The organism is Caulobacter sp. GW821-FHT10F06 (assembly GCF_058809215.1).
The window spans coordinates 501,649-559,319 of the sequence record NZ_JBXASK010000001.1; the positions used below are offsets into that span (position 1 = coordinate 501,649).

Annotated in this window: 44 protein-coding genes and 1 tRNA gene (2 of these 45 only partly in view); 27 read left to right on the forward strand and 18 right to left on the reverse strand. The window is 67.7% G+C overall.

Features of this window, described 5'->3' with window-relative positions; all coding sequences use genetic code 11:
• Positions 1-100, reverse strand: the 5' end (the start) of a protein-coding gene (locus AC1RUS_RS02350; RefSeq protein ID WP_492912624.1) for a sensor histidine kinase. 1,568 nt of this gene lie to the left of the window's left edge; 100 of the gene's 1,668 nt are visible here — the first part of the coding sequence; the start codon lies at positions 98-100; the stop codon falls past the left edge of the window.
• Between the two features lie 132 nt (positions 101-232).
• Between AC1RUS_RS02350 and AC1RUS_RS02355 the strand changes: the two genes are divergently transcribed.
• Complete coding sequence (locus tag AC1RUS_RS02355; RefSeq protein ID WP_492912626.1) at positions 233-919, forward strand: TorF family putative porin; 687 nt, start codon at positions 233-235, stop codon at positions 917-919.
• A 21-nt stretch (positions 920-940) separates the two neighbouring features.
• Here AC1RUS_RS02355 and AC1RUS_RS02360 read toward each other — a convergent pair whose 3' ends face one another.
• The 5 genes from AC1RUS_RS02360 to AC1RUS_RS02380 all read right to left on the reverse strand — a co-directional run bounded on the left by AC1RUS_RS02360 (position 941) and on the right by AC1RUS_RS02380 (position 4,825).
• Entirely contained in the window at positions 941-1,150 is a 210-nt protein-coding gene (locus AC1RUS_RS02360) for a hypothetical protein (protein WP_492912628.1), read from the reverse strand.
• A complete protein-coding gene (locus AC1RUS_RS02365) occupies positions 1,104-1,775 on the reverse strand; it encodes an RNA polymerase sigma factor (RefSeq protein ID WP_492912630.1) in 672 nt (223 codons plus the stop codon). The genes AC1RUS_RS02360 and AC1RUS_RS02365 overlap by 47 nt, the downstream gene beginning before the upstream one ends.
• A 102-nt stretch (positions 1,776-1,877) precedes the next feature.
• Positions 1,878-2,255, reverse strand: a complete 378-nt coding sequence (locus tag AC1RUS_RS02370; protein ID WP_492912632.1) for a flagellar protein FliS — start codon at positions 2,253-2,255, stop codon at positions 1,878-1,880.
• A complete protein-coding gene (gene fliD / locus AC1RUS_RS02375; protein ID WP_492912634.1) occupies positions 2,242-3,936 on the reverse strand; it encodes a flagellar filament capping protein FliD in 1,695 nt (564 codons plus the stop codon). The genes AC1RUS_RS02370 and fliD overlap by 14 nt, the downstream gene beginning before the upstream one ends.
• 64 nt (positions 3,937-4,000) lie before the next feature.
• Complete coding sequence (locus tag AC1RUS_RS02380) at positions 4,001-4,825, reverse strand: flagellin (RefSeq protein WP_492912636.1); 825 nt, start codon at positions 4,823-4,825, stop codon at positions 4,001-4,003.
• 415 nt (positions 4,826-5,240) lie between these two features.
• Between AC1RUS_RS02380 and AC1RUS_RS02385 the strand changes: the two genes are divergently transcribed.
• The 13 genes from AC1RUS_RS02385 to galA all read left to right on the forward strand — a co-directional run bounded on the left by AC1RUS_RS02385 (position 5,241) and on the right by galA (position 33,622).
• Positions 5,241-5,519, forward strand: coding sequence for a flagellar hook assembly protein FlgD (locus AC1RUS_RS02385; RefSeq protein WP_492912638.1), 279 nt, complete (start codon positions 5,241-5,243; stop codon positions 5,517-5,519).
• A 4-nt stretch (positions 5,520-5,523) separates the two neighbouring features.
• Positions 5,524-6,804 (forward strand): flagellar hook protein FlgE, encoded by a 1,281-nt coding sequence (flgE, locus tag AC1RUS_RS02390; RefSeq protein ID WP_492912640.1) that lies wholly within the window; start codon positions 5,524-5,526, stop codon positions 6,802-6,804.
• Between the two features lie 2 nt (positions 6,805-6,806).
• Positions 6,807-7,112: a hypothetical protein gene (locus AC1RUS_RS02395; protein ID WP_492912642.1), complete on the forward strand. Its 306-nt coding sequence runs from the start codon at positions 6,807-6,809 to the stop codon at positions 7,110-7,112.
• Positions 7,113-7,118: 6 nt separating this feature from the next.
• Complete coding sequence (gene flgK, locus AC1RUS_RS02400) at positions 7,119-8,453, forward strand: flagellar hook-associated protein FlgK (RefSeq protein WP_492912644.1); 1,335 nt, start codon at positions 7,119-7,121, stop codon at positions 8,451-8,453.
• Positions 8,454-9,350, forward strand: a complete 897-nt coding sequence (locus AC1RUS_RS02405; RefSeq protein WP_492912646.1) for a flagellin — start codon at positions 8,454-8,456, stop codon at positions 9,348-9,350.
• Positions 9,351-9,473: 123 nt separating this feature from the next.
• Positions 9,474-12,719 carry an autotransporter outer membrane beta-barrel domain-containing protein gene (locus AC1RUS_RS02410; RefSeq protein WP_492912648.1) on the forward strand — a complete coding sequence of 1,082 codons (3,246 nt, stop codon included), beginning with the start codon at positions 9,474-9,476 and terminating at the stop codon, positions 12,717-12,719.
• 156 nt (positions 12,720-12,875) lie between these two features.
• Positions 12,876-13,604 (forward strand): response regulator transcription factor, encoded by a 729-nt coding sequence (locus AC1RUS_RS02415; protein ID WP_492912650.1) that lies wholly within the window; start codon positions 12,876-12,878, stop codon positions 13,602-13,604.
• Positions 13,605-14,009: 405 nt separating this feature from the next.
• Positions 14,010-22,172, forward strand: a complete 8,163-nt coding sequence (locus AC1RUS_RS02420) for an ice nucleation protein (RefSeq protein WP_492912652.1) — start codon at positions 14,010-14,012, stop codon at positions 22,170-22,172.
• Positions 22,173-22,325: 153 nt separating this feature from the next.
• Positions 22,326-24,368 carry an O-linked N-acetylglucosamine transferase, SPINDLY family protein gene (locus AC1RUS_RS02425; RefSeq protein WP_492912654.1) on the forward strand — a complete coding sequence of 681 codons (2,043 nt, stop codon included), beginning with the start codon at positions 22,326-22,328 and terminating at the stop codon, positions 24,366-24,368.
• 10 nt (positions 24,369-24,378) lie between these two features.
• On the forward strand, positions 24,379-26,667 hold the full coding sequence (locus AC1RUS_RS02430; RefSeq protein ID WP_492912656.1) for an FkbM family methyltransferase: 2,289 nt from the start codon (positions 24,379-24,381) through the stop codon (positions 26,665-26,667).
• 70 nt (positions 26,668-26,737) lie between these two features.
• The gene (locus tag AC1RUS_RS02435; protein ID WP_492912658.1) at positions 26,738-28,093 is read left to right on the forward strand and encodes a glycoside hydrolase family 53 protein; all 1,356 of its coding nucleotides are present in this window, start codon (positions 26,738-26,740) and stop codon (positions 28,091-28,093) included.
• A gap of 224 nt (positions 28,094-28,317) precedes the next feature.
• Positions 28,318-30,972: a TonB-dependent receptor gene (locus AC1RUS_RS02440; RefSeq protein ID WP_492912660.1), complete on the forward strand. Its 2,655-nt coding sequence runs from the start codon at positions 28,318-28,320 to the stop codon at positions 30,970-30,972.
• A 151-nt stretch (positions 30,973-31,123) separates the two neighbouring features.
• Positions 31,124-33,622, forward strand: coding sequence for a beta-galactosidase GalA (gene galA, locus AC1RUS_RS02445; RefSeq protein ID WP_492912662.1), 2,499 nt, complete (start codon positions 31,124-31,126; stop codon positions 33,620-33,622).
• A 343-nt stretch (positions 33,623-33,965) separates the two neighbouring features.
• Here galA and AC1RUS_RS02450 read toward each other — a convergent pair.
• Positions 33,966-34,041, reverse strand: a tRNA-Lys gene (locus tag AC1RUS_RS02450).
• Positions 34,042-34,122: 81 nt separating this feature from the next.
• On the opposite strand from AC1RUS_RS02450, the gene AC1RUS_RS02455 reads away from it, so the two are divergent.
• From AC1RUS_RS02455 to AC1RUS_RS02465, 3 genes are all read left to right on the forward strand, one after another.
• Complete coding sequence (locus AC1RUS_RS02455) at positions 34,123-34,461, forward strand: Hpt domain-containing protein (protein ID WP_492912664.1); 339 nt, start codon at positions 34,123-34,125, stop codon at positions 34,459-34,461.
• 142 nt (positions 34,462-34,603) lie between these two features.
• On the forward strand, positions 34,604-36,697 hold the full coding sequence (locus tag AC1RUS_RS02460; protein WP_492912666.1) for a TonB-dependent siderophore receptor: 2,094 nt from the start codon (positions 34,604-34,606) through the stop codon (positions 36,695-36,697).
• A gap of 13 nt (positions 36,698-36,710) precedes the next feature.
• Positions 36,711-38,084, forward strand: coding sequence for a PepSY-associated TM helix domain-containing protein (locus AC1RUS_RS02465; protein WP_492912668.1), 1,374 nt, complete (start codon positions 36,711-36,713; stop codon positions 38,082-38,084).
• Here AC1RUS_RS02465 and AC1RUS_RS02470 read toward each other — a convergent pair.
• The 3 genes from AC1RUS_RS02470 to AC1RUS_RS02480 form a co-directional block, all read right to left on the reverse strand.
• Positions 38,081-38,620: a DUF4199 domain-containing protein gene (locus AC1RUS_RS02470; protein WP_492912670.1), complete on the reverse strand. Its 540-nt coding sequence runs from the start codon at positions 38,618-38,620 to the stop codon at positions 38,081-38,083. The genes AC1RUS_RS02465 and AC1RUS_RS02470 overlap by 4 nt on opposite strands.
• Before the next feature lie 117 nt (positions 38,621-38,737).
• Complete coding sequence (locus tag AC1RUS_RS02475) at positions 38,738-39,151, reverse strand: response regulator transcription factor (RefSeq protein ID WP_492912672.1); 414 nt, start codon at positions 39,149-39,151, stop codon at positions 38,738-38,740.
• A gap of 54 nt (positions 39,152-39,205) precedes the next feature.
• Complete coding sequence (locus tag AC1RUS_RS02480; protein ID WP_492912674.1) at positions 39,206-40,621, reverse strand: serine hydrolase domain-containing protein; 1,416 nt, start codon at positions 40,619-40,621, stop codon at positions 39,206-39,208.
• An 84-nt stretch (positions 40,622-40,705) separates the two neighbouring features.
• Between AC1RUS_RS02480 and AC1RUS_RS02485 the strand changes: the two genes are divergently transcribed.
• On the forward strand, positions 40,706-41,602 hold the full coding sequence (locus AC1RUS_RS02485; protein WP_492912676.1) for a TIGR00266 family protein: 897 nt from the start codon (positions 40,706-40,708) through the stop codon (positions 41,600-41,602).
• A gap of 171 nt (positions 41,603-41,773) precedes the next feature.
• On the opposite strand, the gene AC1RUS_RS02490 is transcribed toward AC1RUS_RS02485, so the two are convergent.
• Positions 41,774-42,103 (reverse strand): chorismate mutase, encoded by a 330-nt coding sequence (locus tag AC1RUS_RS02490; RefSeq protein WP_492912678.1) that lies wholly within the window; start codon positions 42,101-42,103, stop codon positions 41,774-41,776.
• Positions 42,104-42,138: 35 nt separating this feature from the next.
• Positions 42,139-43,095, reverse strand: coding sequence for a transcriptional regulator GcvA (gcvA, locus tag AC1RUS_RS02495; protein WP_492912680.1), 957 nt, complete (start codon positions 43,093-43,095; stop codon positions 42,139-42,141).
• A 188-nt stretch (positions 43,096-43,283) separates the two neighbouring features.
• Between gcvA and cobA the strand changes: the two genes are divergently transcribed.
• Genes cobA through AC1RUS_RS02520 form a run of 5 tightly spaced genes read left to right on the forward strand, consistent with a single transcriptional unit; the run spans position 43,284 to position 47,445 of the window.
• A complete protein-coding gene (cobA, locus tag AC1RUS_RS02500; protein ID WP_492912682.1) occupies positions 43,284-44,195 on the forward strand; it encodes a uroporphyrinogen-III C-methyltransferase in 912 nt (303 codons plus the stop codon).
• The gene (locus AC1RUS_RS02505; RefSeq protein ID WP_492912684.1) at positions 44,192-44,554 is read left to right on the forward strand and encodes a DUF2849 domain-containing protein; all 363 of its coding nucleotides are present in this window, start codon (positions 44,192-44,194) and stop codon (positions 44,552-44,554) included. Before cobA ends, AC1RUS_RS02505 begins: the two co-directional genes overlap by 4 nt.
• Before the next feature lie 2 nt (positions 44,555-44,556).
• The gene (locus AC1RUS_RS02510) at positions 44,557-46,215 is read left to right on the forward strand and encodes a nitrite/sulfite reductase (RefSeq protein WP_492912686.1); all 1,659 of its coding nucleotides are present in this window, start codon (positions 44,557-44,559) and stop codon (positions 46,213-46,215) included.
• Positions 46,199-46,705, forward strand: coding sequence for a DUF934 domain-containing protein (locus AC1RUS_RS02515; RefSeq protein ID WP_492912688.1), 507 nt, complete (start codon positions 46,199-46,201; stop codon positions 46,703-46,705). The genes AC1RUS_RS02510 and AC1RUS_RS02515 overlap by 17 nt, the downstream gene beginning before the upstream one ends.
• Entirely contained in the window at positions 46,705-47,445 is a 741-nt protein-coding gene (locus AC1RUS_RS02520) for a phosphoadenylyl-sulfate reductase (protein WP_492912690.1), read from the forward strand. Before AC1RUS_RS02515 ends, AC1RUS_RS02520 begins: the two co-directional genes overlap by 1 nt.
• Here the strand turns inward: AC1RUS_RS02520 and AC1RUS_RS02525 are convergent.
• Complete coding sequence (locus AC1RUS_RS02525) at positions 47,442-47,873, reverse strand: RidA family protein (protein WP_492912692.1); 432 nt, start codon at positions 47,871-47,873, stop codon at positions 47,442-47,444. The two genes, AC1RUS_RS02520 and AC1RUS_RS02525, sit on opposite strands and share 4 nt — an antisense overlap.
• Positions 47,874-47,993: 120 nt before the next feature.
• Between AC1RUS_RS02525 and AC1RUS_RS02530 the strand changes: the two genes are divergently transcribed.
• The gene (locus AC1RUS_RS02530) at positions 47,994-48,413 is read left to right on the forward strand and encodes an Lrp/AsnC family transcriptional regulator (RefSeq protein WP_492912694.1); all 420 of its coding nucleotides are present in this window, start codon (positions 47,994-47,996) and stop codon (positions 48,411-48,413) included.
• A 6-nt stretch (positions 48,414-48,419) separates the two neighbouring features.
• Here AC1RUS_RS02530 and AC1RUS_RS02535 read toward each other — a convergent pair whose 3' ends face one another.
• The gene (locus tag AC1RUS_RS02535; RefSeq protein ID WP_492912696.1) at positions 48,420-50,591 is read right to left on the reverse strand and encodes an acylase; all 2,172 of its coding nucleotides are present in this window, start codon (positions 50,589-50,591) and stop codon (positions 48,420-48,422) included.
• Positions 50,592-50,664: 73 nt separating this feature from the next.
• Entirely contained in the window at positions 50,665-51,162 is a 498-nt protein-coding gene (locus AC1RUS_RS02540; RefSeq protein WP_492912698.1) for a 3D domain-containing protein, read from the reverse strand.
• A gap of 198 nt (positions 51,163-51,360) precedes the next feature.
• Between AC1RUS_RS02540 and AC1RUS_RS02545 the strand changes: the two genes are divergently transcribed.
• Genes AC1RUS_RS02545 through AC1RUS_RS02555 form a run of 3 tightly spaced genes read left to right on the forward strand, consistent with a single transcriptional unit; the run spans position 51,361 to position 53,458 of the window.
• Positions 51,361-51,945, forward strand: a complete 585-nt coding sequence (locus AC1RUS_RS02545; RefSeq protein WP_492912700.1) for a glutathione S-transferase family protein — start codon at positions 51,361-51,363, stop codon at positions 51,943-51,945.
• Between the two features lie 18 nt (positions 51,946-51,963).
• A complete protein-coding gene (locus AC1RUS_RS02550) occupies positions 51,964-53,007 on the forward strand; it encodes a S1/P1 Nuclease (protein ID WP_492912702.1) in 1,044 nt (347 codons plus the stop codon).
• A gap of 4 nt (positions 53,008-53,011) precedes the next feature.
• Positions 53,012-53,458, forward strand: coding sequence for an NUDIX domain-containing protein (locus AC1RUS_RS02555; protein ID WP_492912704.1), 447 nt, complete (start codon positions 53,012-53,014; stop codon positions 53,456-53,458).
• A 122-nt stretch (positions 53,459-53,580) separates the two neighbouring features.
• On the opposite strand, the gene AC1RUS_RS02560 is transcribed toward AC1RUS_RS02555, so the two are convergent.
• From AC1RUS_RS02560 to pepN, 3 genes are all read right to left on the reverse strand, one after another.
• On the reverse strand, positions 53,581-53,952 hold the full coding sequence (locus tag AC1RUS_RS02560; protein WP_492912706.1) for a UrcA family protein: 372 nt from the start codon (positions 53,950-53,952) through the stop codon (positions 53,581-53,583).
• A gap of 149 nt (positions 53,953-54,101) precedes the next feature.
• Entirely contained in the window at positions 54,102-56,654 is a 2,553-nt protein-coding gene (gene pleC / locus AC1RUS_RS02565) for a cell cycle histidine kinase PleC (RefSeq protein WP_492912708.1), read from the reverse strand.
• A 138-nt stretch (positions 56,655-56,792) separates the two neighbouring features.
• Positions 56,793-57,671 carry the final stretch of an aminopeptidase N gene (pepN, locus tag AC1RUS_RS02570; RefSeq protein WP_492912710.1) on the reverse strand. Its footprint extends 1,713 nt past the window's final position, so only the last 879 of its 2,592 coding nucleotides appear in the window; the start codon falls outside the window, past its right edge — the gene reads right to left on this strand; the stop codon is at positions 56,793-56,795.

Below are 57,671 nucleotides of genomic sequence, written 5' to 3' on the forward strand. Positions count from 1 at the left end.
CGCCAAGGATCGAGACCAGCACCAGGACAATCGTCGAGCCCACGATCCAGTGAATCGAACGCAGGCGTCGCGTTTCGGAGATGGGGGCGGGTTGGTCCATTGCTGCCGATACCGTCGGCAAGACTAGCAAGTCGTAAAGTGCGGCCCTTGGCCGCACGACGTCCGGGGTGGCGGTTGTTATGCAATCCTTAGTCGTTGAGGTCCTGATTGTTCGCCTGTTTTGGAGGGCGACATGTCTAAATTCTTCGCGCCGTTGATCCTGGCCGCGACAACATTTGCCCTGCCTGTCAGCGTGCGTGCCGCCGAAGGGACGAGCGTGTCGCTGAGCTATGAGCTGGGCGTCGTTTCCGACTATCGATATCGCGGGTTTTCCTTGTCGGACAAGGCTCCGGCCGTGCAGGGCGGCGTCACGGCCTCCGGGGCGAGCGGTCTCTACGGCTCGGTCTGGGCGTCGACAATCGACGAATATGGCGCGGGCGCGGACGGCAAGGGCGCGACGCTGGAGGTCGACTATGGCGTCGGCTGGTCGGGCGAGGCGGCAGGGCTGAACATCGACGCCGCCGTGACACGCTACACCTATCCAGGCGGGCGGGACGTCGCCTTCTTCGAGGCGCCGGTCAGCGTCAGCCGCGCCTTCGACGTCTGGACCGCGACGGTGGGCGGCGCATACGCGCCCAGCCAGAAGGCCCTCGGCTCGGAAGACAACCGCTACGGCTTCGCGAGTCTGGAATGGACGCCGGGCGCGGTGAAGCTGGGCGTGCAGGCCGGCTATGAGCGCGGAGCCTTCGCCCCGCGTGGCAAGTGGGACTGGTCGACGTCGGCGTCGCGGCGCTTCGGACCCGTTTCGGCCGGGCTGAGCTATGTCGACAGCGACCGCGCCGGGGGCGGCGTGGTGGCTTCGCTCACGGCGTCATTCTAGAACGTGTCGCGCCCGCCGCCCTCATGGGCGGCGGGTCTTGTTCAGCACCACGTCAAGGAAAGCGGTCTCGTCCTGGGCGTCCAGCCCAAGGCCGCTGACCTCGGCGAACAGCATCACCGCCTCGTCCGAGGCGGCCAGCAGTTCGACCGCGGCGTCGGCGTCTTGCGCGGGCCAGCGACTGAGGTCAGCGCCGAGCGCCGAGAGGCGCTCCCGAAAATGCGAAAGGTCCATGGTCACAGATCTTCTTCTGTCTCTGGAGGGTGGTCCGCAACGCCTGCTTGCCGCGTTTGAGCAGCGAGCGCACGGCTTGTTCCGTGGTTTCCAGGACGGCGGCTATTCTAGCCACGTCCAGGTCCTCGAAATAGAACATTGTCAAAGCCTGGCGCTGGCTGTCGGGCAGCTTGGCCAGGTGGTCCTGCAGCGTCTTTGACGTCTCCTTTCTTTCCAGCATCTGGTGCTGGCTGTCGGTCGGTTCGGCGGGCGCCGCATCGACCAGGCGGGTGATGGTTTCCTGCGGCTCGGGCGTGACGCGGCGGCCGCGATAGCGGTCGATGGCCTTGTTCACCGCGATGCGGTGCAACCAGGTCGTGAAGCGCGCTTCCGGCGACCAGCGCTCGCGATGGCGCCAGGCGGCGACGAAGGCCTCCTGCGCCACGTCCTCGGCCTCATGCTCGTCGCCCAGGATGTTGAGCGCCAGTCGACGCACCAGCCGGGCATGACGATCCACCAGCACGCGGAACGGCGTCTCATCGCCGCCGCGGCAGGCCTCGAACAGGGCTTCGTCGGTCCAGGCGAGCAGGCTCGCACGGTCTGAAGACGACGGGGTGGGCAGATCATTGATGTCGAACACGGTCATTTGGCTGTCCGCTGAAGTATGCGGTCGATGCCAAGCAATCCACGTGCCTGTAACAAGTATTCTTAATGTACACGTTCGATATGTACTGAATTGTCACGACGATCAATCTTGAGAATTTTTGCGAAATTCTCGACAGAGCGGCCGCAACAAATCGAGGGCGGTTTGATGCGTTTCTGCAATGCTGTTTCCGCGACCGCCGCGATTGAGCAGATTCAGCAGCTCCATGTAGAATCGCCGTAACCGAACCCCATCTCCGCCGACTGCGGAAAAATTCAGGGTTGTCGCGAGAACGGTAAGAATGCGCACCCCGCGCGCCAGGTGGGCGCACATCTGATCGAGCGCATTTTGCTCATGGGCAGCTTTTGCCGAGACTATCGCGCGATAGAGTTCCTCGTGCACAGCCGACAGGATGTCGCGCGGGTGCTGGTTCAGTTGCTGTGAGGCCTTGTAGGCGGAGGCCGCCTGGTTAGCTGTCGTCATCGCTGCTCGCTCCTAGGATGGCCTGGATCTGCTGTTGCAGAATCTGAGCGGCGTAGAGCTCCTGCTCCATGGCCGCGTATTTCGCGACGAGCTTGGTCCGATAGGTCTCGGCGTCGTCGCGGATGGATTCGGCCTTGGTGGTCAGGGCCGTGTCGGTGGTGGTGAGGCTGTCGATCGCGGTCTGGATCGTGCCGGTCGAGGTGTTGGAGAAGGCGTCGACCAGGGTGGTGAGCCGGTCGGCGAACCCCTGTTGCAGCGAGACGTCGATGGACGTGCTTGCCGAGGCGACCAGCGCGAAGGACAGGCCCTCGTAGATCGAGCCTTCTGCGCCGACGATCCGGCTGCCCGACACGGTGAAGAGGCCGCTGACCCCGCCGACCGTGACGTCGCTGATCGCGCCGTCGGTGACGGTGACGTCCAGGGTGAAATCGAACGAGCGGGTGGTGTCGTTCTTCAGCAGCTTCAGGGCGCTGTCGCTGGTGGTGAAGCTGCTTTCGAAGAAGGCCTGGATGCTGTCCAGGTTCGACAGCAGCAGATTGTCCAGCGTGGTCTCGTCCGACAGCTCCAGCTGGTTGTCGTCGTTCAGCGTGATGCCGAGGTCGGCCAGGGTGGAGACCGTGTCGTCCGCCGAGGCGGTGGTTCCGGTCAGCAGGCTGGACAACTGCTTGGCCACGCCGCGCAGCTGGCTGTCGGCGAACAGCACCGCGTCGTCCGACACCGTGCCGTCCGAGCCGACCGTCTGGTTGGTCGTGACAAAGTCGCGCAGGGCGTTGTAGGCGGTGATGAAGTCGGTGATCGCCGTCTTGATGTCTTCGTAGTTGGCCTCGATGTCGAGGGTGATCGACTGGCCGTCGGTGGTGACCTGCAGCAGCGAGATCGACAGGCCGGGAATGGTGTCGGTCAGCTCGTTGCTGGAGCTGGTGACCTCGATGCCGTCGATGGTGACGATGGCCGGCTGGGCGGCCTGAAGCACGTTGGCGAAGGCGCCGTCGCCGTCGGTAAGACCGATCGCCTGGGCCGCGCCGCTGGTGTCGGTGATCTCGATATCGACGTCTGTGTCGCTGGCCGAGAGCACCAGCTGGTAGCTGCCGCTGGCGACCTTCAGCAGCGTGGCGTTGACGCCGGTGGTGTCGGACTGGGCGTTGATGGCGTCGGCCAGCCCGCTCAGGGTCATGTCGGCGGTGATCGCGATCGTGGCGGTGGTCCCGCCCTCGACGCCGATGGTGAAGTCGCCGGCCTGGCCCAGCGCGGTCGTCGAATCATGGGCCGTGGACGTGACCTTCATCGCCTTGGCCAGCTGGCTGACGGTCAGGGTGTAGGAGGCGGCCACGGCGTCGGCGTCGGCGCTGACGGCCAGCATGTCGGTGGCGTCCGAGCCGTCGGACGCAGTCAGATAGGCTTCCTTCTCGTCGAAGGCGTTGCCGGTAGTGGTCGACAGGCTGCTGTAGGCGACCGACTTCAGGGCGGACATCGAGTCGGTGATGTCGCTGAGCAGGCCCTGCAGGGTCTGGTACGAACTGATCTTGGTGGTGTTGGCGGTGACCTTGGCCTCGAGCGTGTCGGCGCGCGCGGTCTTCTGCGCCACCGCCGCCTCGATCAGGGCGTCGGTGTCGAGACCGGAGATCGTCCCCGTCAGGTAGGACGTCGAACCGCTGGTTGAGACAGAGCTGGTCGTGGTCATGGGCGCCGCGTCAGGAAGTGCGGCGGGAGAGCCGCGAAGGCCCTCCCGCCAGGTGTCGAACCGACTACTGCAGCAGCTTCAGAAGCGACTGGCTCATCGAGTTGGCCTGCGAAAGGGCCGAAATCGCTGCGCTGGTCAGGGTCTGATAGTTGGTGAAGTTGGTCTGCTCGCTCGCGATATCGACGTCCGAGATCGAGGACTCGGCCGATTCCAGGTTCTCCAGCGACGTGCTGATGACGTCGCCCCGGAATTCGAAACGCGACAGGCTGGCGCCGACGTTCGCGCGCATCTCCGAGATCGTGGTGATCGCGGTGTCGATCTCGTCCATCGCGGTCTGGGCGGTGGTCGAGTCGGTGATGGCGGTGGTCGTCAGGCCCAGGGTGGTCGAGTCCGCGCCGTCCAGCGTGACGGTGATGACGTCGGTGCTGGAGGTGCCGACCATGAAGTCGACGCCGCTCGAATAGGACGAGGTCCCGTCGAGCAGGGCCACGCCGTTGAAGGTCGTGGTCGTGGCGATGTCGTCGATTTCCTCGGTCAGCTGCGAGTACTCGGCCGAGATGTACGAGAGGTCGTCGGTGCTGGAGCTGCCCGACTGCGCCTGGGCCGTCAGCGCGTTCATCCGTTGCAGGATGTCGGCGATGTTGGACAGGGCGCCGTCGGCCGTGTTCAGCACCGAGGTGCCGCTCGTGACGTTGGTGGCGGCTTGGTTCAACGCGGAGATGTCAGCGTTCATGGACGTGGCGATGGCGAGACCCGACGCATCGTCCTTGGCGCTCACGATGCGCGAGCCGCTCGACAGCTTCGCCAGGGACTCGCTCTGCGCCGCTGAGTTGTTGTTCAGGTAGCGCAGCGCGGTGTTGGCGGCTGTGTTGGTCGAGATAACAGGCATTTTCTAATCCGCTTCTCTTCGGGAGACCGCCGGGGAAAGTCCCGAACGGGAAGCGGCCCCCCGTTCTTGGTGGTCGCGCTTCGAAGCTTCAACGGGACGGCGGACGCGGATGGGGCGGTGTTTTTTTGCAGGGTCTCTTCGGACGCGTCGTGCGCCCCCTCCGTCACGTCGCCTATCGGCGCCGCGCCACCTCCCCCGTTTCACGGGGCAGGAGAAGAACGGCTAAACCCTCCTGCCCCGTAGCGAAGCGTGCGGGGGAGGTGGCGCGATGCGGATACGCATCGTGACGGAGGGGGCGTCCTGAGCCGGCCGTTCAAGCCCCGAAAAATTCTCCGCCCCATCCGTCCCCGACCCTCCGTTGAAGTTTTCGATCGGCGCCGCTGGGCGTCGCGACACTTCAACCGCGAGGGCTCCGATGACCACAGTCACCTCCGCCACCACCACGGCCGCGACGACCACGTCGTCCTCGTCCAGCAGCCTGGCGCTCGGCACCACCGACTTCCTGCAGTTGCTGATGACGCAGCTGACCAACCAGAACCCGCTGGATCCGACCGATCCCACCGAGTTCACCAGCCAGCTGGCGACCTATTCGGGCCTCGAGCAGCAGATCTCGATGAACGACACGCTGTCGACCATGTCGGACACGATGGCCGACGTGTTGACCCAGGTCTCGCTCCTGGCCTCGGGGAGCTGATCGCATGTCCCTGTCAGCAGCGCTCTCCACCGCCGTCTCGGGCCTGACCGCCCAGAGCCGCGCCCTCTCGGCCATCTCCGAGAACATCGCCAACTCGTCGACCACGGCCTACAAGACCACCGACGTCTACTTCCAGGCGCTGGTCAGCGGCGGCCAGGGCTCGTCGACCTCGACCAGCGCGGTCACGGCCAAGTCCAGCCAGGGCATGACGGTGCAGGGCACCATCGCCTCGACCAGCGTGGCGACCAACATCGCCATCCAGGACAGCGGCTTCTTCGTCGTCACCAGCGATCCGACGGCGGCGGCCTCGGCCGACATGTACACCCGGAACGGCAGCTTCGAGGCCAACGCCGACGGCTATCTGGTCAATACCGAAGGCTTCTACCTGATGGGGTTCGCGACCGACGCGGACGGCAACATCCTGGCCTCGAACACCAATGACCTGACGGGCCTGGAGGCGATCAACCTGTCGTCCATCGGCGGCACCGCCAAGGCGACCAGCACCATCACCATGAGCGCCAACCTGCCGGCCGACGCCGCGGTGGGCGACAGCTTCACCACCAGCATGCAGCTGATCGACAGCCTGGGCGTCAGCCACACGGTCGGCCAGACCTGGACCAAGACCGGCGAGAACGCCTGGGAGCTGACCCTGTCGGACCCCGTGCTGACCTCGGACGGCACGACCCAGTCAGGCACGATCACCGGCGGGCCCTATACCGTCAACTTCTCGGCCACCGACGGCTCGCTGGAGTCGGTGACCCCCGACCTCGACTTTTCGATCACCGATTTCAGCAGCGGCGCGGCCGACAGCGCGATCGGCCTCGACATCGGCACGGTGGGCGGCACCGACGGCGTGACGCAGTACGCCTCGACCTCGTCGACGCTGAGCATCAGCAACGTCACCACCGAGCAGGACGGCGCGCTGTATGGCGAGCTGTCGGGCATCTCGATCGACGCCGACGGCCTGGTCACCGCCAATTTCGACAACGGCATCAGCCTGGCCATCTACCAGATTCCGATCGCCACCTTCTCGAACCCCAAGGGCCTGACCCTGGTGTCGGGCACGACCTATGACGAGAACACCGCCGCCGGCCAGGTCCACCTGAACCTGCCGGGCGAGGGCGGGGCGGGCAGTCTGGTGGCCAGCGCGCTGGAGGGCTCGACCACCGACATCGCGTCGGAGTTCAACAAGATGATCATCGCCCAGCAGGCCTATTCGGCGGCCTCGCAGGTGGTCAGCGCCGCCGGCGACATGTTCGACACGCTGATGCAGTCGGTGCGCTGACCATGGACACGGTCGCAAAGCTCACAATCAAGGCGGCGCGGTCCCGGAACGCCCAGGCCGCCGAACCGGTGGTGGACAGCGTCGAACAGGCCATCGCCCTGGCCCAGGCCGTGGCGCGCGGCCTGGACGGGCTGAAGGGCGAGGCGCGGCTGCTGATGCTGTCGAACCTCGACGACGTCCGCCAGGCGCTCGACGAACGGATGGCCAAGCTGGAGGGCGATCTGGCCGTCGAGCGCGAGCGGCTGCGCTCGGTCAACCACGGCCTGCGGGCCATCGACGGCTACGCGCCGGCGCGCCAGCGACGGTAACCAGCCATGTCGCTGACCTCGATCCTGACCTCGGCGGGCTCGGCCCTGACGACCGCCCAGTACCAGATGGCGGTCTCGCAGACGAACGTCGCCAATGTCGACGACGAGACCTACAGCCGCAAGACGGTGGCGACGTCGGCGACCAGCACCACCTCGGCGGTGTCCAGCAGCGTCGTCACCCGCGCCGCCGACTCCTTCCTGTCCAAGACCGTGATCAAGACCGCCTCGGCGGCGGCCCGCGACAGCGCCATCGACTCCTATATGCAGACCTACGACGCCAGCCTGGGCTCGGTGGACGGCGGCGACGACGTCTCCAGCCTGCTGGACGCGTTCCAGACCGCGATCAGCGGCCTGGCCTCTTCGGCGACCAGCGCCACCAAGGCCCAGGTGGTCAGCGCCGCCTCGGCCGTGACCAGCGCGCTCAACAGCCTGTCCAGCGACATCCAGGACCTGCGCACTCAGGCCAACGCCGAGATCGCCACGACCGTCGACTCGATCAATTCCAGCCTCTCGACGCTGCAATCGCTGAACGACCAGATCGTCACCACCACGGCCCAGGGCGGCGACACCACCACCCTCGAGGACCAACGCGCCGCGGAACTGGCGACCCTGTCGTCGATGATCGGCGTCACCAGCTATGTGACGTCCGACAACAAGGTAGCGATCTACACCACCAGCGGCGACCAGCTGCTGGGGGCCAGCGCCGCCAAGCTGTCCTATGCCGCGTCCAGCAGCCTTTCGGCCGACACCGTCTATCCCGACACGATCTCGGGCGTGATGCTGAACGGCAAGGACGTCACCACCACGATCACCAGCGGCTCGCTGGGCGGACTGATCACCCTGCGCGACGACACCCTGGTCGGCGAGCAGGACGCCATCGACAGCCTGGCCTCGGCGTTGATCACCCAGGTCAATTCGGTGGCCGCCGACACCTTTACCGGGACCAGCGCCGTCGACATCGCTGTGTCCGACACGCTGCTGGCCGATCCCACCGCCTTCACTTCGGACGCCAGCGTGGCCAGTTCGCTGCTGACCGCGCTGACCGCCGACGTGACGTTCGCCGCGGCCGGCAACATGACCGCCGGCAAGTCCAGCCTGCTGGACTACGCCTCCAGCTTCGTCTCCACGGCCGCGACGATGATCTCGGACGCCGCCGACCAGGCCGAGAGCTCCACGGCGACCCACGACGCGGCCACCACGCGGCTGGCCAATGTCACGGCCGTGAACCTCGACGAGGAGCTGGCCCTGCTCGAGGTCTACCAGCAGGGCTACCAGGCCAACGCCCAGCTGATCTCGATGGTCCAGGACCTGTTCGACGCCCTGATCAGCATGGTGAGCTAGATGATTAGCCGGATCGCCACCTTCTCGCACACCAGCACGATGATCGCCGCCAGCCTGAAGACCCAGGCGCGGCTGGCCGACCAGCAGGCCAAGGAAGCCTCGGGCTTGAAGTCCACCAGCTTCGGCGGACTGTCCAAGGACGCCGCCTCGGTGCTGAAGCTGGCCAGCCAGTCCTCGCGGCTGACGGCCGACAACACCGCCGCCAACAGCGCCGGCAGCTATGTCCAGGCGGCCTATTCGGCGGTGGGCGAGATCGCCGACCTGGCCACCACCATCAAGAGCCAGCTGACCTCGCTGATCAGCGCCTCGCCGATCGATTCCGACACCCTGGCCACCTATGCCCAGGGCTGGCTGGACGACCTGCAGACCCAGCTGAACGGCGACCTGGCCGGCGTGTATCTGTTCTCCGGAAATGCGGTCGACACGGCGCCCGTTGATTTCAGCGACGCCACTTACGATCCCACCACCAGCGGCGACACGGGCTACTACCAGGGCTCGTCGACGGGGCGGTTTTTCACCGCCTCGGACGGCACGAAGACCGCCTTGTCGGTCTCGGCCGACAACGCCGCCTTCGAGACCCTGGCCCGGGCGCTGTCTTCGATCATCGCCAATCCCGGCGACACCAGCGTGCTGTCCTCGGCCGTCGACCTGGTCGGCGAGTCGATCACCGACCTGGGCGGCGTGCAGGAAACGCTGGGCGTTCAGGCCGCTTCGCTGTCCAGCCTGGTCGAGCGCAACACCACCAAGATCGACACCCTCGACAGCCTGGCCTCGGAGCTGAAGGACGCCGACCTGTCCCAGGCGGCGGTGCTGGTGGTGCAGTACCAGACCCAGCTGGAGGCGCTGTACTCGACCATCAGCTCGCTCTCGTCGGTGAGCCTGCTCAAGTACCTGTGACGCTTTCGAGGATTGGCGGCCCGAAACGCCAGATATCCGCGCCCGACCAGTGGGCAACAAGCCAGACACGCCTGCGCCACCCCGCCCCGGTAGGCCTTCGACGGTTCTCGTGAAGGTCTCTCTATGCTGCGTAAGCTCCTCGTCGCCACGGCCGCCGCCGCTCCCTTGCTCGCCTGCGCCGGCGCCGCCCTCGCGGAGGTGGAGGTCACCAGCAGCTCGCGCACGACCGCCATCACCACGGCCGCGCCCAACGGCGGCTCGGCGGACGACGTCAAGATCACCGCCGACGGGGTGATCACCCTCAGCGTCACCGGCCCCCTGGTCACGCTCAACAGCGACAACACGGTCACCAACAACGGCGGCCTGGCTAGCGTGGACCAGAACGACTCGGTCGGCATCCTGGTGCTTGGCGGCCACAAGGGCACGGTGCTCAACAGCGGCTCGATCAGCCTGACCGAGGACTACGACTACGACGACACCGACGACGACGGCGACAACGACACGCCCTATGCGATCGGGACCAACCGCTACGGCATCCGCGTCACCGGTCCGGAGACCTTCACGGGCGACATCACCAGCGACTCTTCGGGCACGATCTATATCGAGGGCGTCAATTCGGCGGGCGTCACCCTGGAGACCAGCCTGGTCGGCAACCTGACCAATTCGGGCACGATCACGGTCATCGGCGACCAAGGCTACGGCATCCATGTCGCCAACAGCGTGACGGGCAAGGTCACCGTCGAGGGCTCGGTGGCGGTGACGGGCGAGGGTTCGACCGGCGTGGCCATCGACGCCAATGTCGACGGCGCCTTCGTGGTCCAGGGCACGGTCTCGGCGCTGGGCTATCGCTACACCAGCCGCATCACCGATCCGGATGATCGCGCCCTGCTGGACGCCGACGACAAGCTGGAGAGCGGTTCGGCGGTGCGGGTGACGGCCAATGTCACGGGCGGGATCCTGCTGGACGCGCCGCCCACCGACACCAATGACGACACCAGCGACGACGAGGACGGCGACGGCGTCACCGACAGCAGTGAGAGCACGGCCTCGGTCACCGTCTATGGAGGCTCGCCGGCCCTGAAGATCGGCTCGGACGCCAACACCGTCACCATCGGCGCGGTGGGCGCGGGCGACGACGCCTATGGCCTGATCATCAAGGGCTCGGTCGGCGCCTACGGCTCGCTGGACAATGTCGAGACCTCGGCCGTGCAGATCGGCGGCGACGCCGGCTATTCGACCCTGATCACCGGCGGGATCCGCAATGCCGGCGCGTTGTCGAGCACCGCCTACGAGGCCCAGACCACGGCCCTGCGCCTGAAGTCCGGCGCGATCGCCGACACCCTGTGGAACAGCGGCTCGATCTCCGGCTACAGCATTTCCGAAGGCGACTATTCGGCCCGTGGCGTGGTCATCGACGAAGGCGCGTCGATGACCAGCATCCTCAACACCGGCTCGATCACCGCCACGGTCGCCGGCGAGAAGGGCACGTCGTATGCGATCCTCGACAACGCCGGCACGCTGACCAGCATCACCAACAACGGCTCGATCGCCGCCTATGTCACCGCTACGGACGACGACTACGACACCGACGACGACAACACCGACGCCACCGACGAGACGGTGACGGGCAAGGCCATCGCCATCGACGTCAGCAAGAACACCACCGGCGTGACCGTGGTGCAGTCGGGCATCAACGACGGCGACGACAATGACGACGGGGTCGCCGACACCGACACCGACGGCGACGGCGTGGACGACGCCGACGAGTCGCTGATCGTCGGCCAGGTGCTGTTCGGCTCGGGCGACGACACCCTGAAGATCCTGAACGGCGCGGTCGTGGGCGACATCTCGTTCGGCGACGGGGCCGACACCTTCGTGATCGACGGCGGCGCCTCGGTGCTGACCAAGCTCACCGACAGCGACGGCAAGCTGGACGTCACGGTGGCCTCGGGCACGCTGGGCCTGACCAACACCACCGACATCAAGGCTACCAGCCTGACCCTGGGCGCGACCAGCAAGCTGATCTTCAGCGTCGATCCGGCCGCCGACACCGCCACCCGCTTCGTGGTCGACACCGCCAACATCGCCACCGGCGCGAACCTGGGCCTGGTGCTCAACAACCTGCTGACCAACGCCACGACCTACGAGGTGATCAAGGCCGGGACCCTGACGGCGGGGGCGATCAGCCAGGACCTGCTGGGCGACGCGCCATTCCTCTATGTCGCCAACGCCTATCAGGGCGGCAACAGCGTCTATGTCGACGTGCGTCGCCGCACGGCGGCCGAGGCCGGCATGACCGTCTCGCAGAGCGCGGCCTATGACGCGATCTTCGCCGCGCTCAGCCAGGACAGCGACATCGCCAGCGCCTTCCTGGCCCAGAACAGCAAGGACGGCTTCTACAACCTCTACAACCAGATGCTGCCCAGCCAGGGCGAGGGGATGTTCGCCGCGCTGCAGTCGGTGAACCAGCAGATCTCGGCGGCCACCGCCATCCGACCGGACCTGGAGGACCGCTACGGGCCCGACAGCGTCTGGGTGCAGCAGATCAACACGCTGGTGCACCGCGAGGATGGCGAGACTCTCGGCTCGGACACCCAGGCCCTGGGCTTCGTAGCCGGCTATGAGGCGATGGGCGACGCGGGCGGCGCGCTGGGCCTGACCCTGGCCGTGGTCAGCATCGAGGAGCACGACACCTTCGCCAAGGTCGGCGAGGAGACGACGGCGTCGTTCGTGCAGGGCGGGGCCTACTGGCGGCGGGCCATCGGCGGCTGGCGGGTGAACCTGGGCGGCGGGGCCGGCTATGGCTGGCTGACCGGCGACCGCAGCTTCATCAGCGAGGACACCGACAGCGACGGGACGGCCGACGTCATCGTCACCAACACCGCCCACTGGAACGGCGTCACCGCCAACGCCTTCGCCGGCGTCTCCTACGAGCAGAAGTTCGGGCGCTTCTTCGCCCGGCCCGAGGCCCGGCTGGACTATGTCTATTTCGGCGAAGGCAAGCGGGTGGAGACCGGCGGCGGCGACGGCTTCGACCTGACGGTCCAGTCGCGCGACTTCACCAATCTCAGCGGCGACGCGGGCCTGGTGTTCGGCGCCCAGTTCGGCAAGGAGGTCTGGTGGCGTCCCGAGGTGCGGGTCGGCTATCGCCAGACCCTGGCCGGCCAGATCGGCGACACGGTCGCCAGCTTCCGCAATGGCACGCCCTTCACGATGTCGGCCCTGAACGACAAGCAGGGCGCGGTGACCCTGGGCTTCGCGGTGCGGGCCGGCACCTCGATGTCGTACCTGGCGCTGGAAGGCGGGGCCGAGGCGGCCAAGAAGCAGACCAAGTACAATATGCGCCTGTCGGGCCGGGCGATGTTCTAGGCGTCGGGGACGGTGGCGGCGAGAACCTCGTTCTGGCCGCCACATTCCGGCCTCGGTTTCAAGCGTGTTTCATTACAAACCGGTTAGAAATGAAATTCCGGCGCCAAGCGTGACTGATATCCAGAAGATGTCCCAGGTATCAGAAGTATTTCCACCGTGCGCCAACGAATTCTTCTTCTCGATTCAGACCAAGACGCTCGCTCTTCGTTGAGCGATCTGCTGTCCAAGCACGAATACGAAGTCGTCGTGGCGTCCTCTGGGCGTCAGATGGATCGAATACTCAGCGAGATCGAGGTCGACGTCGTCGTGCTCGATATCATGCTGCCGGACGAGGGCGGCCTCTCGGTCTGCGGACGCCTGCGCAACCGCGCGCCGTCCCCGGGCGTGGTGGTGGTCAGCGCCTTCGCCGAGGAAAGCGACATCGTCGTGGGCCTGGAGATCGGCGCCGACGACTATGTGGCCAAGCCCTATCGCCCGCGCGAACTGCTGGCCCGCATCCGCTCGGTCATGCGCCGTCGCCGCGAATGCGGCCGGGTCGGGCAGGACGACGACCGCTCGACGGTCTATCGCTTCAACGGCTGGCGGCTCAGCGTCGCCACCCACCAGCTGTTCGACCCCTACGGCGGCGTGGTCGATCTATCGTCGGCCGAGTTCATGCTGCTGTGGACCCTGGTCTCCAAGCCCCAGCAGATTCTGACCCGCGCCCAGCTGATGCAGGGGCCGCGCGGCGGGGAGGCGAGGGCAGGTTCGCAGCAGATCAACGTCACCATGAGCCGGCTGCGGTCCAAGCTCAGTCACGTCGAAGGCGGCCCCCAACTGATTCGCACGGTGCGCTACGAGGGCTATCTGTTCGCCGCGACGGTCGAAAGAGTGTCGGCTGACTGACCCTGAAGGGGCGGTCTTGGTTACCGTCCCCGAATCAGCAAATGCGACAAAATGTAGCCATCGACGATTTTTGGCTCTGTTTCCGATCTGAAACGGCGTTCGCACCTGTGGCCGAAATATGTCCTTTCAAGGACAGATGGCCAACACGACTTGCTGTCTGAAGCCCTTATATTCAAGGCTTTTTAAGCAAACCCAACCTCGATTTCACTCTTCTCGCAGGGCCCGCGATCCGTCGTGGCGTCCTGCGTCCGTGTGCCTCGTTGAAACCTCTTGGAAAGAAAATATGGTTACCGAAATGCTCGCCTTAATAGGTCAGTAGTGAACGCTCGCGTAATCGGGGCGTGGTGATTCATTTTGAGTTCAGAGTTGCGCGGCCCCGCGCGAACCCTAGGCCAGGACAGCTGAATGTCGATCTCGAGCCTTTCCGCCGCTCAAATCTCGGCGCTTCCCGCTAGCGCGATCCAAGCGCTCAGCACGACCGAGATTCAGTCGCTCAGCACGACACAGATCGGAGCGATCAACACCTCGGGCATCGAGGTCCTGGCGGATACTCAGGTCGCTGCGCTATCGGCGACCCAGATCAAGGCTCTGGCCACAACCCAGATCCCGAAGTTCTCGCCTAACGTCGTCTTCGACGTCAGCCAGCTGACCACCCTGAGCGGGCAACAGGTCGCGGCCCTGACCTCGACCCAGCTGGCGGCGCTCGACACCTCCCACATCGCCGTCCTCAGCGCGACGCAGGTCAGCGTCCTGTCGGCGACCAACTTCTCGGGCCTGGTCGACACCCAGATCGGCGCGCTGTCGGCCACCCAGATCAAGGGCATCACCGCCAGCCAGATCAAGGGCCTGACCACCACCGACATCGGCGAGCTCGCCGACACCCAGGTGGCCGCGCTGTCGGTCGCTCAACTGGCCTCGTTCTCGGCCGGCCAGATCTCGAGCCTGAACGTGACTCAGGTCGCGCAGCTGTCGACCACCCAGGTCGCCAGCCTCAGCGCCACGCAACTGAAGGGCCTGACCGCCACCGACATCGGCGAGATGTCGACTACGCAGGTCAAGGCGCTGTCGGCCGCCCAGATCGGCGCGCTGACCACCACCGGCGTCTCGGCCCTGGCCGACACCCAGGTCGCCGCCCTCAGCACCACCCAGGTGCGCGGCCTGACCGCCGACCAGGTGAAGAACCTGACGACGACGGACGTCGGCAAGCTGCTGAACACCCAGGTCAACGCCCTGACCACGGCGCAGCTGACCGCCCTGACCGCGACCAATGTTTCGGCCCTCGACAGCACCCAGACCGCCGCCCTCGACGCGACACAGGTCAAGAGCCTGACGACGACCCAGATCAAGGGTCTGACGACCACCGACATCGGCGAACTGTCGTCGACCCAGGTCGGCGCCCTGACGACGGCGCAATTCGCCGCGCTGGACACCAGCAACCTGCAGACCCTGACGACCACGCAAGTCGGCGCCCTCAGCGCCTCGCAGGTCGGCGCGCTGTCCGCGACCAATTTCTCGGCCCTGCTCGATACGCAGGTCGCCGCCCTCAACGGCACGCAGATCAAGGGTCTGACGACCTCGCAACTGGCCGCCCTGACCACCACGGACGTCGGCGAACTGCTGGACACGCAAGTGGCGGCCCTGACGACCGCCCAGGTCTCGGCCCTGAGCGCCGCCAGCGTCTCGGCCCTGAGCCAGACCCAGACCGCGGCCCTGGCCGACACCCAGATCAAGGCCCTGACCCCGACCCAGCTGAAGGGTCTGACGACCACCGACATGGGCGAGCTGTCCTCGACCCAGGTCGGCGCCCTGACCGCGACCCAGCTGAGCAACCTGTCGGCGGCCAACGTCTCGGCCCTCGACCAGACCCAGACTGCGGCGCTCAGCGCCACCCAGATCAAGGGCCTGACCGCGACGCAACTGAAGGGTCTGACGACCACCGACCTTGGTGAGCTGTCGACGACCCAGATCGGCGCCCTGACCGGCGACCAGCTGAAGGCCCTGGCGGACACCGCCATCTCGGCCCTGGACGCCACCCAGGTCGGCGCCCTGAGCAACACCCAGGTCCAGGCGCTGTCGACGACCCAGCTGAAGGGCCTGTCGACCACCGACATCACCGAGCTGTCGTCGACCCAGGTCGGCGCGCTCAGCGCCGCCCAGGTCGGCGCGCTGTCCTCGACCAACCTGCAGCAGCTGTCGACCACCCAGATCGGCGGCATCACCGCCACGCAGATCGGCAGCCTGACGGCCACCAACATCACCCTGCTGGCCGACACCCAGTTCGCGGCTCTGTCGACGACCCAGGTCAAGGGTCTGACGAACGCCCAGCTGGGCGCCCTGACCTCCACCAACATCGGCTATCTGGCCGACACCCAGGTCGGCGCCCTCAGCGCCACGCAGATCGGCGCGCTCAGCGCGACGGGCGTCTCGGCCCTGGACAGCACCCAGACCGCCATCCTGAACGCCACGCAAATCAAGGGCTTGACCGCCACGCAGCTGAAGTCGCTGACCAGCACCGACATCGGTGAGCTGGACTCGACCCAGGTGCAGGCCCTGACCGCCACCCAGATCGGCGCCCTGTCGACCACGGGCGTCTCGGCCCTCGACCAGACCCAGACCGCGGCGCTGAACGCGACGCAGATCAAGGGTCTGACCGCCACCCAACTGTCGGCCCTGACCACCACGGACGTCGGCGAGCTGTCCGAAACCCAGGTGCAGGCCCTGACCGTGGCCCAGCTGGGCTCGCTGTCGGCGACCAACATCTCGGCCCTGAACGAAACCCAGACCCAGGCGCTGTCGACGACCCAGATCAAGGGCCTGTCGACCACCCAGCTGAAGGGCCTGACCACCACCGACATCGGCGAACTGACCGCCAACCAGATCGGCGCCCTGACGACCTCGCAGACCACGGCGCTGGGCGTCACCAACCTGCAGGCCCTGACGACGACCCAGGTCGGCGCGATGTCGGCCGCGCAGATCGGCGCGCTGTCCTCGACCGCCTTCTCGGCCCTGGTCGACACCCAGATCGCGGCGCTGAACGCCACGCAGATCAAGGGTTTGACGACCTCGCAACTGTCGGCGCTGACCACCACCGACATCGGTGAGCTGCTCGACACCCAGGTGGCGGCCCTGACGACCGCCCAGGTCTCGGCGCTGAGCGCCACCGGCGTCTCGGCCCTGAGCCAGACCCAGACGGCGGCCCTGGTCGACACCCAGATCAAGGCCCTGACGGCCACCCAACTGAAGGGTCTGACGACCACCGACATCGGCGAGATGTCGGCGACCCAGGTCGGCTTCATGACGGCGACGCAGCTGGGCAGCCTGTCGGCCGCCAACGTCTCGGCGCTGGACCAGACCCAGGTCGCGGCGCTGAACGCCACGCAGATCAAGGGCCTGACGGCCACCCAGCTGAAGGGTCTGACGACCACCGACATCGGTGAGCTGTCGACCACCCAGGTCGGCGCCCTGACCGGCGACCAGCTGAAGGCCCTGGCCGACACCGCCATCTCGGCCCTCGACCAGACCCAGGTCGGAGCCCTGAGCACGACCCAGGTCCAAGCCCTGTCGACGACCCAGCTGAAGGGTCTGACGACCACCGACATCACCGAACTGTCCGCGACCCAGGTCGGCGCGCTCGCCGCGGCCCAGGTCAGCGCCCTGACGGTCACCAACCTGCAGCAGCTGTCGACCACCCAGATCGGCGGCATGACGGCGACCCAGATCGGCTCGCTGACCTCGACCAACGTCACCCTGCTGGCCGACACCCAGTTCGCGGCCCTGTCGACCACCCAGGTCAAGGGCCTGACGACCGCCCAGCTGGGCGCCCTGACCACCACCAACGTCGGCTACCTGGCCGACACCCAGGTCGGCGCCTTGAGCGCCGCCCAGGTCGGCGCCCTGAGCGCCAGCGGCTTCTCGTCGCTGAACACCACCCAGGTCGCGATCCTGTCGACCACGCAGATCGGCGGCCTCACCGCCACGCAGCTGAAGGCCCTGACCACCACCGACGTCGGTGAGCTGTCGACCACCCAGGTCGGCGCCCTGAGCGCCGCCCAGGTGACCAACCTGTCGGCCGCCAGTGTCTCCGCCCTCGACGGCACCCAGGCCGCGGCCCTGACGACCACCCAGATCAAGGCCCTGACGGCCACGCAACTGGGCGGCCTGAACGCCACCGACATCGGCGAACTGTCCGAGACCCAGGTCGGCGCGCTCTCGACGGCCCAGCTGACCTCGCTGTCGGCGACCAACATCTCGGCCCTGAGCCAGACCCAGGTCGCGGCCCTGACCCCGACCCAGATCAAGGGTCTGACGACGACCCAGATCAAGGGCCTGTCGACCACGGACATCGGCGAGCTTTCGGCGACGCAGGTCGGCGCCCTGACGACGGTCCAGGTGCAAGCCCTCGACACCGCCAACCTGCAGGCTCTGAGCGAAACCCAGGTCGGCGCCCTGTCGGCGGCCCAGATCGGCTCACTGACGGCGACCAACTTCTCGGCCCTGGCCGACACCCAGGTCGCGGCGCTGAACGCCACGCAGATCAAGGGTCTGACGACCTCGCAACTGGCCGGTCTGACGACCACCGACATCGGTGAGCTGCTCGACACGCAGGTGGCGGCCCTGACGACCGCCCAGGTCTCGGCCCTGAGCGCCGCCGGCGTCTCGGCGCTGAGCCAGACCCAGACCGCAGCCCTGGCCGACACCCAGATCAAGGCTTTGACGGCCACCCAGCTGAAGGGGCTGACGACCACCGACATGGGCGAGCTGTCCTCGACCCAGGTCGGCGCCCTGACCGCGACCCAGCTGAGCAACCTGTCGGCGGCCAATGTCTCGGCCCTCGACCAGACCCAGACGGCGGCGCTGAGCGCCACCCAGATCAAGGGTCTGACGGCGACGCAACTGAAGGGTCTGACGACCACCGACCTTGGTGAGCTGTCGACGACCCAGATCGGCGCCCTGACCGGCGATCAGCTGAAGGCCCTGGCGGACACCGCCATCTCGGCCCTGGACGCCACCCAGGTCGGCGCCCTGAGCAACACCCAGGTCCAGGCGCTGTCGACGACCCAGCTGAAGGGCCTGTCGACCACCGACATCACCGAGCTGTCGTCGACCCAGGTCGGCGCGCTGGCGGCGGCGCAGGTGGCGGCCCTGACGGTCACCAACCTGCAGCAACTCTCGACCACCCAGATCGGCGGCCTCTCGGCGAGCCAGATCGGCAGCCTGGCCTCGACCAGCATCTCGCAGCTGGCCGACACCCAGTTCGCCGCCCTGTCGACGACCCAGGTGAAGGGCCTGACCACCGGCCAGCTGTCGAACCTGACGGCGACCAATGTCGGCTACCTGGCCAGCACCCAGGTCGGCGCCCTCAGCGCCGCCCAGATCGGCGCCCTGAGCTCGACCGGCGTCTCGGCCCTGGTCGACACCCAGATCGCAGCGCTCGACGCCACCCAGATCAAGGGCCTGACCGCCACGCAGCTGAAGGGTCTGACCGCCACCGACATCGGTGAGCTGGCCGACACCCAGGTGCAGGCCATGACCGTGGCCCAGCTCAGCTCGCTGAGCGCGGCCAACGTCTCGGCCCTGAGCAGCACCCAGATCGCGACGCTGAACCCCACGCAGATCAAGGGTCTGACGGCGACGCAGCTGAAGGGTCTGACGACCACCGACATCGGTGAGCTGTCGACCACCCAGGTCGGCGCGCTGACGGCGGATCAGCTGAAGGCTCTGGCGGACACCGCCATCTCGGCCCTGGACGCCACCCAGGTCGGCGCCCTGAGCAACACCCAGGTCCAGGCGCTGTCGACGACCCAGATCAAGGGCCTCTCGACCACCGACATCACCGAGCTGTCGTCGACCCAGGTCGGCGCTCTGGCGGCGGCGCAAGTGGCGGCCCTGACGGTCACCAACCTCCAGCAGCTGTCGACCACGCAGATCGGCGGCATCACCGCCACGCAGATCGGCAGCCTGACGGCCACCAACGTCACCCTGCTGGCTGACACCCAGTTCGCCGCGCTCAGCACCACCCAGGTGAAGGGCCTGACGACCTCGCAACTGGCGGCCCTGACCACGACCAATGTCGGCTACCTGGCCAGCACCCAGGTCGGCGCCCTCAGCGCCGCCCAGGTCGGCGCCCTGAGCGCCACCGGCTTCTCGGCCCTGGTCGACACCCAGGTCGCGGCGCTGACCACCACCCAGATCGGCGGCCTGACCGCCACGCAGCTGAAGGCCCTGACCACCACCGACATCGGTGAGCTGGCCGGCACGCAGGTCGGCGCCCTGTCGGTCGCCCAACTGCCCAACCTGTCGGCCACCAACGTCTCGGCCCTGGACACCACCCAGGTCGCGACCCTGACGCCGACCCAGATCAAGGTCCTGACGGCCACCCAACTGGGCGGCCTGAACGCGACGGACATCGGCGAACTGTCGGAAACCCAGGTGGGGGCGCTCTCGGTCGCCCAGCTGGGCGCTCTGTCGGCGACCAACGTCTCGGCCCTGAGCAGCACCCAGATCGCGGTCCTGACGCCGACCCAGATCAAGGGTCTGTCGACGACCCAGATCAAGGGCCTGACGACCACCGACATCGGCGAGCTGTCCTCGACCCAGGTCGGCGCCCTGACGACGGCGCAGTTCGCGGCGCTCGACACGGCCAACCTGCAAGCCCTGACGACGACCCAGGTCGGCGCGGTCAGCGCCTCGCAGATCGGCGCGCTGACGGCGACCAACTTCTCGGCCCTGGCCGACACTCAGGTCGCGGCGCTGAACCAGACCCAGATCAAGGGCCTGACGGCTCCGCAACTGGCCGGTCTGACCACGACGGACATCGGCGAACTGGCCGACACCCAGCTGCAGGCCCTGACGCCGACCCAGCTGACCAGCCTGACGGCGGCCAATGTCTCGGCCCTGAACCAGACCCAGACGGCGGCGCTGAGCACGACCCAGATCAAGGGTCTGACGGCGACGCAGCTGAAGGGCCTGACGGTCACCGACATCGGCGAGCTGTCCTCGACCCAGGTCGGCGCCCTGACGCCGGATCAGCTGAAGGCCTTCGCGGACACCGCCATCTCTGCGATGGACAGCACCCAGATCGGCGCACTGAGCAACACCCAGGTGCAGGCGCTGTCGACGACCCAGCTGAAGGGTCTGTCGATCACCGACGTGGGCGAGCTGTCCTCGACCCAGATCGGCGCGCTGAGCACCGCCCAGATCGGCGCCTTCACGTCGACCAACCTGCAGCAGTTGTCGACCACCCAGATCGGCGGCCTGACGGCGACCCAGGTGGGCAGCCTCTCCGCCACCAACCTGACCCTGCTGGCCGACACGCAGTTCGCGGCGCTGTCGACCACCCAGGTCAAGGGCCTGACGGCGACCCAGCTGGGCGCGCTGACGACCGCCAACATCGGCGACCTCGCGGCGACCCAGGTCGGCGCGCTGTCGGCGGCCCAGCTCGGCGCCCTGAGCGCCACCGGGGTTTCGGCCCTGGTCGACACTCAGATCGCGGTCCTGGCCGGCACCCAGATCAACGGCCTGACCGCCACGCAGCTGAAGGGCCTGACGACCACCGATATCGGTGAGCTGTCGGCGACCCAGGTCGGCGCGCTGACGGCGACCCAGATCGGCGGCCTGGCTCCGGCCGGCGTCTCGGCCATGGTCAGCACCCAGCTGGCCGCGCTGAACGCCACGCAGATCAAGGGTCTGACGAACACCCAGGTGGCTGGTCTGTCGACCACCAACATCGGCGACCTCGCCGACACCCAGGTGGCCGCCCTGACCATTCTGCAGCTGGCTGCGCTGAGCGCGACCAACGTCTCGGCCCTGAATGAGACCCAGGTCGCGAGCCTCAACACCACCCAGGTCAAGAGCCTGACCACGACCCAGCTGAAGGGGCTGACGACGACCGACATCGGTGAGCTGTCGGCGACCCAGGTCAACGCGCTGAACACCTCGCAGCTGACGGCCTTCGCGCCGACCGCCCTGCAGGCCTTGTCGACGACCCAGGTCGCCGCCCTCTCGGCCACGCAGCTCGGCTCGCTGACGGCGACCAACTTCTCGGCCCTGGCCGATACGCAGGTCGCGGCGCTGAACGCCACCCAGATCAAGGGTCTGACGACCTCGCAACTGGCGGGCCTGTCGAGCACGGACATCGGCGAGCTGAACGCCACCCACGTGGGCGCGCTGACGACGACGCAGCTGGCCGCGGTGAGCGCGACCAACATCTCGGCGCTCAACGAGACCCAGACGGCGGCGCTCAGCACGACCCAGGTGAAGGGCCTGACGGCGACCCAGGTGAAGGGCCTGACGACCACGGATATCGGCGAGCTGTTCGACACCCAGGTGCAGGCGCTGACGACCAGCCAGGTCGCGGCCCTGTCGACCACGGTGATCGGCGGTCTCAGCGAGACCCAGGTCGGGTTCCTGCAAGGCACCCAGCTGGCCAGCCTGACGACGACCCAGCTGGATCAACTGACGACGACCAATATCTCGGCCCTGACCACGACCCAGGCCAACGCCCTGACGTCGACCCAGGTGCAGAGCCTGTCGAACGACCAGATCGTCGCCTACCTCGGCGCCTCGTAAGAGACGCCGATCGCCGGCGCCGTCGGGTTTCATCCCGCGGCGCCGGCGTCGAGGCCCTGATCGGCCGGCGATTTATTAGCCCTGTCCAACGTGCGAACATCGTGCGGAGCGAGTCGGCCCTGGTCCGCCTCGACCCACGCGCTTGAGAAGAACATGGCCGATAATGAAGTTCTCGCCGTCTTCCGGAAGATCACGTCCGAGGGACTGTCGCTCAACGACCTGATCAACACCGTCGGCCAGCTCGCCGCGACGGGTCAGGCCGAGGCGGCCGAGCAGGTCTACAAGGTCTGGATCCAGTTCAATCCCGAGCATCCGCAGCTCTTCATCGCCTTGTTCAACTGCGCGGTGCTGCAGTCGTCGCTGAGCGGCCCGGCCGACGCCATGGCCAGCCTGGAGCGGGCGATCACGCTCAATCCCGACTTCCTGCCGGCCTATATCAACCTGGGCGGACTGCAGGAGCGCGCCGGCAATCTCGAGCTGGCCGTCAACACCTGGAACGAGGCCGCCACCCGCGCCCAGGCGGTGACGGGCTCGAACGCGGGCTATGTCTTCGCGGCCTACAAGCAGATCGCCCGGGCCTTGCTGGAAGGCGGGCAGGGCGGCCGCGCGGAAAGCGCCCTGTGGCGCTGCGTGGACCTGGATCCCAGCCAGATGGACACCGTCGGCCAGCTGGTCGCCGGACGGATGGGGCAGGGCAAGTGGCCGGCGCTGCAGCCCTGGGAGCGCGCCGATCGCCGCACCCTGATGCTGGGCCTAAATCCGCTGTCGGCGGCGGCCTATACCGACGATCCGTTCCTGCAACTGGGCGTCGCCGCGCGCTTCATCGAGCGCGAGGGCCAAGCCCCGGCCGAGGCCATCGTCGCCGAACGCCGCGACGCGCCGATCGACCTGACCGGCCGTCGCCTGCGCGTGGGCTACATCTCGTCGGATCTGCGCGACCACGCGGTCGGCTATCTGATGGCCGAGCTGTTCGAGCTGCACGACCGCGAGCGGGTCGAGGTGTTCGCCTATTATTGCGGTCCCGCCGCCAACGACGCCCTCAACGCCCGCACCCGCGCGGCCGTCGAGCACTATGCCGACATCCGCGAGATGAGCGACGACGCGGCCGCGCGTCTGATCGCCAACGACCAGATCGACATCCTGGTCGACGTCAACGGCCACACGCGCGACTCCCGCACGGGCGTGTTCGCGCGCCGGCCGGCGCCGGTGCTGGTCAACTGGCTGGGCTATCCGGGCACCATGGGCAGCCCCTACCATCACTATGTGATCGGCGACCCGTGGATCATCCCGGAGGATTTCGAGCTCTACTACTCCGAGGCGGTCAAGCGCATCCCCTGCTACCAGCCCAACGACCGCAAGCGGCGGGTGGCCGACGCGCGGCCGACGCGGGCCGAGGCGGGGTTGCCTGAGGACGCCTTCGTGTTCTGCTGCTTCAACGGCGTGCAGAAGTTCACGCCCTCGACCTTCGACCGCTGGATGGAGATCCTCAAGCGGACCCCCGGCAGCGTTCTGTGGCTGCTGGAGGCCAGCGCCGAGATCAACGATCGCCTGCGCGAGCAGGCCGAGCTGCGCGGCGTGGCCCGCGACCGCCTGGTGTTCGCGCCCAAGCAGCCCAACCCGACCCACATGGCCCGTTATCCGCTGGCCGACCTGTTCCTCGACACCGCGCCCTACGGCGCCCACACCACGGCGTCCGACGCGCTGTGGATGGCGGTGCCGGTCCTGACCCTGTCGGGCCGCAGCTTCGCCTCACGGGTCTGCGGCAGCCTGGTGCGTTCGGCCGGCCTGCCCGAGCTGGTCTGCGAGGCGGCCTCGGACTATGTCGAGCGCGCCGTGGCGCTGGGCGCGGACCGCGCGGCCGCCCGGGCGCTGAGCGACCGCCTGGAGGCCAACCGCGCCACCTGCGTGCTGTTCGACATGGACCTGCTGGTCCGCAGCGTCGAGGACCTCTATTTCGAGATGGCCGCCGAGCATCAGGCCGGCCAGCGGCCCAAGCCCAACGTCGCCAATCTCGAGGCCTATCTCGACATCGGCATCGCCCTGGATCGCGACGATCGCGAGATGCAGGTCGAGCCCGATTTCGACGCCCTCTACAAGGGCGCCCTGACGCGACGCCACCTGGCCAAGCCGATGCGGCCGGACGACCGGTTCTGGACCGAGGACGACGTCGCGACGGCCGAGCGCCGGGACGCATGAGGACCCGCCGATGATCCGCCAGCGCATCGAGGCCCTGCGGCGCGAGGGGTACGCGCCTGGGACCCTGCTGGACATCGGCGCCCATGTCGGTGACTTCACCCGCGAGTTCGTAGCCGTGTTCCCGGCCTGCGCGCCGACCCTGATCGAGCCCAACCCGCATTGCCAGGACGACCTGGCGCGGCTGCCGTTCGAGCGGCACGCGGTGGCGGCCTCGAACGAGAGCGGCACGGCCGACCTCTATCTCAGCCGCCAGTGGCTGCAGTCGACGGGCAGCTCGCTCTATCGCGAGAACTCCGAATATTTCGACGACGACACCGCCTTCGTCCATCCGGTGTCCAAGGTCCGCATCGACGACCTGTTCGCGGGCCGGCGCTTCGACTTCGTCAAGATCGACACCCAGGGCTCGGAGGTCGACGTGCTGGTCGGCGGCCGCGAGGTTCTGTCCAAGGCCGACTACATCCTGATCGAGGTGTCGCTGGTCGACTACAACATCGGCGGGGCCACGCCCGAGGCGGTGTTCGAGCAGATGGCGGCGATGGGCTTCAAGTGCGCCGACATCGTCGAGTTCAACCGCATGCCGCAGATCCGCGACAACGCGTTGCTGCAGATCGACGTCCTGTTCGAGCGCGTCGACCGGCCACGGAACCAGTCGACGACCGCCGGCGCGCGTCAGGCCGACGTCCTGGGCCTGGCCCAGCGGCTGCGCGAGCAGGGGCGGCACGACGACGCCCTGATCCTGTTCGAGCATCTGGCGGGCGAGGCGGGCGATCCCTACGAGGCCTGGGTCGGCGTCTCGCGCACCCACCTGGCCGCCGGCCGGGTGCTGGAGGCGCTGCGGGCGCTGGCCAAGGCCAAGGCGGTCGTCCCGGATGTCCTGACCATCTGGCCGCTGATCCAGGAACAGACGGCGCGCGGCTCGCAGGCCTTCAACTTCCATCTGCAGCGCAACGAGATCGACCAGGCCGAGCCCTATGTCTCGGCCATGGCCGAGCTGACGCCGGGCAATCCCCAGACCGTCGGGGCGGCCATGGCCTGCAACCAGGCCCTAGGCCGGACGGATGTGGCGCTGGAGTTCGCCCGCCGCCTGCTGGCGCTCAGCCCGGGCCATGCCGGGGCCATGGCGCTGCTGGCCGACGACGCGCGCGCTCGGGGCGACAAGGAGAGCGAGATCAAGCTGCGGGCCGCCCTGGCCGTTTCGCCGGACACCTCGATCCATCCGCTGGTGCGCCTGCGCGACTTCCACGAATCCATGAGCCTGCTGCTCTGCAGGCCGCTATCGGACGACGACATCAGCACGCTGGCCCACCTGGCGCGCGAGCTGCCCAAGGTCGATGTCGGCGACCTGGACAATGATCCGGAATGGGCGGGCTGGGTGGCGCACTACCAGGCGCTGCTGGGCTCGCTGGATATCGAGGCCATCGTCGCGCCGACCCCGTCCGCGCCCGACGACGGGCCGTCGCATTACCTGACCGCGACCGGCGAGAGCCTCGACGCGGCGGGCCTGAAGGCGCTGGCCGACCGGCTGGACGTCAAGACCGTGTTCTTCGCGGCCGCCGACGAGAAGTATGTCGAACTCTATGCGCGCTGGTACGCCCTGTCGGTGCTGCGCCACAGCGACGTGTCCAGCCTGGTGGTGATCCACGTGATCGGCGGGGCCGCGCGCCTGGCCGAGGCGGCCAAGGCGGTCGGGGTCCATGATGAGCGCCTGGTCTTCGTCGGCGACGACTTCGACGCCTCGGCGGTGACCACGCTCTGCTACGACGCCCCGCCCAAGGGCTTGATCGCCTTGCCTGTGGCCCATTTCCAGTCGGTGCGCTTCCAGCGGCTGGGCGGATTGCTGGACACGCTGGGCCGGCCGGTCTTCGTCTCCGACATCGACCTCCTGCTTCAGCGCGGGGTCAGCGACCTCCTGGAGCAGTGGACCGACGCCGACGTGGTGTTCAACGAGAACGGCAAGAACACCGCCGCAGGTTCGCGCATCACCGCCAACCTGCTGCTGGTCAATCCGACCCCAAGCACGGCGATCCTGCTGCGCTGGCTAAGGGCCTATCTGGACGACCGCCTGAGCCGCCCGATCGTCACCCGCTGGATCGACCAGGTGGCGCTGCTGCTGGGCCGGCATCACCTGACCCGGCACGCGCCCGAGGTCAGGCTGGGATGTTTCGACACCGCCAGTGACATCAACAACATCATGTTCGAGACCTACCAGGAGCACCCGTTCCGGTTTCTGTCGCTCTATCACGGCTTCGATACGTCGAGCCTGGAGAACGACCCGCGCGTGCTGGGACCGTCCGCCTGATTGGTTGATTGATACTACAAATGTGCCCATAAGAGCCGCGCGCCGATCCTGGCGGCTATGGAGCACGAGCATGATCCGTCCCCTGGGCGTGGGCCTTCTGGCCTCGGCGATGCTGCTCAACACGCCCGCCCGGGCGGCCCAGCCGCCGTCCTATGTCGGCGTCGATATCTCCTACGCCAACGAGATGGACGACTGCGGCGCGGTCTATCGCGCGGGCGGCAAGACGGTCGAGCAGTACGCCTTCTTCAAGTCGGCGGGCGCGAACCTGGCGCGGATCCGCATCTGGAACGACCCGGACTGGACGTCCTATTCCAATCTCAAGGACGTCAAGAAGAGCATCGCCCGGGCCCGTGCGGCCGGCCTGCAGGTGCTGCTGGACTTCCACTATTCCGACGACTGGGCCGATGGCGACAAGCAGCTGGCCCCCAAGGCGTGGGCCAAGCTGTCGACAGAAGACCAGGCCAAGGCGCTCTACGCCTTCACCCACGACACCCTGGCCGAGCTCGAGCGCGAAGGCCTGACGCCAGACCTGGTGCAGGTCGGCAACGAGACCAACGGCGAGATCGTCTCCAGCCTGGAAAAGGCCAAGGACTCGATCCACTGGGATCGCAACGCCCTGCTGTTCAACGCCGGGATCAAGGCCGTCCGCGACTTCAGCGCGACGTCGAAAATCAAGCCCCGGATCATGCTGCATATCGCCCAGCCGGAGAACGTCGAGCCCTGGTTCGCGGCGGCGGAAAAGGCCGGCGTCACCGACTTCGACCTCATCGGCATCAGCTATTACAGCAAGTGGTCCAAGCGCTCGATGAGCCAGCTGGGCGAGACGATCAACCGCCTGCGCCACAGCTACAAGGCCGACGTCTTGGTGGTCGAGACGGCCTATCCGTTCACCAACGCCGGCGCCGACAGCTCGCCCAACCTGCTGGGCGAGGACTCGCTGATCGCCGGCTATCCGGCCACACCGGCGGGCCAGAAGAAGTACCTCACCGACCTGACCCAGCTGGTCTTCGCCAGCGGCGGCGTGGGCGTCGTCTATTGGGAGCCGTCCTGGGTCTCGACGAAGTGCAAGACCCGCTGGGGCGTGGGGTCCAACTGGGAGAACGCCGCCCTGTTCGACTTCAAGGGCCAGGCCCTGGAAGGCGTCGACTGGCTGAAGACGCCCTACGTCCATCCGGTCGATGTCGAGTTCCGGGTCCCGGCCGGCGCCGAGGCCGCACGGTTCATCGACGGCGACTTCCTGGGCGGGATCGGCGCGCGGGCCATGAGCCGCGAGGGCGCCTTCTGGATCTATCGCACGCGCCTGATGCCGGGCGCCAAGGTCACGGTCGGCACGGCGGTCACTGCCGAGGGCGTCGCCGACGCGACGGCCCTGCAGACCACGGTCGGGAAGGGAGCCACGGTGGTCCCGCTGGCGTCCGCGTCCTGACGCTTGTCAGATGTGATTGGTATGATAAATAGCACTTCCGGTCCGGCCAAGCCTGAACCGGGAGCGCCCGTCAGAGGCGCGACATCACATTCGGCGCGCCCTTCTTCGCCAGCGGGGACCGCGCCTCACTGATCCAGCGGGTGTCCGCGCTGGCCCTCTCACCATCGAAGCCACAAAGCAGCTGCGTCCAACGAGGCGCGGCGCAATCGCAATCGGGGGAATCCATGACTCGTCACGCCATCCTGCTCGCCGCCGCCAGCGGTCTCACCCTGGCCGCCGCGACCGGCGTCCACGCCCAGACCGCACCGCCCGCTCCGGAAACCGCTCAAGTCGAAGAAGTCGTCGTCACCGGCGTGCGCAAGAGCATGCGCGACGCCCTGGCCGTGAAGCAGGGCTCCGACAAGGTCGTCGAAGCCATCTCGGCCAAGGACATCGGCGTCCTGCCGGACGTCACCATCGCCGAATCCATCGCTCGCCTGCCGGGCGTCAACGCCACCCGCGACCGCGGCAACGACAGCCAGGCCGTCGTCCGCGGCCTGGGCGCGCGCCTGGTGCTGGGCACCATCAACAATCGCGAAGTCGCCTCCAGCGAGCCCGACCGCAACGTCCGCTGGGAGATCTATCCCTCGGAAGTCGTGTCCGGCGTCGAGGTCTACAAGTCGCAGTCGGCCGACTTGATCGCCGGCGGCGTGGCCGCCACCATCAACATCAACACGATCGCGCCGCTGGACTATCGTGGTCCCGAATTCGTGCTGCGCGCCGGCCCGGTGTTCTACGACGGCGGCAAGGACATCCCGAACTACAGCACCACCGGCTATCGCGCCTCGGGCTCGTGGGTTCACAAGCTCAACGACGATCTGGCCGTCGTCGTCGGTGTGACCGGCCAGCGCCAAAAGAACGGCTACGGCTCGTTCACGGGGTGGGGCTACAACGACTCCAACGCCCGTCCCCCGGCCGGCGCCAGCGACTACAGCAGCGACCTGAACCGCGACGGCAAGGTCGACTACACGCCGTGGGGCGCGCAGATGTCGGCCAGCCGCATCGACCAGAAGCGCACCGGCGTCTCGGGCGGCCTGCAGTACAAGCCCACCGACCATTTCGAACTGAAGGCCGACGCCCTTTATTCGAAGATCAAGATCACCGAGGTCCAGGACCAGACCGTCTGGGGCGCCAACAACTGGGGCAACTGGAACAAGGGCGACGGCACCAACACCGGCTGGAACGACGGCGACTATCACGCCGCCGGCGCGTCTTTCACGCTGATCAACAACGCCGTTGTGGCCGCCACCTTGCCCTACAGCTCGGTGCAGACGGTCCTGGCCAAGTACACCGAGGACAAGGACCTGTTCGCCGGCGGCCTGAACGGCAAGTGGACCGGCGACCAGTGGACCGTCACCGGCGACGTCTCCTATTCGAAGGCCAAGCGGACAAACACCTGGAAGGCCGTGCGCTTCGAGGCCTATCCGACCTGGACCAGCTTCGACTGGCGGGCCGGCAAGACGCCGACCATCACCACCAGCCAGGACAGTCTCGGCCTGTCGCAGACGGCCGATCTGGCCGGCTCGTACGACGGCCCCGAGCACCTGAACGACGAGCTGAAGGCCGCGGCCCTCGACTTCACCCGTGACTTCGGCGAGGGCGTCTTCAAGAGCCTGCAGTTCGGCGCGCGCCTTTCGGACCGCACCAAGGACCACAACAGCTACAGCTTCGCTCCGACCGCCACGGGCGCGACGGTTCCGGCCAGCCTGCTGACGGCCTACACGCTCAGCGACGGCGCCAATGTCCCGGCCATCCTGACCGGCGACATCGATAAGATCGCGGCCATCGCCTACGGCGCCAACGCCTTCGACGTCTCCAAGGCGACCGAGGAACTGGCCGAGCGCTGGTCGGTCAACGAGAAGGTCTATGAAGGCTATGGCAAGCTGAACTTCGCCGCCGACGGCTTCGCCGGCTCGTGGGTCAGCGGCAACATCGGCGCCCGTCTGGTCCACACCGAGACCAGCAGCGACGGCCAGCAGCAGAACACCGCCAGCGCCTTCACCCCGGTGACGGTCGACAACGAGTATACGGACTTCCTGCCCTCGGCGAACGCCAAGTTCGACTTCGGCGACGGCAAGGTCGTGCGCCTGGGCCTGGCCAAGGTCATCGCCCGTCCGCCGCTGGACGAGCTGCGCGCCAGCCGCACCCTGGCCAACTGGTCGCCCTGGACCGGCAGCGCCGGCAATCCCAAGCTGAAGCCTTTCGAGGCCACCCAGTTCGACGCCTCGGCCGAATACTACTTCCGTCCCGAAGCCCTTGTGGCCCTGTCGTACTACTACAAGGCCGTGGATTCCTACATCGGCTGGAAGCAGAGCCCGGCCACCTTCGGCGGCCAGACCTACACGGTCGCCAGCCCGGCCAACGGCGGCAGCGGTCACATCCAGGGCGCGGAGCTGACCTTCCAGACGCCGTTCTTCTTCCTGCCCGGTCCGCTCAGCAAGTTCGGTATCTATTCGAACTACGCCTATGTGCAGTCGAACCTGAAGGAGTTCTCGCCGGCCAATAACCCGCTCAGCATGACGGGCCTGGCCAAGAACACCGCCACGGTCGACCTGTGGTACGCCGCCGGTCCGCTGGAAGCCCGCCTGGGCTGGAAGTATCACAGCCCGATGACCGTGATTTACGGCTGGAGCGGCGCGGACCTGCAGACCCTGGAGAGCGAGAAGACCCTCGACTTCAGCTCGTCCTACCAGGTCAGCGACCACGTCGGCGTACGCTTCCAGGTCAACAACCTGACCAACGAGGCGCTGCGGATGTATCGCGACAACGATCCCAACCGGATCGGCCGCTACGACGTCTATGGCCGTCGCTTCCTGGCCGACGTGACCATCAAGTTCTAGGTCCGTCGTCTCCTCTTTCGCGCGCCGCCGCCCCGCCGAGCCGGGCGGCGGTCGTCGCGGACCCTTTGGGATTCATCACTCCTCCCCGATGATCCTGCGACTGGGGAGGAAGCTCCGCGCTTCCTCCCCATTTTTTTAGCGTGAGGTTCCCATGGTCGAACTCAGCCGCCGCCAAGCCCTGGCCGCCACCGCCGGGGCCGCCGCCCTGGCCGCCGCGTCTTCCGCCACGGCCGCCGCGCCGACAGCGCCTGCGTCGCCGGCCATCGATCTTGGCCCGCGCGAGCGCACGTCCCTGGACTTCGACTGGAAGTTCAAGTTGGGCCACGCCCAGGACCCGGCCCGCGACTTCGGCTTCGGGGCCAACCAGCGGACCTACGCCAAGTCCGGCGCCAGCGCACCGAACTGGTGGGTGGCCGCCGCGCCGCAGAAGGACTTCGACGATAGCGCCTGGGCGTCGGTGACCCTGCCGCACGACTGGGGCGTCGAGCTGCCGTTCGTGAACAACCCCGACTACGTCCCCACCGGCAAGCCGGACGAGGAAGACCTGCGCGCCGCCCATGGCTACAAGCCGCTGGGCCGCGAGTTCCCCGAGACCAGCGTCGGCTGGTACCGCAAGACCTTCGCCCTGCCGGCCGGCGACGCGGGCAAGCGGCTGTCGATCGAGTTCGACGGCGTGTTCCGCGACGCCCTGGTGATCTTCAACGGCTACATCCTGGAGCGCGCCGACAGCGGCTACACGCCGTTCCGCGTCGACATCACCGACCTGGCGGTGCTGGGCGGCGACAACATCCTGACCGTCCGCGTCGACGCCAGCCTGGGCGAGGGCTGGTTCTACGAAGGGGCGGGGATCTATCGCCATGTGTGGCTGGTCAAGACCGCCCCCGTCCACGTGCCGCGCTGGGGCGTCACCGTCCGCGCCAGCGTAGACGGCAAGCTGGAGATCGACACCGACCTGATCAACGAGGGCGACGCCGCGGCGGCCTTCGAGGTCTCGCACGCGGTGCTGGACGCCTCGGGCAAGCCGGTCCTGGCCGTGGCCCCCGCCGCCGGCCGTCTGCCGGCCTGGGAGCGCCAGGGCCTGTCGCAGACCGTTCAGCTGGCCAGCCCCGTCCTGTGGTCGCTGGAGACCCCGCATCTCTACACGCTGGTCACCGAGACCAGGGTCGGCGGCGCGGTGGTCGACCGCTTCGTCAGCCGCTTTGGCGTCCGATCGGTCCGCTTCGATCCGGATCTGGGCTTCTTCCTCAACGACAAGCCGGTGAAGCTGAAGGGGACCTGCAACCACCAGGACCATGCCGGCGTCGGCGCGGCGATCCCGGACGCGCTGCAGGTCTGGCGGCTGGAACAGCTGAAGAGCATGGGCTGCAACGCCTATCGCGCCTCGCACAATCCGCCGACGCCGGAACTGCTGGACGCCTGCGATCGCCTGGGCGTGCTGGTGATCGACGAGACCCGCCGGATGTCCAGCGACGCGACCTCGCTGGAAGAGCTGGAGATCCTGGTGCGGCGCGACCGCAACCATCCCAGCATCATCCTGTGGTCGATCGGCAACGAGGAGCCGCAGCAGGGCACGGCGCGGGGGCTGAAGGTCGCCAGGACCCTGAAGCGCCTGGTCAACCGCCTCGACCCCACCCGTCAGGTGGTGGCGGCGATGGACTCGGGCTTTGGCGAAGGCATCACCGAGGCGCTGGACGTCATCGGCTTCAACTATCGCCACGAGAAGATGGACGACTTCCACGCCCGCTTCCCGAAGCTGCCGATCATCGGCACCGAGAGCGCCAGCACCGTGGCCACGCGTGGCGAATATGCTCGCGACGACGCCAAGTCTTACGTCCCGGCCTACGACACCGAACACCCGTGGTGGGCGACGACCGCCGAGAAGTGGTGGAGCCACGCGGCCGACCGGCCCTGGATGGGCGGCGGCTTCATCTGGACGGGCTTCGACTATCGCGGCGAGCCGACGCCCTTCAACCGCTGGCCCAGCATCAGCTCGCACTTCGGCGCGCTGGATACCTGCGGCTTCCCGAAGGACAACTACTTCTACTACCGCGCCTGGTGGCGGCCCGAGCCGCTGCTGCACCTGCTGCCGCACTGGAACTGGGAAGGCCAGGGCCAGCCGATCGCGGTGTGGGCGCACAGCAATTGCGACAAGGTCGAGCTGTTCCTGAACGGCAAGAGTCAGGGCGTCCGCGAGGTGGTCCGAAATCATCACGTCGAGTGGTCCGTGCCCTATGCGCCGGGCGTGCTCGAGGCCCACGGCTACAAGAACGGCAAGGTCATTCTCCGTGAGCGCCGAGAGACCGCCGGTCCGGCCGCCGCCCTGCGCCTGACCGTCGATCGCTCGCGGCTGAAGGCCGACGGCCAGGACGTCGCGATCTTCAAGGTCGAGGTGCTGGACGCCAAGGGCCGTCCCGCGCCGCGCGCCGACGATCTGGTGTCGTTCGAGGTGACGGGACCGGGGCAGGTGGTCGGCGTGGGCAACGGAAACCCGACCAGCCACGAGCCGGACCAGGCCAGTCAGCGCCAGGCGTTCAACGGTCTGTGCCAGGCGATCGTGCGCACACGACGTGGTCAGGCTGGCGATTTGAAAGTCACCGCGACCGCCAAGGGGCTCAAGGCTTCGGCGGTGGTGCTGAAAAGCGAGGCCTGACGCGATCTTTTCGCAACTGCGTCATCATGGCCCCTTGAACGAAACGCCAGGCAGCTTAAGTACCCACCTGTGAGACGCGCCGAGCGCGCCTCTGCCCTTCCTGGGCGTTTCCTCCCTAATGACTGGCCCGGCCTGCAAAGGTCGGGCCTTCTTTTTTGGGCTCGACCCCAGGCGCGAGCGCCGCGCGGGAGATGGTCCGCCAGATTTCCCAACGACTGGTCATTGCCCGGCGCTTGTCGTAGCCAGGGGCCGACGCTTGCGCGTCGGACAGCCGTCGTCGCCGACGGACCTGGCGTGGGTCCCCGGAGGGGTGGTTTTCAAGGTGTTGAATTCGTGGAGAAAGTGGTGGGCGCAGTAGGATTCGAACCTACGACCCGCTGATTAAGAGTCAGCTGCTCTACCAACTGAGCTATGCGCCCGCGCGGCCCGAAGCGGTGGTTTGCCTCGGCGGCGAGGCGCGGAACATACGCAAAGATTTTTGGAACGCAAGAGACTATTTCATGGCCAGACGAGACATCAGCGGCGCGGTCGATTTTGGCTATCTGGAAGGGTTCGCTGCAGGCGATTCCGGGGTGGTCGACGAGGTGCTGGCCTTGTTCCGCGAACAGGCCTCGATGTGGACCCCGATGCTGGACCCGACCCATGCCGGCTGGCGTGACGCGGTGCACACCGTGAAGGGCGCCGCGCGCGGGGTGGGGGCCTTCGCCCTGGGCGACGTCTGCGAACGCGCCGAGGCGGGGCAGGAGAGCCTGGAGGCCGTCAAGACGGCCCTGGACCTGGCCCTGCTGGATATCGCCGCCTATGCCCACGAGCAGATGCTGAAGTCTCTGAAGGGCTGAGGCCATCCGCGCCACCTGATGTAAGCCACGTGAAATCTCTCGTAATAATGCGAGTCAATCGCATTATTCCTTGACCCCGACCTGCGATCTTTCCTATGAGCGCGACTTGATAATCGCTCTCAAGTGCAAGGTTGGGTTTCTCATGTCCGTTCGCGCCGCTCTCTTCGCGACGACCGTCCTGGCGTTCACGCCGTTCCTGGGCGCAGCCCACGCCGCCGACGAGGTCGCGGTCGACAACACCAGCGAGTCGAACGCGGTCAGCCAGGTTCTGGTGGAAAGCGAGCGGGCCAAGCGCTCGGCCGGCGCGACGGGTCTGGACCTCAGCCTGCGCGAGACGCCGCAGTCGGTGACCGTGGTCTCGCGGGCCCAGATCCAGGACTTCGCCCTCAACAACGTCAACGACCTGCTGTCGATGGTCACGGGCGTCAATGTCGAGAAGGTCGAGACCGACCGGACCTATTACAACGCGCGCGGCTTCGACATCACCAACTTCCAGGTCGACGGCGTCGGCCTGCCGCTGATCTGGGGCATCCAGTTCGGTTCGCTGGACACGGCGCTGTTCGATCGCGTCGACGTCATCCGCGGGGCCAACGCCATCATGACCGGCACCGGCAACCCGTCGGCGACCGTCAACTACATCCGCAAGCGTCCCACCAAGGACTTCCAGGCCACCGCCTCGGCCTCGTACGGCTCGTGGAGCGACAAGCGGCTGGAGGCCGACGTCTCGGGCGCGCTGAACGCCTCGGGCACGGTCACCGGCCGCCTCGTCTACGCCAACGAGGACAGCGACTCCTATCTCGACCACTACAAGGTCAACCGGAACGTCTATTACGGCGTGCTGTCGTGGGACCTGACGCCGAAGTTCAACGCCACGGTCGGCTATTCGCGCCAGGACAACCTGGCGACCGGCGTCCTCTGGGGCGCGCTGCCGCTGGTCTATTCTGACGGCACGAAGATCCCCTATTCGCGCTCGGCCTCGACCTCGGCCGACTGGACCTATTGGGACACCAAGGACCAGAGCGCCTTCCTGGAAGCCAGCTACGCCTTCGACAACGGCTGGAAGGCCAAGGCGACCTACACCCACAAGAGCTTCGACGAGCAGGCCAAGCTGCTCTACGCCTTCGGCAACCCCGACAAGACCACCGGTCTGGGCGTCGCCGGCATGACGGGGATCTATCCGTCGGAATATCGCCAGAACCTGTTCGACGCGACGATCTCGGGCCCGGTCGAGGTCCTGGGCCGCAAGCATGAGCTGGTCTTCGGCGCCAGCTCGGCCAAGGGCACGGGCAAGGAGTGGGAGAACTTCTCGGAGACCTATCCCACCTATCCCGCGATCGGGACCTGGGGCATCCAGCAGGTGGCCGAGCCGACCTATCCGGGCGCCTATCTGGCCGCCGACGGCTCCGATCGCCTGAACCGCGCCTACGGCGCCGCGCACCTGAACCTGACCGACCGTCTCAAGGCCGTCGTCGGGGTCAGCGCCATCGACCTGAAGTCGACGGGCTATTCCTATGGCGCCGACCAGTCGCGGTCGGAATCCAAGGTCAGCCCCTATGCCGGCGCGACCTTCGACCTGACGCCGAACGTGTCGCTGTACGGCAGCTACACCGACATCTTCAATCCGCAGTCGGAGGTGGACGAAAACCATGTCCGTCTCGATCCGGCCAAGGGCACGAGCTACGAGGGCGGGATCAAGAGCGAGTGGTTCGGCAAGCGCCTGTACGCCACCGCCGCGGTCTTCAAGTCCGAGCAGAAGAACCTGGCCGAGTACGCGGGCACCTTCGCCGACGGCAAGAGCTACTACGCCGGCATCGACACCCAGGTGAAGGGCTACGAGCTGGAAGTCAGCGGCGCGATCACCGACAAGTGGACGGTGTCGGGCGGCTGGACCTCGCTGTCGGTCGAGGATCCCGACGGCAATGACGTGCGCACCTACCTGCCGCGCAAGACCCTGAAGCTGTCGACCACCTACAGTGTGCCGGCCCTGCGCGACCTGAAGCTGGGCGCTGCCGTGCGCTGGCAGGACGACATCTCGGTGCAGGACATCGTCCTGGTCGAGCAGGACGCCTATGCCGTGGTCGACGTGATGGCCAGCGTGAAGCTGGCCGACAAGGTTCGCGCCACGCTCAACGTCAAGAACCTGTTCGACGAGACCTATTACACCAGCCTGATGTGGAACCAGTCGTACTACGCCGCGCCGCGCAGCGCGTCGGTGCGCCTGGACTACAGCTTCTAAGTCGGAGATCGCCGTGTTCCCGCAGCTGAGACGCACTCAGGCGCAGGCCGCGCGGGACGCGGCGACCGATCTCGACAGCGCCGCCGTCGCGTCTGGCCCCTTGGGCGAGACGGCGCGCAGGGGCCGGGCGGCCTTCAGCCCCCGTCCGGCCCTGACCTTCATCCACCGCTGGGTGGGCCTGTTCATCGCGGGCTTCCTGTTCATCTCCGGCGTGACCGGCGCGGTGATCTCGTGGGATCACGAGCTTGACGACGTGCTGAACCCGCACCTGATGTACGCCCAGTCCAAGGGCGAGGGGGCGGCCTTGTCGGCGCTCGACCTAGCCAAGACGATCGAGGCGCGCGACCCGCGCGTGCAGGTGACCTGGCTGCCTCTGGAACCTGAAGCGGGCGGCACCCTGGCCTTCGGCGTCGAGCCCCGGGTCAATCCCGCCACCGGCAAGCTGTTCGAGCCGCACTACAATCAGGTCTTCATTGATCCGGCGACGGGCGCGGAGCAAGGCCGGCGCGAGTGGGGCGCGGTCTGGCCGATCACGCGCGAGACCTTCGTCTCGTTCCTCTATGTGCTGCACTACACCCTGCACATCCCGGCCCTGTGGGGTGTCGACCGCTGGGGGATCTGGCTGCTGGGCGTCGTGGCGGTGCTGTGGACGATCGACTGCTTCGTCGGCTTCTACCTGACCCTGCCGCCCAGGCCGACCTCGACCAAGGCCCAGAAGGGCTTCTGGAGCCGCTGGAAACCCGCCTGGCTGATCAAGACCAAGGCCAGCGCCTACCGGATCAATTTCGACATCCACCGCGCCTTTGGCCTTTGGCTGTGGGGCGTGCTGTTCACGGTGGCCTTCACCGCCTTCTCGCTGAACCTCTACAGCGAGGTGTTCTATCCGGTGATGTCGAAGATCTCGAAGGTGACGCCCAGCCCCTTCGACCTGCGCAAGCCGGCCGACATCAATTCGCCGATCATGGCCAAGAAGACCTATGCCGAGATCCTCCGGACGGCCCAGGCCGAGGGCGCCAAGCGCGGCTGGAAGGAGCCGGTGGGCGCGCTGTTCTATTCGAAGGAATACGGCATCTATGGCGCGGGCTTCTTTGCGCCCGGCGGCGACCATGGCGCGGCCGGCGTCGGCCCGCCCTATCTCTATTACGAGGGCGGCGACGGCCGCCTGATCGGCGATCGTCAGCCCTGGGTGGGCACGGCCGCCGACATCTTCGTCCAGGCGCAGTTCCCGCTGCACTCGGGCCGCATCCTGGGCCTGCCGGGCCGCATCCTGATCTCGTTCGTCGGCCTGGTGGTCGCCGCGCTCAGTGTCACGGGCGTGGTCATATGGCTCAAGAAGCGCAAGGCGCGGGTGAAGCGGCGCGGGCGCGCCGCTCCGGTCGCCGCCTAGGCCAAGTGCGCCTTCGCCGGCAGGAAGCGCGGATTGCGCAGCAGGACGGCGCTGACCAGGGCCACCAGCAGGCCGACCGGGAAGATCTCGGCGAAGGTTATCGGCATCCGGTAGAGCGGGTTCTGGTAAGCCACGCGCATGGCCTCCATCTCGGCGACGACCTTGGCATAGGCTTCGCCCGTGACGCCTGCGGCGCGCTTGGCCGCCAGGGCGCTGGCGACGTACTGGTCCATGAACCGGTAGTGGGTGAGGGCCAGATAGACCTCCCAGACCAGCACATAGACCAGGCTCGCCACCAGGGCGATGCCGAGGCCGAGCAGGGCGGCGGTGGTGAACTTGATCACTCCGCCCAGCACCTGGTCGCGATGCTGGCGCACGCCGACCAGGATCGAGGACAGCGCCACCAGCATGATCAGATAGCCCAGCCAGACGCTGGAATGGGGCGCGTCGCCGCCGGACGAGACGGTGGTGGCGATGATGCCCAGGATGATGACGAGCCCCGAGATCAGGCCGTAGGTCAGGATGGTGCGGGTCATGGTGTCGGCTCCCTCATGCGACGCCTGGAAAGGAAGCCTAACCGTGGCGTGGCGGCGGCGCGAAAGGTATCGCCCGAAAGGGTGAGATCGTCCGGTTCGGCTGTTCGGGTGAGGCGGTCATGGGATCAGCCGCAGCTCCCGCGCCTTGTGGATCGCCTGGGTGCGGCGGCTGACGTCCAGCTTGCCGAACAGGTTGGCGATGTGGGTCTTGACCGTGTTGGGCGACAGGCCCAGCACCTTGGCGATCTCCTTGTTCGACTGGCCGGCGGCCAGGCGCTCCAGCACCCGCACCTCCTGGCCGGTCAACCCCAGGGCCTTCAGCGCCAGGTCGTTGCGCTGGAAGCCGCCCGTGACGGGCCGCGCCGCCAGCTTCCAGCCCACCCACACCCCGCCGGCGGCGAAGGCCGTGCCGATCAGGCCGATATAAACCTGGCCGGGAATGGCGCGGACCAGGAAGCGGTACTCTAGCCATTGCAGCGCGAAGGCCGCCACGGCCAGAACCAGCGCCCACAGGATGACGGTTCGGATCATGGCGCCGATGGTGCGCGAACCGCGCCGTGGGTCAACAGCCTGGCTTGGCGATCGTCACTGGGCCTTGGCGCGTTCGAAGGGGGCCTTGAAGTCGCCCAGCACGATGGTCCCGCGATCGGGCCCGTCGAAGGTCAGGGTCAGGTCCTGCGACACCACGAAGAAACTGCTGGTCGATTGCGGGATCAGCGGATCGAGCACGCCCTTCCAGATCTCGGCGACCAGCCCGTCGCCTTGCCGGCGGATGGTGAAGTCGCCGACGTCCTTGATCGTGAAGGTCCCGGCGAAGGGCGCCTGGGCGTCGGCCGCCAGGCTGACGGCGATCCGTTCGATCGGGTGGAAATCCGGCCAGCCCCGGGCCGCCGCCACCGCGCGCACGATCTCCTGGCCCAGCTGATAGCCCTGGTCGCCATTGGTCAGGATCACCACGCCGTCGCCCGACGGATAGCCGATCATCGTGGCCTTGAAGCCGGCGTTGGAGCCGTCGTGGCCGAAGTATTTCTCGGGTCCGACGCCGGCGATGTTCAGGCCCAGGCCATAGCCGCCCTTGATGGGCGTCAGCATCGTCCTGGCCGTCTGGGGCGACAGCACGCCGCCGGCTTCCCCACGAGCGGCCTTCTGCACCTGGATCACGAAGCGGGCGAGGTCCGGGGCGGTGGTCCACAGGCCGGCCGCCGCAAGCTCGGGATACACGTGCGGCCCGCCTGCGATGGGGGCGCCTTTCGCGTCGTGCGGCATGGCCGCCTTGGCCAGGCGTTCGGGCGACAGCGGTTGGTCGTAGCCGCTGGAGGTCATGCCGGCCGGCTTCAGCACCGCTCGCGCCGCCACCGCCTCGAACGGCTGGCCCGTCGCATCGACGACCATCTGCTGCATGATCGAATAGCCGCCGCCGGAATAGCGGTACTCGGCGCCGACCGTCTGGTCGACGACGACGGGCTTGGAGTTGGCGGGAGCCTCGCCGTTGAGCACCTGGACCAGGGTGGGGACGGGGACGCCCGCCGGATAGCCGGCGAAGCCGTGCACGGTGGTCCCGGCGGTGTGGGAGAGCAGGGCGCGCAAGGTGACCGGCGTCGCGGCGGTGAAGGCGTTCGACGGCAGCTTCCAGCTTTTCAGCGTGGCGTTGACGTCGGCGTCCAGCGACAGGCGGCCTTCCTGGACCAGGCTCAGGGCGACCATCGAGGCCACCGGCTTGCTGACCGAGGCGGCCTGGAACAGCGTGTCGGCCTGAACCGGCGGGCCGCCCTCGCGGATCACGCCGAAGCCCTGGGCCCAGGCGATGCGGCCGTCCTGGATCACCGCAATGGCGACGCCGGGCACGTGCAGCGCCTTCATCTCGTCGGCCAGGGTGCGCTTCAGGGGCGGCTGGCCCTTGATCGACACGGCCGGCAGCAGGCCGTTGGTGATCGCCTCGACCGGGGCCTGGGACGGCGCGACCGCGAGGGCCAAGGCGGCGGCGAGGGCGACGGGGACCATGCGAACTGAACTCCAGCGACCGGCGCGCCTGATGACGACGGTGCAGCTACCGGAGCATTGCGTCGGCCGCGGGGCAATTTAAGGATGTGTAATTGGCGGTCAGCGCGTCGCGCGCCTAAGCTGCGGGCAGTTCAATCTAGGAGCCTTCCCATGCCCCCGAGCCCTTGGCATCACGAGCGCAACGCCAGCGTCGCCGACGACATCGACTTCGAGATCAAGGGCCAGGAGCTGCAGTTCCTGGAGATCGAGCTGGATCCCGGCGAGAGCGCGGTGGCCGAAGCCGGCTCGTTCGTCTGGAAGGACGCCAGCGTGCAGATGACCACCGTGTTCGGCGACGGCTCGGACGGTGGCGGCGGCGGGTTCATGGGCAAACTGCTGGGCGCGGGCAAGCGCCTGGTCACCGGCGAGAGCCTGTTCACCACCGTCTTCACCCACACCGGACAGGGCAAGGCGCGTGTCGCCTTCGCCTCGCCGACCCCCGGCTCGATCCTGCCGCTGAACCTCGGCCAGCTGGGCGGCCAGCTGATCTGCCAGAAAGACAGCTTCCTGGCCGCCGCGCGTGGCGTGTCGATCGGCGTCTTCTTCCAGCGCCGGGTGATGACGGGCCTCTTCGGCGGCGAGGGCTTCATCATGCAGAAGCTGGAAGGCGACGGCTGGGTGTTCGTGCAGATGGGCGGCACCCTGGTCGAGCGCGAACTGGCGCCCGGCGAGGAGCTGCACATCGATACGGGCTGCCTGGCCGCCTACACCCCCAGCGTCGACTTCGATCTGGTGATGGCCGGCGGGGTCAAGAGCGTGCTGTTTGGCGGCGAGGGCCTGTTCTTCGCCCGCCTGCGCGGTCCCGGAAAGGTCTGGATCCAGTCGCTGCCGTTCTCGCGTCTGGCGGGCCGGATGCTGCAGGCGGCCGGCGGGCAGGGCGGCAATCGGGGCGAGGGCTCGATCCTCGGCGAGATCGGCGATCTGATCGGGGGGAACAGGTAGTTTTCGACGCCGGACGTCCCCTCCGTCACGATGCGTATTCGCATCGCGCCACCTCCCCCGTTTCACGGGTGAGGAGGAAGGCCGCTGATCTCCTCCTCCCATGCGAAGCGGGGGAGGTGGATCGGCGCCGACAGGCGACGAGACGGAGGGGGCGTCCGGCGGTTGCCGAAACTACCCCTTCGTCCGATCCCAGCTCGCATACTCATAGGCGATGCAGCGGTCGACCAGCGTACGCCACACCGGCTCGGCGATGGCCTCCGACAGCCCCGACTCCCGCGCGGCGGCCTTCACCTTGTCCACCACGTCCTCGATCCGCGCGCGGTCGAAGACCTTGGAGCGGTCGGGCTTGATGCGGGCGGCGGCGTCCATGTAGCCCTGGCGCTCGGTCAGCAGGGCCACCAGGGCCCGGTCCAGCGCGTCGACGCCCTGACGGACGTCGAGCATGGTCTGGCAATCGGCGGGGACGAGGCGCTCGTCGACCGTGAGAGTCGTCTTGATCATGGGTCCCTTTAAGCCGGTTTGGCGGGCCGGGGAAACTAGATCCCCGAGCCGTTGTCCATGGTCAGCAGGGCCGCTTCGTGGGCTTCCGCCTCGGCCTTCAGCCAGGTCACGAACGCCTTCACCTGAGGCAGGCGGCCCTTGGCCTTGGGGTGGACGACGTAATAGGCGAAGTCGACGGCGGTCGCGATCTCGAACGGCACCACCAGGCGGCCGGCGTCGAGGTCGGCCTGGGCCAGGGTGCGCTTGGCCAGGGCCACGCCGCGGCCGTTGGCGGCGGCCTCGATGACCATGCTGGACTGGTTGAAGCGCGGGCCGCGCGAGCCGTCGATGGTGCGCATGCCGCGCGCCGCCAGCCACATGGCCCAGTCGGGGCAGCTGTCGTCGGCGTCGGGCGAGCCGTCGTGCAGCAGGATATGGCGGGCGAGGTCCTCGGGCGCGTTCAGCGGGTTCTCGGCCAGCAGGTCTGGGCTGACCACCGGCACGACGGTCTCGCTGAGCAGGCGGATAACCTCCAGGCCCGGGTAGCGGCCCGAGCCGTAGCGAATCGCCAGGTCGACCTCGCCGGCCGCGAAATCGACGACCTCCATGCCGGCCGACAGCCAGACGTCGACCTGGGGCTGGGCCTGTTCGAACTTGCCCAGGCGCGGCACCAGCCACTTGGCGGCGAAGGATGGAGCGGCTGTCAGGGTCAGGCGGCGGCCGTCGACGGCGGCGGTCAGCAGGGACGCGGCCTCGGCCAGGCGGTCGAAAGCCTCGCGCAGGGCGGGCAGGGCCGTCTGGGCCGCGTCGGTCAGCAAAAGGCCCTTGGGCGTGCGCTTGAAGAGGGCCGCGCCGACATAGTCTTCCAGGTTCTGGATCTGCTGGCTGACGGCGCCCGGCGTCACCGAAAGCTCGTCGGCGGCCCGGCTGAAGTTCAGATGGCGCGCGGCGGCCTCGAACGCCCGGAGGGCGTTCAACGGCGGCAGCCTGCGTCGCTCGGTCTGTCTTTCCATGAGTTTTACTGAACGCCCCGGCAGAAGTCCTTGTTTGCGAATTGGACCGCCCGAGCCCAGTTTGCAAGGGCTCGCTGGTGGATTGGCCCTTTTCACCGGCTTGCGCGCGCGGGGCGGACCTAACAGTCCGCCCCGTCTTGCGTTCCACGGGTTTATCCCGACCGCGTTGATAGAGGTTCTGATACCCCATGTCCCGGCTTCCGGCCCGTAACCGCAAATCCGGTCTCGTCGTCATCGGCGGGAACGCGGCCGCGCGCGCGCCTGGCGTCGTGCATCTGGTGGGGGCGGGCCCCGGCGATCCGGACCTCTTGACCTTCCGCGCCTTCAACGCCCTGCGCGCCGCCGACGTGGTCGTGCATGACGGCCTGGTGTCGCCCGAGATCCTCGATCTGGCGCGCGACGACGCCCAGCGCATCGACGTGGCCAAGCGCAAGTCGCGCCACACCCTGCCGCAGGACGACATCAATCAGCTGCTGGTCGCCCTGGCCCTGGAGGGCCTGACCGTCGTGCGCCTGAAGGGCGGCGATCCGTTCCTGTTCGGGCGCGGCGGCGAGGAGCTGGCCGCCTGCCGTGCGGCCGGGATCGAATGCCATGTCGTCCCGGGCGTCACCGCCGCCCTGGCCGCCTCGGCCAGCGCCGGCGCGCCCCTGACCCACCGCGGCAGCGCCCAGGCCGTGACCTTCGTCACCGGCCATGCCGCCCACGGCGAGCCGGACCTGGACTGGGCCGCCCTGGCGCGGCCGAACCAGACCGTCGTCGTCTATATGGGCGTCTCCACCGCCGGCCTGATCGCGGAGCGCCTGACCGCCGCCGGCCGCTCCGCCGCGACCCCGGCCCTGATCGTCGAGAACGCCAGCCGCGCCGACGAGCGCCGCATCCTCACCACCCTGGCCGACCTGGCCTCGGCCGCCGAGGGCCTGAAGGGCCCGGCGCTGCTGATGGTCGGCGAGGCCATGGCCATGGCCGACGTCGCGGCGGACACCCTCGTCCTTCGACAGGCTCAGGATGAGGTTGTCCTGGGCGCATCGGCAGACCTCACCCTGAGCCTGTCGAAGGGCGAGGTCGGCTCCTCAATTTCCCAAGGTTCGGGTCGCTCATGAAAGCCATCACCGCCAATCGCCTGCTCGACGGCGAGGTCGTGTTCTGGAACGCCGGCCAGTGGGTCGACCGCTTCGGCGACGCCCAGCTGTTCGACAATGACGAGACCGGCGTCGAAGCCGCCGTCGCCACGGGCAAGGGCCAGCCGACCGTGGTGGTCGACGTCTATCCGATCGACCTGACACAGTCTGAAGGCCACTGGGCCCCGGTCAGCTATCGCGAACGCATCCGGGCCCTGGGCCCCACCAACGAACCCACGCACGGCAAGCAGGCCGAGGGCGGCGACGTCGTCGACGCCCTGCGCCATGCCCACGGCGCGGCCCGCTCGACCGGCCGTGTCGACCTGATCCGCAGGAAGTAACGATGTACCAGTACGACGTCATCGACCGCGAGTTCCTGACCGACCGCTCCAACGAGTTTCGCGGCCAGGTGCAGCGCCGCCTGTCGGGCGACCTGACCGAGGACCAGTTCAAGCCGCTGCGGCTGATGAACGGCCTCTATCTGCAACTGCACGCCTATATGCTGCGGGTGGCCATCCCCTACGGCTCGCTGAACGCCGAGCAGGTGCGTCGCCTGGCCTGGATCGCCCGGACCTACGACAAGGGCTACGGCCACATGACCACGCGTCAGAACATCCAGTTCAACTGGGTGAAGCTGAAGGATGCGCCGGACATCCTCGACGCCCTGGCCCAGGTCGACCTGCACGCGATCCAGACCAGCGGCAACTGCATCCGCAACACCACCTCCGACCCCTATGCCGGCGCCATCGCCGACGAGATCGACGACCCGCGCGTGTGGTCCGAAGTGATCCGCCAGTGGTCGACCCTGCACCCGGAATTCTCGTACCTGCCGCGCAAGTTCAAGATCGCCATCACCGGCTCGGTCCAGGACCGCACGGCGGCCAAGGTGCACGACATCGGCCTGATGCTGCGCCGGGCGCGCGATGGCTCGCTGGGCTTCGAGGTGATCGTCGGCGGCGGCCAGGGACGCACGCCCTATGTCGGCCCGACCATCAAGGAGCACCTGCCGGCCTCGCGCCTGCTGAGCTACCTGGAAGCCGTCCTGCGCGTCTACAACCGCCACGGCCGCCGCGACAACATCTACAAGGCCCGCATCAAGATCCTGGTCGCCGCTCTGGGCGCCGAGGAATTCGGCCGCCAGGTAGAAGAGGAATGGGCCAAGATCGACGCCGCCCGCGCCGATCTGCCGGACCACGAACTGGCCCGCATCCGCGGCGCTTTCGCCCAGACGCCGTTCGAGACCCTGCCGGCCGTGTCGGACGTCTTCGAAACCGCCAAGGCCGCCAGCCCGGCCCTGCAGCGCTTCGCCCGCAACAACGTCAAGCCGCACAAGAAGCCCGGCTACGCCATCGTCGAGATCTCGCTGAAGGCCCAGGGCCAGACGCCGGGCGACGCGACGGCCGACCAGCTCGACCTCGTCGCCGATCTTGCTGAAAAGTATGGCCTGAACGATGTGCGCGTGACCCACGCCCAGAACCTGGTCCTGCCGCACGTCAAGCTGGACGATCTGCCGACCGTGCATGCGGCCCTGGCCTCAGCCGGCCTGGCGACGGCCAATATCGACCTGGCCAGCGACATCATCGCCTGCCCGGGCCTGGACTACTGCGCGCTCGCCAATGCCCGCGCCATCCCGATCGCTCAGGACATCGCGGCCAAGTTCGCCGATGAGGACCGGGCCGAGAAGGTGGGCGAGCTGAAGATCAAGATCAGCGGCTGCATCAACGCCTGCGGTCACCACCACGTCGCCCACATCGGCATCCTGGGCGTCGATAAGAAGGGCGAGGAATTCTACCAGCTGTCGCTGGGCGGGTCGGGCGCGGAAGACGCCTCGATCGGCAAGATCCTCGGCCCGGCCCTGCCGGCCGACAAGGTGGCCGGCGCCATCGACACCCTGGTCGAGGCCTATCTCGGCATCCGCACCGGCGAGGAGCGCTTCCTCGACACCTATCGCCGCGTCGGCCTCGAGCCCTTCAAGGAGGCGGTCTATGCCCAAGCTGATTAAGCTCGAAAACGGCGTCGCCGCCTTCGCCGACGACAGCTTCGTCCACGTCACCGACGAGGACGCGATCCCGGAAACCGGCGATGTCATCCTGTCCCTGACCCGCTTCCAGGCCGAGGGCGACGCGCTGCTGTCGTCCAACAGCCGCAAGGTCGGGGTGCGCATCGAGTCCAACGAGGAGGTCGAGGCCCTGGCCTATGACCTGCCGCGCCTGGCGGTGGTGGCCGTGGCCTTCCCGAAGTTCCGCGACGGCCGCGCCTACACCTCGGCCCGCCTGCTGCGCGAGCGGCTGGGCTTCACCGGCCAGGTGAGGGCGGTCGGCGATGTGCTGCAGGAGCAGGCCGGCTTCATGATCCGCTGCGGCATGGACGCCTTCGAGCCCGCCGACGGGGCCAGTCCCGAAGCCTGGACCAAGGCCGCCAGCCGCTTCCGCCATGTCTATCAGCGTGCGGCCGACGATCGTCAGGTCGCCTATGAGGAAAGGACTGCGTGATGGCGTACGACCAGACGGATGCCACGCCCAGCTTGGCGGCCCGGCTGGACGCCGAATTGCGCGACGCCCATCCGCTGACTATCCTGCGCAAGGCCCACGAGACCTTCGGCGACAAGCTGGCCCTGGTCTCGTCCTTCGGGGCGGAGTCAGCCGTGCTGCTGCACCTGGCCTCACGGGTCTCGCCCGACATCAGCGTGCTGTTCCTCGACACCGGCATGCTGTTTGGCCAGACGCTGGACTACCGCAAGTCGCTGGCCGCCCAGCTGGGCCTGACCGACGTGCGCGACCTGCGCCCGGCCTTCGCCGACATCGCCACCCAGGATCCCAAGTCCGACCTGTGGCGAAGCGACATCGACGCCTGCTGCAACATCCGCAAGGTGCTGCCGCTGGACCGCGCCCTGGGCGGCTTCGACGGCTGGATCACCGGCCGCAAGCGTTTCCACGGCGGCGATCGCCTGCGTCTGGCGGTGGTCGAGGAGGCAGAGGGCAAGATCAAGTTCAACCCGCTGGCCAACTGGTCGAAGGCCGAGCTGGACAGCTACATCGCCGAATACAACCTGCCGGCCCACCCGCTGGTCGCCCAGGGCTTCCCGTCGGTCGGCTGCTGGCCCTGCACCCAACCCGCCGAGGAAGGCCAGGACGTCCGCGCCGGCCGCTGGGCGGGTCAGGAAAAGACCGAGTGCGGGATCCACGTGGCCCGGGCCCCTGGAGCGGCGCCCAACGTGGGCGGCGACATTTAGTCGGCGGCGACCGCCTCGATCTCCAGCAACCACTTCTCGTCATAGATGCCGGTGATGATGATGGTCATGGCCGGCGATAGCTCGCCCAGCATCGCCTTGCGCACCTCGTAATGGCCCTGGCGATACTTCCGATCCGACAGGAAGACCGTGATCTTCACCAGGTTGGCCAGGGTCATGCCCGCCGCCTTCAACTGGCGTTCAACGTTCTCATAGGTCAGGCGGCACTGGTCGGCGAAGCTTTCCGGCACATAGCCCTTGGCGTCCTCCGGCACCTGGCCGCTCACGAATACCATCCGCGATCCGGCGATGACCTCATGGGCGTCGGCATAGCTGAGGCCGGTGGGATTGATCGGACGATGCATGAGGTCTCCTGCGGGAGCGCCGGCCGTCAGGGCCAGGGCGGCGAGGGTGAATAGGCGGCGGTCCATCGGTTTCTTGTGAGGCCGGTTTCTTGTGAGGTGAGGCGACTCCGGAAACTGTGCCTTGAACCGGCGCGGCCGGCCGCCGTCCGATCGACGGTTTCACCGCTGTTTCGAGCGCCGCCGCCGATGGACGCCAAGGACCACGCCATACTGGAGCTGCTACGCGACAATGCACGTCTGCCGCTGAAGACCATCGCCGGCGCGGTCGGTCTCGCCAGCAGCTCGGTGCGCGAACGCATTGCACGGCTGGAGGGTGGTGGCCTGATCGTCGGCTACGGCGCTCGGCTGGGGCTGACGGCTCCGGGCGTCTCGGCGATCCTGATGGTGCGGCTGAAGGCGACGCCCGACTGCGGGGCGGTCGCCGATCTGGTCGCGATGGCGGCCGTCCGCCGCTGCTGGTCGGTGGCTGGCGAGATCGACCTGATCGTCGAGATCTGGGGCGCGGACATGAACGCCGTTAACGTCGCCCGAGACGCCATCGCCACTCACGAGGGCGTCAAGACCGTGACGACGGCTCCCGTGCTGCTGCGCGAGAAGGACGGCTAGGGCGCGCTACTGCCCTGGCCGATAGGTCCGAGCGATGTGCCCCTTCAGATCCTCCGGATAGAAATACACCTCCCGCAGGTTCCCCTGGCTGTACCTCAGCGCCTGGTCGTTGAAGTGCGGTGAACTCGGGTCGCCACTCTCCCCACCAGCCGACACCGCACGAGCGCGGACCTTGTCGCCGAATTCGACCACGGCGACGAAGCTGTTGCCCGACGTGCCGTAGTACTTCCGCGTCCCCGGCCAGCGCTTGGCGCCGAACGAGGCCAGGGAGCCCCACTGGGCCGAGGCAAAGGGCACCGGGATGCTGGGGGCGTCGTCGTTGAACGGCTGGACGATGTCGCCGGTCAGGCGCTGGAAGCGGTTGATCTGGCCCCAGGGCGTGCGCCAGTCGCCGAAGTCCGTCGTCAGGCGATCAGAGGCCTGCGCCAGCGCCTTCAGTTTCTCCGCGCCGGTCATCTGATCGGCCATGTAGTCATAGACATTGACGCCCTTGGCCTTGGCGGCCGGCGCGGCGGTGGTCCACATCGCTTCGCCCCAGAACACCGCCAGGGAGGTGGCTTCCGACTTGGCCGACCACTGGAAGTCCCAGGCCTTCAGCAGCGCGATCTGATCGGCCAGCCTGGCCTTCTCGTTGGCGGGGGCGGCGTCGTAGGCGGCGACCAGCGTCGGGACCAGCCGCGCGAAGGCGGTGAGGTAGGGATCATAGGCCGCGCCCAGCAGGCCGGGCAGGGTGAAGTCCTTGCGGCCCGTCAGCACCCGGGTGGCGTGGATCCCGCGCGGGTTCTCGCCGAACGTATCCATGTACCTGGGATAGTCGGCCTTCTTGGGGCTGTAGGGGCCCGCCGCCGAATACGGCCAGTCGTTGGTGTTGAAGATCCAGCCGGTCTTGGGGTTCAGCAGGTGAGGGGCTTCGTTCAGGGCGTGCAGGCCCTTCCAGTCGGTGGCCGGGTCCGAGCCGTCGACCGGCTGGGTGTAGTCGAAGCGGTCGTCGCGGCGCGGGATGAACTGCGGATGCAGATAGGCGATCTGGCCCTTGCTGTCGGCGAAGATGGTGTTGTTGGACGAGTTGGCCTTCAGCTGCGCCACCTTCATGAACGACGCATAGTCGGTGGCCTTGGTGCGCAGGAACGACTGCTCCAGCGCCGCCACCGGCTTGTTCATCAGGGCGATGCTGATCCACTTGCCGTCAGCCTCGCGAATGATCGGGCCGTGATGGGTGCGGAAAACGGTGAACCTGCGCTCGGCCATCGTCCCGTCGGCGGCCCTGTACGGCACGGTGATGACGTCGCTCGTCAGCGGCCGCAGGTCCTTGCCGTACTTGTAGAAGCGCTGGCCGTCCTTCTCGACGATGGTTTCGGCGAACTCGTCGACCACGTCGACGCCGCTGGAGGTGTGCATCCAGCCGGCCTTGGCGTTGAAGCCTTGGTAGATGAAGAACTGGCCCCAGGTGGTGGCGCCGTAGGCGTTGAGGCCCTCGTCGCTGGCCACCTGCATCTCGGAGCGGAAGAAGAACGAGGTGTGCGGGTTGATCAGCAGCAGGGCGTTACCGGCCAGGGTGTTTTCAGGAGCGATGGCGAAGCCGTTCGAGCCGGTGGGCTCCTTGAAGAGCAGGCCCTTCTCGTCGGTCGTCATGGCCAACTGGCGCTTGCCATAGAAGGCTTCCAGTTGGCTGAGGGGCACACGCTCGATGTCGCCGCCGATGCTGCCTTCCGAGAAGCTCAGCGCCATCCATGGCTCGAAGTGCGTGATGGTGCGCGGCTTCGCGGCAGGATGGGTCGCGAGATAGAAGTTCAGGCCGTCGGCCCAGCCGTTCATCAGCGCCTTCAGCCAGGCGGGGCTCCTGGCGTAGTCGGCCTTCAGGACCACCGGATCGATGAACAGCTTCTGGCGCAGGTCGCTCCAGATCGCCTTCTCGCCGTCAGCCTCGGCCGTACGGCCCAACGACGTGATGAAGTTGGTCTCGACGCGGTTGAAGTCGTCTTCGGCCTGCGCATAGGCCATGCCGAACACGGCGTCGGCGTCGGTCTTGCCGTGGATGTGGGCGATGCCCCAGTCGTCGCGGACGATCTCGACCTTGGCGGCGCGGGCCTTCAGGCGGGGGAGGTCGTCAGCCGCGCGGGCTGGCGAGCCGGCGAGGGCGACGAGCGACAGCAGCGCCAGCAGGCTGGAAGAACGCATGAGACCTCCGGAGCCTTCAGGCTCGATCGGTCGTCAGGTTAGGAGAAGCTTGGCCGAGCGCAAGGCGCGACGCTTATTCCGGCGGGCAGCCCTTGAACTCGCCGACCTTGCTGACCGACAGGTTGGTCAGGTTGACGCCGGAGAGCGCCTTCATCGACGAGGCGCCGGTTCCGCTGAACAGGTCCAGCTTCAGGCCCTTGATCGCGCCGCCGATGTCGGAGGCGTACCAGTAGCCGTCGTGGACGCCGCCGTCGGGCATCGGCAGGCCGACGGTTTCTTTGATGAAGAGGACGGTGCGGCGCGGGATCACCTTGGGGTCCACCGCGACGGTGCGCATCGCCGCGACGCGGCAGCCCAGCGAGTCGAGGGCGCGGATGCCCTTGGCGCCGGCGTGGTACATCGTCGCCTTCATCTTCCATTCCAGCGAGCCTGGAATGGTGCCGGTCAGGGCGCCCGTGATCAGGTCGCCGAGCGGGTCGGATTTCGGGCCGGAGTCCGAGTCGGCGGCGAAGGCGGGGAGAGCGGTGGACATGGCCAGGACGGCCAAAAATCCGGCGAGCGTGCGACGCATCGAGGTATTCCTCTTATCGGCGTATCTGTCGGGCGGGGTTTGGATAGTCGGATCACGCTCCTGTGACAACCCTTGAGGCGATCTTGTCGCGGCGGGGCTCGCTCGCTGGGCGAAAATTAGTCATGAGATCAAGCGCTTGAAACTTGGCCGTAACGGCGTCGATTTTTGCCTTTCGGAAGCTTCACAGAAGGAACCGGCATGACCTTGCGTATTTTCGGCGACTCGATCTCGGGCAACTGCCTGAAGGTGAAGTGGACCGCCGAGCGGCTGCGCCTGCCGTTCGACTGGATCGAGGTCGACATCCTGAAGTCGGAGTCGCGGACCCCGGAGTTCCTGGCCATGAACCCGGCGGGCCAAGTCCCGGCGGTGATCCTCGAGGACGGGCGCGCCCTGGCCCAGTCCAACGCCATCATGCTTCACCTGGCCGAGGGCTCGGTGCTGATCCCCTCCGACGCCTATGACCGCGCCAAGATGCACGAGTGGCTGTTCTGGGAGCAGTACAGCCACGAGCCCTATGTCGCCGTCGCCCGGTTCCACGTCACCTATCTGGGCAAGGCGATCGAGGAACTGGACGCCAAGCTGGTCGAGCGCGGCGGGGCCGCCTTGGCCCGCCTGGAAACACAGCTGAAACAGACGCCCTATCTGGTCGGCGAGCGGCTCACTCTGGCGGATATCGCGCTGGTGGCTTACACCCGGGTCGCTCACGAGGGCGGCTTCGATCTCTCGCTGTATCCGGCCGTGAAGGCCTGGGTCGGCCGGGTCGAAGCGGCGCTCGGTCTCTAAGATTTCGCCGGAGTTCGCATGTCGCGTCTGTCGTCTCGCTTGTCGTCCAGCCTGAAAGTCCTCGCCATCGCCGCGGCCCTAGCCGCGCCGGCCAATTCGGCCCTGGCCTGGGGTTCGTCCGGCCATCGCCTGGTCGGGGTGCTGGGGGCCAAGAACTTCCCGTCGGACCTGCCCGCGTTCGTGCGCACGCCGACGGCGATCGCGGCGATCGGCGAATACGCCCGCGAGCCCGACCGCTGGAAGGGCGCGGGCAAGGTCCACGACACCGACCGCGATGCGGCCCACTTCCTGGACGTCGACGACCAGGGCAAGATGTTTGGCGGCCCGGCTTTCACGGTCGAGACCCTGCCGCCCACCCGCGCCGACTATGAGACCGCCCTGCGCGCGGCCGGCGTCGACAGCTGGAAGGCCGGCTATCTGCCCTACGCCATGATCGACGGTTATCAGCAGCTGGTGAAGGACTTTACCTACTGGCGCATTCTGGTGGCGGCCGAGAAGCAGACCACCGACGCCACCAAGAAGGCCTATTACTCGGCCGACCTGAAGCGTCGCGAAGACCTGCTGATCCGCGACCTGGGCGTCTGGGCGCACTATGTCGGCGATGGCAGCCAGCCGCTGCACCTGTCGGTGCACTACAACGGCTGGGGCGATTATCCGAACCCCAACGGCTACACCAACGCCCGCTCGACCCACTTCAACTTCGAGGGCCCGCTGGCCAAGGCCTCGGGCGACGAGGCCCAGGTCCAGGCGCTGATCCCGGCCTACAAGGCCTGCGCCTGCTCGGTGGAGACCCGCATCGTCAGCTATCTGACCGACACCTGGAAGCAGACCGAGCCGCTGTACCAGCTGGAAAAGGCCGGCGGCATGGTCGAGACCGACGCCAAGGGCAAGGCCTTCACCCAGGCTCGCCTGGCGGCCGGCGCGGCGGCCCTGCGCGACCTGGTGACCGACGCCTGGCGCGAAAGCGCCAACGGCAAGATCGGCTATCGCCCCGAGATCAGCGTCGCCGACGTCGAGAGCGGCAAGGCCGATCCGTGGTTCGATCTCTACGGCAAGGACTGACGACTTGCTGTCGTTCGGCAAGGCGGCGCCGGGGCTCGACTATCTCGATCGCCCGGCGGCCTTCGGCGTCGTCGAGAACGCCCAGGGACAGATCGCCCTGGTGCGGGTCTCCAAACCCGCCAAGCCGCCCTATTTCGACCTGCCCGGCGGGGCGGTGGACGGCGAGGAGACCGAACCCCAGGCCGTCGTGCGCGAGTTCGGCGAGGAGACCGGCCTGGTGGTCGCGGTCGATCGCCTGATCGTCGAGGTCTCGCAGCACTTCCTGAGGTCGGACGGTCAGCCCGTTCGCAATTGCGGCGGCGTGCATGTCGCGCGGCAGGTCGGGTTCGAGCCCTCGCTCAAGGTCGAGGACGACCATGAACTGGTCTGGCTGGATCCGCGCGACGCGGTGGTCGCCCTGCGCCACGACGCCCATGCCTGGGCGGTCGCAGCGTGGATGCGTCAGGCGTAGCGTGGACCTCGCCCTTCGACAGGCTCAGGGTGAGGTCCATGGATAGGCGGCGTCCATAGAAACCTCATCCTGAGCTTGTCGAAGGACGAGGTTTCAGCTCCGCGAGCGGCTGTCGGTATGCTCTAGAACAGGCCCAGCGAGCGCGTGGCGAAGGCCGAGGGCTGGGCCCGGCGGGCGGTCTTCAGGTCGTTGCGTTGCTTGCGGCTGAGCTCGGCCCGGACGTCGGCGTTGAAGTCCACGATGCAGGCGCGGATCGACAGGCCGCGCAGGCGCTCGGCGTGGGTGCGGGCGGCGCAGACCTCGTCGGCGGCGGCTTCGACGCGATTGACGAACTCGGCGGCGTCGGCGGGATGCGACAGCTTCAGATCGCCGACGGCGATGCGGATCGTCGGCTGGGCGCGCTCGGCGGCGTGGGCGGCGGTCAGGCCGACGATCGGCGTCGCGGCCAGGGCCAAGGCGGCCACGGCGGCCAGACGGTTGATGAACTTGCCCATGTGAAACTCTCCCTCGATCTGGCGCCGGCGGCGCGTTGCGATGGGGAGGGTTTAGAACCGCGTTCCGCGAAAAGCCCGTTACGTCGGGTTCATGACGCCGAATTAAGTCTATGAAAGAAAAGTAATATTCAGTTCGGCAGGTGAAGTGATCAGGCGGCGACGAAGTCGCGGGCCTGGCCCAGGTCGCTCTGGCGGACCGGCAGGATGAAGCTGACGGTGGTGCCTTCCCCGGGGGTGCTGGTCATGTCCAGCGCGCCGTCGTGCATCTCGATCAGCGACTTGGTCAGGGCCAGGCCCAGGCCCGTGCCCTGGGTGGTCTTTGACAGCTGGCTTTCCACCTGTTCGAACGGGCGGGCCAGGCGAGACAGGTCTTCCTTGGCGATGCCGATGCCGGTGTCGGTCACCGAGACCCTGACGCGCTCGCCCAGCGGATCGCGGCGCATCTCGGCGCGGATGGTGACGCTGCCGGCCCGGGGCGTGAACTTGATGGCGTTGGACAGCAGGTTCAGCAGCACCTGCTTGACCGCGCGATAATCGGCCTCGATCTCGGGCAGCTGCGGGAAGTCGATCTCCAGCTTCAGGCCGGCGGCCTCGGCGCGGTTGCGGACCAGGCGCACGGCGTCCTCGGCGACGTCCTCCAGATGAATCGGCTCGAACTTCAGGTTCATCTTGCCGGCCTCGATCTTGGACATGTCGAGGATGTCGTTGATCAGGGCCAGCAGGTGCTGGCCGGAATTGTGGATGTCGAGGCTGTAGCCCTTGTAGCGCTGGTCGCCCAGCGGACCGAACATCTCGTTCATCATGATCTCGGAGAAGCCGTTGATGGCGTTCAGCGGCGTGCGCAGCTCGTGGGACATGTTGGCCAGGAACTCGCTCTTGGCCTTGTTGGCGCCCTCGGCCTTGACCTTCTCCATCTCGTACTTGCGGGCCAGCTCGGCCAACTGGTCCTGGCTGCGCTCCAGGCCGGTCACGGCGTGCTGCAGCTGCTCCTCGTTGAGGCGGCGGGCCTCTTCCTGGTTCTTGATGGCCGTGATGTCGGCGGCGGTCATCACCAGGCCGCCTTCGGCCGTGCGGCGCTCGCTGATCTGGATCCAGCGGCCGTCGTTGAGCTCGGCCTCGCGCACGCCCTTGGCGCCGTCCGGGGCCGGGTGGTCCTGCTTGATGGCCAGGGCCGCAAAGCGGTTGACCTCGGCCCGCGCGGCGCCGGGCTTGAGCAGCTTGGGCTCCAGCGAGAAGACGCTGCGGTAGTTGCGGTTGCACATCAGCAGCCGGCCCTGGCGATCCCACAGGACGAAGGCTTCCGACACGCTTTCGATGGCGTCGCGCAGGCGGTTCTCGGCGGCCTGGGCGCGGGCCTGGGCCAGCCGCTCCTCGGTGACGTCCAGCGCCACGCCGATGATGCGGACATAGCCGTCCTCGCCCGGCTTGCCGAAGCCCTGGCCACGGGCGTCGACCCAGATCGAGCGACCGCCCTGCTGGGTGGCCGGGACACGGAACGACACGTCGAACGCGCCGTACATGGCCGCGTTGGCCAGGGCCTGGCGGACGCGTTCGCGGTGATCGATCGAGATGCGCTCCAGCATCTCCTGGCCCGAGACGATGCCGCCGCCGCCCCAGCCGAACATCGCGCCGGTGACGTCGGACAGGAACACCTGGTCGCCGCGCAGGTCCCACTCCCAGATGCCGCAGCGGGCGGCTTCGACGGCGAGGCGGAAGCGCTGCTCGCTGTCGACGAATTCCCGGTGCTGGGCCTCGACCTTGCGGCTCTGCATCATCAGCATCAGCGCCAGGGCGATGCCGACGGCCAGCGGGGCTAGCAGCGTGAAGGCGCCTTCCATGAAGCGTCGGTCGATATTGGCCACGGTGCTGGACGGCGCGCCGGCCACGGCCAGCAGCGCGCCTTCGGCCAGCGGTTGGATGGCGACGTCCAGGGCCGAGCCGTCCGCGCCTTCGCCGCGCAGGGCGGCCAGGTCGCCGGTGACGTCCTCCATCGACAGGGCGAAGGCTTCCTTGAAGGTCTTGGCGCCCTGGGCCGAGCGGCCCTGTGACGCGACCAGCGAACCATCGGGCAGGGCGATGGCGCGAGAGCCGCCCTTGCCGGGGTCGCTGACCAGGCGGTTGGGATCGCCGCTGGCGATGATGAAGGCGCGGCCCACATTGGCCGGCGCGACGGTGGCGACGTAGAGGCGGCCGGATTCGCCCGCCGAGCCCACCCAGGTCGAGCGGCCTGACTGGCCGGCGGCGCGGGCGGCGGCCTTCCAGTCGGCGCTGTCGTCGCGACCGGCGACGGCCAGGGCGCCGGTCGGGCTGGCGACGGCCACGGCCATGGCTTCGCCGCCGCTGGCGCGCAGGGCGATCTCGGCGGCGTCCATGGTCGAGGCGGGGTCGCGTTGCAGGATGTCGGAGGCGGCCGAGAGGCCGGCGCGCTGGGCGGCCAGATTGGTTTCGATGCGGCCGGCGACGAGGTTGGCCTCGGCCGCCAGCGGAGCCCCGCCGGACGGCGTGCGAGCTTCCTTCTGCAGGCGCAGCACGCCGAAGGCGGTGTAGACGGCCAGCAGCAGCAGGGCGGCGAGGATCGCCACGCGCACATAGGCCTGCGACGGCGAACGTGTGGTCTTTGACCGCACGGCGCCCGCCACGGCAGGTCCGGCTCCCGCCGGCCTCCCGGGTCTCGCAGCCCCAACTCGCAAAATGGCTCCCATGGTCCCCTGGCGAGTCACTTCGCCAACATGGTGAATCTACCGCACGGGCGACCGCCGCGTCACGGCCGATCACCCAATTTGGCGGGGGATGAGCCTATTGGTCGCAATCGCCCCTTGGGCGACTCTGTTTAGGACTGATCAGTCCAGAGCCTTGGTCGCCAGTTCCAGCACGTTCTTGGACAGGCCCGCATGGGCGGCGACGCCCTTCAGCGCCTCGCGCATCTGGGCGCCCAGCGCCTCGGGATAGCGCCGCCAACCGCCCAGCGCCTCGACCAGGCGGGCCGCGGTCATCGGGTTGTAGGCGTCCACGGCCAGGATCTTTTCGGCCAGGAAGCGATAGCCCGCGCCGCTGGGATCATGGAACCGCGCCGGGTTGAAGTTGGCGAAGGTCGAGACCAGGGCCCGGAAGCGGTTGGGGTTCTGGGCGTCGAAATCGGCGTGCCTCGTCAGGGCGACGATGCGCTCCAGAACGTCCGGCGACGGATCGCGGGCCTGGACGGCGAACCACTTGTCCAGCACCAGCGGCTCCTCGCGCCACTTGGCGTGGAAGGCGGCCAGGGCTTCGTCGCGCGGCGCGCCGCCGATCTGGACCAGGGCGTTCAGGGCGCCCATGGCGTCGGTCATGTTGGCGGCGGCCTGGAAGTGGCCGACGATGCGCTCGACATTGATCGTATGCGGATCGGCCGCCAGCAGGTCGGCGCAGGCGTTGCGCAGGGCGCGCTTGCCGGCCGCCGCGGCGCTGGCCGAGAACTCGCCGGACCCCTGGAGTTCGCCATGCAGCCGGCGCAGCAGGTCGCCCAGATGGACGGCGATGCGGTTGCGCAGGGTGTCGCGCGCCTCGTGGATCGCGGCCGGATCGGCGGGCTCCATGGCCAGCGACAGGTCCGGCTCGCTGGGCAGGGCCAGGAGCAGGGCCTTGAACGCCGGCTCGGAGGCCTCGTCGACCAAGGCGCGTCCGAGCGCGTCGGCATAGCGTTCCTCGCCCACTTCGTCGGCGGCGCCCGCAGCGCGCGACAG

Coding starts and splice junctions, on each gene's coding strand:
- AC1RUS_RS02355 (WP_492912626.1), top strand. CDS start 233: ATGTCTAAATTCTTCGCGCCGTTGATCCTGGCCGCGACAACATTTGCC.
- AC1RUS_RS02360 (WP_492912628.1), bottom strand. CDS start 1,150: ATGGACCTTTCGCATTTTCGGGAGCGCCTCTCGGCGCTCGGCGCTGAC.
- AC1RUS_RS02365 (WP_492912630.1), bottom strand. CDS start 1,775: ATGACCGTGTTCGACATCAATGATCTGCCCACCCCGTCGTCTTCAGAC.
- AC1RUS_RS02370 (WP_492912632.1), bottom strand. CDS start 2,255: ATGACGACAGCTAACCAGGCGGCCTCCGCCTACAAGGCCTCACAGCAA.
- fliD (WP_492912634.1), bottom strand. CDS start 3,936: ATGACCACGACCAGCTCTGTCTCAACCAGCGGTTCGACGTCCTACCTG.
- AC1RUS_RS02380 (WP_492912636.1), bottom strand. CDS start 4,825: ATGCCTGTTATCTCGACCAACACAGCCGCCAACACCGCGCTGCGCTAC.
- AC1RUS_RS02385 (WP_492912638.1), top strand. CDS start 5,241: ATGACCACAGTCACCTCCGCCACCACCACGGCCGCGACGACCACGTCG.
- flgE (WP_492912640.1), top strand. CDS start 5,524: ATGTCCCTGTCAGCAGCGCTCTCCACCGCCGTCTCGGGCCTGACCGCC.
- AC1RUS_RS02395 (WP_492912642.1), top strand. CDS start 6,807: ATGGACACGGTCGCAAAGCTCACAATCAAGGCGGCGCGGTCCCGGAAC.
- flgK (WP_492912644.1), top strand. CDS start 7,119: ATGTCGCTGACCTCGATCCTGACCTCGGCGGGCTCGGCCCTGACGACC.
- AC1RUS_RS02405 (WP_492912646.1), top strand. CDS start 8,454: ATGATTAGCCGGATCGCCACCTTCTCGCACACCAGCACGATGATCGCC.
- AC1RUS_RS02410 (WP_492912648.1), top strand. CDS start 9,474: ATGCTGCGTAAGCTCCTCGTCGCCACGGCCGCCGCCGCTCCCTTGCTC.
- AC1RUS_RS02420 (WP_492912652.1), top strand. CDS start 14,010: ATGTCGATCTCGAGCCTTTCCGCCGCTCAAATCTCGGCGCTTCCCGCT.
- AC1RUS_RS02425 (WP_492912654.1), top strand. CDS start 22,326: ATGGCCGATAATGAAGTTCTCGCCGTCTTCCGGAAGATCACGTCCGAG.
- AC1RUS_RS02430 (WP_492912656.1), top strand. CDS start 24,379: ATGATCCGCCAGCGCATCGAGGCCCTGCGGCGCGAGGGGTACGCGCCT.
- AC1RUS_RS02435 (WP_492912658.1), top strand. CDS start 26,738: ATGATCCGTCCCCTGGGCGTGGGCCTTCTGGCCTCGGCGATGCTGCTC.
- AC1RUS_RS02440 (WP_492912660.1), top strand. CDS start 28,318: ATGACTCGTCACGCCATCCTGCTCGCCGCCGCCAGCGGTCTCACCCTG.
- galA (WP_492912662.1), top strand. CDS start 31,124: ATGGTCGAACTCAGCCGCCGCCAAGCCCTGGCCGCCACCGCCGGGGCC.
- AC1RUS_RS02455 (WP_492912664.1), top strand. CDS start 34,123: ATGGCCAGACGAGACATCAGCGGCGCGGTCGATTTTGGCTATCTGGAA.
- AC1RUS_RS02460 (WP_492912666.1), top strand. CDS start 34,604: ATGTCCGTTCGCGCCGCTCTCTTCGCGACGACCGTCCTGGCGTTCACG.
- AC1RUS_RS02470 (WP_492912670.1), bottom strand. CDS start 38,620: ATGACCCGCACCATCCTGACCTACGGCCTGATCTCGGGGCTCGTCATC.
- AC1RUS_RS02475 (WP_492912672.1), bottom strand. CDS start 39,151: ATGATCCGAACCGTCATCCTGTGGGCGCTGGTTCTGGCCGTGGCGGCC.
- AC1RUS_RS02480 (WP_492912674.1), bottom strand. CDS start 40,621: ATGGTCCCCGTCGCCCTCGCCGCCGCCTTGGCCCTCGCGGTCGCGCCG.
- AC1RUS_RS02485 (WP_492912676.1), top strand. CDS start 40,706: ATGTGTAATTGGCGGTCAGCGCGTCGCGCGCCTAAGCTGCGGGCAGTT.
- AC1RUS_RS02490 (WP_492912678.1), bottom strand. CDS start 42,103: ATGATCAAGACGACTCTCACGGTCGACGAGCGCCTCGTCCCCGCCGAT.
- gcvA (WP_492912680.1), bottom strand. CDS start 43,095: ATGGAAAGACAGACCGAGCGACGCAGGCTGCCGCCGTTGAACGCCCTC.
- cobA (WP_492912682.1), top strand. CDS start 43,284: ATGTCCCGGCTTCCGGCCCGTAACCGCAAATCCGGTCTCGTCGTCATC.
- AC1RUS_RS02505 (WP_492912684.1), top strand. CDS start 44,192: ATGAAAGCCATCACCGCCAATCGCCTGCTCGACGGCGAGGTCGTGTTC.
- AC1RUS_RS02510 (WP_492912686.1), top strand. CDS start 44,557: ATGTACCAGTACGACGTCATCGACCGCGAGTTCCTGACCGACCGCTCC.
- AC1RUS_RS02515 (WP_492912688.1), top strand. CDS start 46,199: ATGCCCAAGCTGATTAAGCTCGAAAACGGCGTCGCCGCCTTCGCCGAC.
- AC1RUS_RS02520 (WP_492912690.1), top strand. CDS start 46,705: ATGGCGTACGACCAGACGGATGCCACGCCCAGCTTGGCGGCCCGGCTG.
- AC1RUS_RS02525 (WP_492912692.1), bottom strand. CDS start 47,873: ATGGACCGCCGCCTATTCACCCTCGCCGCCCTGGCCCTGACGGCCGGC.
- AC1RUS_RS02530 (WP_492912694.1), top strand. CDS start 47,994: ATGGACGCCAAGGACCACGCCATACTGGAGCTGCTACGCGACAATGCA.
- AC1RUS_RS02535 (WP_492912696.1), bottom strand. CDS start 50,591: ATGCGTTCTTCCAGCCTGCTGGCGCTGCTGTCGCTCGTCGCCCTCGCC.
- AC1RUS_RS02540 (WP_492912698.1), bottom strand. CDS start 51,162: ATGCGTCGCACGCTCGCCGGATTTTTGGCCGTCCTGGCCATGTCCACC.
- AC1RUS_RS02545 (WP_492912700.1), top strand. CDS start 51,361: ATGACCTTGCGTATTTTCGGCGACTCGATCTCGGGCAACTGCCTGAAG.
- AC1RUS_RS02550 (WP_492912702.1), top strand. CDS start 51,964: ATGTCGCGTCTGTCGTCTCGCTTGTCGTCCAGCCTGAAAGTCCTCGCC.
- AC1RUS_RS02560 (WP_492912706.1), bottom strand. CDS start 53,952: ATGGGCAAGTTCATCAACCGTCTGGCCGCCGTGGCCGCCTTGGCCCTG.
- pleC (WP_492912708.1), bottom strand. CDS start 56,654: ATGGGAGCCATTTTGCGAGTTGGGGCTGCGAGACCCGGGAGGCCGGCG.